The organism is Aeromonas sp. S16(2024), assembly GCF_041403065.1.
Lineage (GTDB): Bacteria > Pseudomonadota > Gammaproteobacteria > Enterobacterales > Aeromonadaceae > Aeromonas.
Genome location: NZ_JBGLQX010000013.1, coordinates 55,294 through 112,164, shown reverse-complemented (window position 1 = coordinate 112,164; position 56,871 = coordinate 55,294). Strand labels below are relative to the sequence as shown.

At 63.6% G+C, this 56,871-nt stretch carries 54 protein-coding genes (2 of these 54 cut by a window edge); 21 read left to right on the top strand and 33 right to left on the bottom strand.

The features are described from left to right. Positions 1-865, bottom strand: partial view of a 23S rRNA (uracil(1939)-C(5))-methyltransferase RlmD gene (rlmD, locus tag ACB030_RS11815; RefSeq protein ID WP_171273233.1) — the 5' portion only. 458 nt of this gene lie to the left of the window's left edge; only the first 865 of its 1,323 coding nucleotides appear in the window; its start codon is at positions 863-865; its stop codon lies beyond the left edge, outside the window. 272 nt (positions 866-1,137) lie between these two features. On the opposite strand from rlmD, the gene barA reads away from it, so the two are divergent. The 3 genes from barA (at position 1,138) to ACB030_RS11800 (ending at position 5,366) form a co-directional block, all read left to right on the top strand. Next, positions 1,138-3,858, top strand: coding sequence for a two-component sensor histidine kinase BarA (gene barA / locus ACB030_RS11810; RefSeq protein ID WP_371159964.1), 2,721 nt, complete (start codon positions 1,138-1,140; stop codon positions 3,856-3,858). A 63-nt stretch (positions 3,859-3,921) separates the two neighbouring features. Then, positions 3,922-4,407: a DUF1456 family protein gene (locus tag ACB030_RS11805; RefSeq protein ID WP_371159962.1), complete on the top strand. Its 486-nt coding sequence runs from the start codon at positions 3,922-3,924 to the stop codon at positions 4,405-4,407. Positions 4,408-4,448: 41 nt separating this feature from the next. Then, positions 4,449-5,366, top strand: a complete 918-nt coding sequence (locus ACB030_RS11800) for an N-acetylmuramoyl-L-alanine amidase (protein ID WP_371159960.1) — start codon at positions 4,449-4,451, stop codon at positions 5,364-5,366. Positions 5,367-5,437: 71 nt separating this feature from the next. Here the strand turns inward: ACB030_RS11800 and pdxJ are convergent, their stop codons facing one another. From pdxJ to rpoE, 10 genes are all read right to left on the bottom strand, one after another. Further along, positions 5,438-6,175 carry a pyridoxine 5'-phosphate synthase gene (gene pdxJ, locus ACB030_RS11795; protein ID WP_041205039.1) on the bottom strand — a complete coding sequence of 246 codons (738 nt, stop codon included), beginning with the start codon at positions 6,173-6,175 and terminating at the stop codon, positions 5,438-5,440. A gap of 140 nt (positions 6,176-6,315) precedes the next feature. Then, positions 6,316-7,023 (bottom strand): DNA repair protein RecO, encoded by a 708-nt coding sequence (gene recO, locus ACB030_RS11790; protein ID WP_371159957.1) that lies wholly within the window; start codon positions 7,021-7,023, stop codon positions 6,316-6,318. Between the two features lie 158 nt (positions 7,024-7,181). Then, positions 7,182-8,087, bottom strand: coding sequence for a GTPase Era (gene era, locus ACB030_RS11785; RefSeq protein WP_371159955.1), 906 nt, complete (start codon positions 8,085-8,087; stop codon positions 7,182-7,184). Between the two features lie 58 nt (positions 8,088-8,145). Further along, entirely contained in the window at positions 8,146-8,817 is a 672-nt protein-coding gene (rnc, locus tag ACB030_RS11780; protein WP_042648730.1) for a ribonuclease III, read from the bottom strand. Next, a complete protein-coding gene (gene lepB / locus ACB030_RS11775) occupies positions 8,818-9,741 on the bottom strand; it encodes a signal peptidase I (RefSeq protein WP_106885824.1) in 924 nt (307 codons plus the stop codon). Between the two features lie 3 nt (positions 9,742-9,744). Continuing rightward, positions 9,745-11,538 carry a translation elongation factor 4 gene (lepA, locus tag ACB030_RS11770; RefSeq protein WP_371159952.1) on the bottom strand — a complete coding sequence of 598 codons (1,794 nt, stop codon included), beginning with the start codon at positions 11,536-11,538 and terminating at the stop codon, positions 9,745-9,747. A 170-nt stretch (positions 11,539-11,708) separates the two neighbouring features. Further along, positions 11,709-12,170, bottom strand: a complete 462-nt coding sequence (locus ACB030_RS11765) for a SoxR reducing system RseC family protein (protein ID WP_371159983.1) — start codon at positions 12,168-12,170, stop codon at positions 11,709-11,711. A 90-nt stretch (positions 12,171-12,260) separates the two neighbouring features. Further along, a complete protein-coding gene (locus ACB030_RS11760; RefSeq protein WP_205642460.1) occupies positions 12,261-13,241 on the bottom strand; it encodes a MucB/RseB C-terminal domain-containing protein in 981 nt (326 codons plus the stop codon). Between the two features lie 21 nt (positions 13,242-13,262). Then, positions 13,263-13,850, bottom strand: coding sequence for an RseA family anti-sigma factor (locus ACB030_RS11755; RefSeq protein WP_041204349.1), 588 nt, complete (start codon positions 13,848-13,850; stop codon positions 13,263-13,265). Between the two features lie 23 nt (positions 13,851-13,873). Next, on the bottom strand, positions 13,874-14,455 hold the full coding sequence (gene rpoE, locus ACB030_RS11750) for an RNA polymerase sigma factor RpoE (RefSeq protein WP_106885820.1): 582 nt from the start codon (positions 14,453-14,455) through the stop codon (positions 13,874-13,876). A gap of 181 nt (positions 14,456-14,636) precedes the next feature. On the opposite strand from rpoE, the gene nadB reads away from it, so the two are divergent. Next, positions 14,637-16,244 (top strand): L-aspartate oxidase, encoded by a 1,608-nt coding sequence (gene nadB, locus ACB030_RS11745; protein WP_371159949.1) that lies wholly within the window; start codon positions 14,637-14,639, stop codon positions 16,242-16,244. Positions 16,245-16,521: 277 nt separating this feature from the next. On the opposite strand, the gene ACB030_RS11740 is transcribed toward nadB, so the two are convergent. Further along, entirely contained in the window at positions 16,522-16,896 is a 375-nt protein-coding gene (locus ACB030_RS11740; protein WP_371159947.1) for a protein YgfX, read from the bottom strand. An 18-nt stretch (positions 16,897-16,914) separates the two neighbouring features. After that, positions 16,915-17,184 carry a succinate dehydrogenase assembly factor 2 gene (locus ACB030_RS11735; protein WP_163137646.1) on the bottom strand — a complete coding sequence of 90 codons (270 nt, stop codon included), beginning with the start codon at positions 17,182-17,184 and terminating at the stop codon, positions 16,915-16,917. A gap of 119 nt (positions 17,185-17,303) precedes the next feature. Between ACB030_RS11735 and ygfZ the strand changes: the two genes are divergently transcribed. Next, the gene (ygfZ, locus tag ACB030_RS11730; protein WP_371159981.1) at positions 17,304-18,209 is read left to right on the top strand and encodes a tRNA-modifying protein YgfZ; all 906 of its coding nucleotides are present in this window, start codon (positions 17,304-17,306) and stop codon (positions 18,207-18,209) included. 6 nt (positions 18,210-18,215) lie between these two features. Here the strand turns inward: ygfZ and ACB030_RS11725 are convergent, their stop codons facing one another. Continuing rightward, positions 18,216-19,097, bottom strand: a complete 882-nt coding sequence (locus tag ACB030_RS11725; RefSeq protein WP_368170565.1) for a LysR family transcriptional regulator — start codon at positions 19,095-19,097, stop codon at positions 18,216-18,218. 131 nt (positions 19,098-19,228) lie between these two features. Here ACB030_RS11725 and ACB030_RS11720 point away from each other — a divergent pair, with 131 nt between their 5' ends. Further along, positions 19,229-19,666, top strand: a complete 438-nt coding sequence (locus ACB030_RS11720) for a PACE efflux transporter (RefSeq protein ID WP_106885816.1) — start codon at positions 19,229-19,231, stop codon at positions 19,664-19,666. Positions 19,667-19,741: 75 nt separating this feature from the next. Here ACB030_RS11720 and ACB030_RS11715 read toward each other — a convergent pair whose 3' ends face one another. Next, positions 19,742-20,083, bottom strand: a complete 342-nt coding sequence (locus ACB030_RS11715) for a hypothetical protein (RefSeq protein ID WP_371159943.1) — start codon at positions 20,081-20,083, stop codon at positions 19,742-19,744. Between the two features lie 194 nt (positions 20,084-20,277). Here ACB030_RS11715 and cutA point away from each other — a divergent pair, with 194 nt between their 5' ends. The 3 genes from cutA (at position 20,278) to ACB030_RS11700 (ending at position 22,917) form a co-directional block, all read left to right on the top strand. Then, positions 20,278-20,595, top strand: coding sequence for a divalent-cation tolerance protein CutA (gene cutA, locus ACB030_RS11710; RefSeq protein ID WP_371159941.1), 318 nt, complete (start codon positions 20,278-20,280; stop codon positions 20,593-20,595). Continuing rightward, positions 20,592-22,367, top strand: a complete 1,776-nt coding sequence (locus tag ACB030_RS11705; protein WP_371159939.1) for a protein-disulfide reductase DsbD — start codon at positions 20,592-20,594, stop codon at positions 22,365-22,367. The genes cutA and ACB030_RS11705 overlap by 4 nt, the downstream gene beginning before the upstream one ends. A 130-nt stretch (positions 22,368-22,497) precedes the next feature. Then, positions 22,498-22,917: a hypothetical protein gene (locus ACB030_RS11700; RefSeq protein ID WP_371159937.1), complete on the top strand. Its 420-nt coding sequence runs from the start codon at positions 22,498-22,500 to the stop codon at positions 22,915-22,917. A 31-nt stretch (positions 22,918-22,948) separates the two neighbouring features. Here the strand turns inward: ACB030_RS11700 and ACB030_RS11695 are convergent, their stop codons facing one another. From ACB030_RS11695 to ACB030_RS11655, 9 genes are all read right to left on the bottom strand, one after another. After that, positions 22,949-24,253: an NAD(P)/FAD-dependent oxidoreductase gene (locus ACB030_RS11695; protein WP_371159935.1), complete on the bottom strand. Its 1,305-nt coding sequence runs from the start codon at positions 24,251-24,253 to the stop codon at positions 22,949-22,951. Positions 24,254-24,463: 210 nt separating this feature from the next. Further along, positions 24,464-25,543: a class II fructose-bisphosphate aldolase gene (gene fbaA / locus ACB030_RS11690; protein ID WP_025328275.1), complete on the bottom strand. Its 1,080-nt coding sequence runs from the start codon at positions 25,541-25,543 to the stop codon at positions 24,464-24,466. Between the two features lie 116 nt (positions 25,544-25,659). After that, a complete protein-coding gene (locus ACB030_RS11685; protein WP_371159933.1) occupies positions 25,660-26,823 on the bottom strand; it encodes a phosphoglycerate kinase in 1,164 nt (387 codons plus the stop codon). Positions 26,824-26,889: 66 nt separating this feature from the next. Then, positions 26,890-27,900, bottom strand: coding sequence for an erythrose-4-phosphate dehydrogenase (epd, locus tag ACB030_RS11680; protein WP_139434003.1), 1,011 nt, complete (start codon positions 27,898-27,900; stop codon positions 26,890-26,892). 49 nt (positions 27,901-27,949) lie between these two features. Further along, a complete protein-coding gene (locus ACB030_RS11675; RefSeq protein ID WP_371159931.1) occupies positions 27,950-28,879 on the bottom strand; it encodes an ROK family protein in 930 nt (309 codons plus the stop codon). A gap of 187 nt (positions 28,880-29,066) precedes the next feature. After that, positions 29,067-30,134, bottom strand: a complete 1,068-nt coding sequence (gene hemE / locus ACB030_RS11670) for a uroporphyrinogen decarboxylase (RefSeq protein WP_371159929.1) — start codon at positions 30,132-30,134, stop codon at positions 29,067-29,069. Between the two features lie 150 nt (positions 30,135-30,284). After that, the gene (gene nudC / locus ACB030_RS11665) at positions 30,285-31,064 is read right to left on the bottom strand and encodes an NAD(+) diphosphatase (RefSeq protein WP_371159927.1); all 780 of its coding nucleotides are present in this window, start codon (positions 31,062-31,064) and stop codon (positions 30,285-30,287) included. 170 nt (positions 31,065-31,234) lie between these two features. Then, positions 31,235-31,840: a TIGR04211 family SH3 domain-containing protein gene (locus ACB030_RS11660; protein ID WP_205642471.1), complete on the bottom strand. Its 606-nt coding sequence runs from the start codon at positions 31,838-31,840 to the stop codon at positions 31,235-31,237. Positions 31,841-31,993: 153 nt separating this feature from the next. Next, a complete protein-coding gene (locus ACB030_RS11655; protein ID WP_371159924.1) occupies positions 31,994-32,746 on the bottom strand; it encodes a potassium channel family protein in 753 nt (250 codons plus the stop codon). Positions 32,747-32,847: 101 nt separating this feature from the next. On the opposite strand from ACB030_RS11655, the gene ACB030_RS11650 reads away from it, so the two are divergent. From ACB030_RS11650 to glnE, 3 genes are all read left to right on the top strand, one after another. Next, a complete protein-coding gene (locus ACB030_RS11650) occupies positions 32,848-34,098 on the top strand; it encodes a methyl-accepting chemotaxis protein (protein ID WP_371159922.1) in 1,251 nt (416 codons plus the stop codon). A 71-nt stretch (positions 34,099-34,169) separates the two neighbouring features. Beyond that, positions 34,170-34,610 (top strand): GNAT family N-acetyltransferase, encoded by a 441-nt coding sequence (locus ACB030_RS11645; protein WP_371159920.1) that lies wholly within the window; start codon positions 34,170-34,172, stop codon positions 34,608-34,610. A gap of 138 nt (positions 34,611-34,748) precedes the next feature. Beyond that, on the top strand, positions 34,749-37,643 hold the full coding sequence (gene glnE / locus ACB030_RS11640) for a bifunctional [glutamate--ammonia ligase]-adenylyl-L-tyrosine phosphorylase/[glutamate--ammonia-ligase] adenylyltransferase (RefSeq protein ID WP_371159918.1): 2,895 nt from the start codon (positions 34,749-34,751) through the stop codon (positions 37,641-37,643). Between the two features lie 72 nt (positions 37,644-37,715). Here glnE and ACB030_RS11635 read toward each other — a convergent pair whose 3' ends face one another. From ACB030_RS11635 to ACB030_RS11625, 3 genes are all read right to left on the bottom strand, one after another. Further along, the gene (locus ACB030_RS11635) at positions 37,716-38,450 is read right to left on the bottom strand and encodes an SDR family oxidoreductase (RefSeq protein ID WP_371159916.1); all 735 of its coding nucleotides are present in this window, start codon (positions 38,448-38,450) and stop codon (positions 37,716-37,718) included. 143 nt (positions 38,451-38,593) lie between these two features. Then, positions 38,594-40,750, bottom strand: coding sequence for an AsmA family protein (locus tag ACB030_RS11630; protein ID WP_371159914.1), 2,157 nt, complete (start codon positions 40,748-40,750; stop codon positions 38,594-38,596). A gap of 149 nt (positions 40,751-40,899) precedes the next feature. Next, on the bottom strand, positions 40,900-43,047 hold the full coding sequence (locus ACB030_RS11625; RefSeq protein WP_371159912.1) for a prolyl oligopeptidase family protein: 2,148 nt from the start codon (positions 43,045-43,047) through the stop codon (positions 40,900-40,902). Between the two features lie 218 nt (positions 43,048-43,265). Here ACB030_RS11625 and ACB030_RS11620 point away from each other — a divergent pair, with 218 nt between their 5' ends. The 8 genes from ACB030_RS11620 (at position 43,266) to ACB030_RS11585 (ending at position 49,962) form a co-directional block, all read left to right on the top strand. Then, complete coding sequence (locus ACB030_RS11620; RefSeq protein ID WP_371159910.1) at positions 43,266-44,477, top strand: threonine synthase; 1,212 nt, start codon at positions 43,266-43,268, stop codon at positions 44,475-44,477. Next, on the top strand, positions 44,474-45,139 hold the full coding sequence (locus ACB030_RS11615) for an amino acid ABC transporter permease (RefSeq protein ID WP_371159908.1): 666 nt from the start codon (positions 44,474-44,476) through the stop codon (positions 45,137-45,139). The genes ACB030_RS11620 and ACB030_RS11615 overlap by 4 nt, the downstream gene beginning before the upstream one ends. A gap of 92 nt (positions 45,140-45,231) precedes the next feature. Next, positions 45,232-45,894, top strand: a complete 663-nt coding sequence (locus ACB030_RS11610; RefSeq protein ID WP_203763113.1) for an amino acid ABC transporter permease — start codon at positions 45,232-45,234, stop codon at positions 45,892-45,894. After that, the gene (locus ACB030_RS11605; RefSeq protein ID WP_371159905.1) at positions 45,891-46,652 is read left to right on the top strand and encodes an amino acid ABC transporter ATP-binding protein; all 762 of its coding nucleotides are present in this window, start codon (positions 45,891-45,893) and stop codon (positions 46,650-46,652) included. The genes ACB030_RS11610 and ACB030_RS11605 overlap by 4 nt, the downstream gene beginning before the upstream one ends. Continuing rightward, complete coding sequence (locus tag ACB030_RS11600; protein ID WP_371159903.1) at positions 46,649-47,485, top strand: transporter substrate-binding domain-containing protein; 837 nt, start codon at positions 46,649-46,651, stop codon at positions 47,483-47,485. The genes ACB030_RS11605 and ACB030_RS11600 overlap by 4 nt, the downstream gene beginning before the upstream one ends. A 213-nt stretch (positions 47,486-47,698) precedes the next feature. Beyond that, positions 47,699-48,958 carry an MgtC/SapB family protein gene (locus ACB030_RS11595; protein WP_371159901.1) on the top strand — a complete coding sequence of 420 codons (1,260 nt, stop codon included), beginning with the start codon at positions 47,699-47,701 and terminating at the stop codon, positions 48,956-48,958. Between the two features lie 78 nt (positions 48,959-49,036). Further along, positions 49,037-49,627, top strand: a complete 591-nt coding sequence (locus ACB030_RS11590; protein ID WP_371159899.1) for a sugar O-acetyltransferase — start codon at positions 49,037-49,039, stop codon at positions 49,625-49,627. Beyond that, the gene (locus ACB030_RS11585; protein WP_371159897.1) at positions 49,624-49,962 is read left to right on the top strand and encodes a DUF1294 domain-containing protein; all 339 of its coding nucleotides are present in this window, start codon (positions 49,624-49,626) and stop codon (positions 49,960-49,962) included. Before ACB030_RS11590 ends, ACB030_RS11585 begins: the two co-directional genes overlap by 4 nt. 163 nt (positions 49,963-50,125) lie before the next feature. On the opposite strand, the gene ptsG is transcribed toward ACB030_RS11585, so the two are convergent. From ptsG to ACB030_RS11565, 4 genes are all read right to left on the bottom strand, one after another. Next, positions 50,126-51,580, bottom strand: a complete 1,455-nt coding sequence (gene ptsG / locus ACB030_RS11580; protein WP_371159895.1) for a glucose-specific PTS transporter subunit IIBC — start codon at positions 51,578-51,580, stop codon at positions 50,126-50,128. Between the two features lie 108 nt (positions 51,581-51,688). After that, positions 51,689-52,936, bottom strand: a complete 1,248-nt coding sequence (locus tag ACB030_RS11575; RefSeq protein WP_371159893.1) for an ABC transporter substrate-binding protein — start codon at positions 52,934-52,936, stop codon at positions 51,689-51,691. 231 nt (positions 52,937-53,167) lie between these two features. Then, a complete protein-coding gene (locus ACB030_RS11570; RefSeq protein ID WP_371159891.1) occupies positions 53,168-54,610 on the bottom strand; it encodes a sensor histidine kinase in 1,443 nt (480 codons plus the stop codon). Further along, complete coding sequence (locus tag ACB030_RS11565; RefSeq protein ID WP_005891778.1) at positions 54,600-55,304, bottom strand: response regulator; 705 nt, start codon at positions 55,302-55,304, stop codon at positions 54,600-54,602. The genes ACB030_RS11570 and ACB030_RS11565 overlap by 11 nt, the downstream gene beginning before the upstream one ends. 197 nt (positions 55,305-55,501) lie before the next feature. Here ACB030_RS11565 and ACB030_RS11560 point away from each other — a divergent pair, with 197 nt between their 5' ends. After that, a complete protein-coding gene (locus tag ACB030_RS11560; RefSeq protein WP_139433978.1) occupies positions 55,502-55,714 on the top strand; it encodes a hypothetical protein in 213 nt (70 codons plus the stop codon). A gap of 150 nt (positions 55,715-55,864) precedes the next feature. On the opposite strand, the gene ACB030_RS11555 is transcribed toward ACB030_RS11560, so the two are convergent. After that, on the bottom strand, positions 55,865-56,527 hold the full coding sequence (locus ACB030_RS11555; RefSeq protein WP_371159888.1) for an FMN-binding negative transcriptional regulator: 663 nt from the start codon (positions 56,525-56,527) through the stop codon (positions 55,865-55,867). A gap of 141 nt (positions 56,528-56,668) precedes the next feature. Further along, positions 56,669-56,871: the 3' end of a DUF4865 family protein gene (locus ACB030_RS11550; protein WP_371159886.1), read on the bottom strand. 325 nt of this gene lie beyond the right edge of the window; the window shows 203 of its 528 coding nt (coding positions 326-528); its start codon lies off the right edge, out of view; its stop codon occupies positions 56,669-56,671.

The window sequence follows — 56,871 nt, the reverse complement described above, 5'->3', positions numbered from 1 at the left end:
ACGCCAACGCCTGGGTCACCATGCTCTGGTTGATGGGGCCGTTGACCTGAATGAAGTCGCCTGGGGCGAATGCAAGAGACAGGCCATCGAGGGTGTAGCTCGGCTGAAATTGTTGGCGCAGGGGTTCGATGCGCTCATCCGCCGCCTGAAGGTAGAGGTCTATCCCCTGGGCCTCGGCAAACGCCACCAGCAGGGCGCGATCCGCCTCGTTGGGGCGACCCGTGTGGCGCAGCAGCATCATGATGCCCTGTTCGGCCTGGATGAGCTCGGCATGGCCCAGCTCGCGCTGGCTCTTCAAGCGATTGAGGCACTCGCGCAGGGGGGTGATGAGGGCAGAGAGGGGATCGGCCAGCACGGGGCAGCCTGCCACCTCCACCAGGTCATTGGATTGACGGCGACGGAACCCCACACGAGTGCAGCGACCGTTCTTGTCAAACTTGATGGCGAGACGGCAGACCCGGCGGTAGCTGCGGGACTCCCCCTTGAGCACGGGCTCGAGCGCCGGTGCCTTGATGTTGCCAAGGCGCTCGAACAGGCTGACCAGCCCGGCCTCCTTGACCGCCTGCTGATCCGCTTCGCCGAGGTGCTGGGCACTGCAACCGCCGCACTCGCGATAATGGGGGCAGAAGGGATCGATGCGATTGGCCGCCGGGGTCACTATCTGTTGCAGGGCGGCGTGGGCATAGTGCTTCTTGTCATCGACGATGCGAGCCTTGATCAACTCACCGGGGAGTGCCCCTTCGACGAAGATGGCCTTGCCCTGATGACGGCCGACACCGACACAGTGGTGGTCCAGACTGTCTATCGTAAATTCAATACGTTGGGGCTGGGTTGATTTCTTTTGGGGCTTGAAAAACTGGGCCATAAAACTTGGTGCCTATAGGTGGCTATGTCATGATTGTGGAATCTGCAGCAGGCCATTGTCCCACAAGAATAATAGTATGACCAAATGCGGCCTGAGGGCCCGAGCTGCGGCCTCTGCCCCATTGCCCAATCTGACCATAAGTGGCCCATTGATATGACAGGATACGGCCTGAGCGCCCTTACGGTGACATCGACTGTATTGCCAGCCCTTCCCCTGCGCCCACAGGCCCCCGGGGTTATGGTCTTCATCATGTTTGCCGGCGGTTTATCAGCATGACCAAGTACGGCCTCAGAGCCCGTGTACTGGCATTTACCATATTGCCAACCCTGATCATCGGCGGCCTGATCGCCGGTTACTTCACCTTCCACCGCTACCATCAGCTGGAAAACAACCTGATCGATCAGGGCATCAACATCATAGAACCCCTGGCCATCGCCAGTGAATACGGCATGACCCAGCACAGTCGCGAATCCCTCAAGCGGCTGATCGGGCTGACCCATCGCAAGAACTCCCCCTTCATCAAGTCCATCGCCGTCTTCACCCAGGAGAACCAGCTGTTCGTCACCTCCAACTATCACAGGGACTTCAGCCAGCTGCGCCTGCCGGACGGCAGCGCCATCCCGGCCCTGACCAGCGTCTCTTTCAACGGCGATGACATCATATTGCGCACCCCCATCCAGGCCGAGACCAGCCTGGACGGCTTCCCCCTGCCGAGCGATCTGGAGCCGCCGGTCATCGGCTACATCTCCATGCAGCTCGCCACCGACAGGGCCATAGTCCTGCAGTATCGCGACGCCTTCTTCGCGGTGATCATAGTGCTCATCGGTCTGGCCATCAGCACCCTGTTCGGCTTCCGTCTGGTCAAGAGCGTGACCCAGCCCATCACCGATATGGTGCAGGCGGTGCACCGGATCAGGGAGGGGCGCCTCGATACCCGGGTCAGCGGCCAGCTGACCGGCGAGCTGGACATGCTCAAAAACGGCATCAACGCCATGGCCAAGGCGCTCTCCGAATACCATGAGGAGATGCAGCAGAACATCGATCAGGCGACCTCGGATCTGCGAGAGACGCTCGAGCAGATCGAGATCCAGAACGTCGAGCTCGACATGGCGAAGAAACGGGCACAAGAGGCGGCACGGGTCAAATCCGAGTTCCTGGCCAACATGTCCCACGAGCTGCGCACCCCGCTCAACGGCGTCATCGGCTTCACCCGCCAGTTGCTCAAGACCAGCCTGACCCCCAGCCAGACCGACTACATGCAGACCATAGAGAAGTCGGCGCGCAACCTGCTTGGCATCATCAACGACATCCTCGACTTCTCCAAGCTGGAGGCGGGCAAGCTGCAGCTGGAGCACATCCCCTTCAGCCTGCGGGACACCCTCAACGAGACCATGCACCTGCTGGGACCGAGTGCCCACGACAAGCAACTCGAGCTCTCCTTGCAGGTAGACGCCGCCGTGCCGGACTACCTCACCGGCGACCCCATGCGCCTGCAACAGGTGCTGACCAACCTCGCCGGCAACGCCATCAAGTTCACCGAGCGCGGCAACGTCGATGTGCGCGTCGAGCAGACCGGGGCCCCCAACGGCAGCAAGGTTCGCCTGCGGGTCCTCATCCGGGATACCGGCATCGGCATCTCGGAGGAGCAGCAGCGCCAGCTGTTCCAGGCCTTCAATCAGGCCGACTCGTCGATCTCCCGCCGCTATGGCGGCACCGGGCTTGGCCTGGTCATCACCCAGAAGCTGGTGCAGCAGATGGGAGGCCAGATCCGTTTCGAGTCCGAGCTTGGCAAGGGCTCCGTCTTCTCCTTCAATCTGGAGCTGGATGTCTCCCCCCTGCCCCAGACCGAGCGGCTGCCGCTGGATCGCATCCTGGGCAAACGGGTCTGGCTGCTGGAGCCGGATCCCTTCACCCACGCCTCCCTGCTCTCCCTGCTGGCCGAATGGCAGCTGGACGTGCAGTCCCTGACCATGGCCGACGACTGGCCAGAGATGGGCAGCCAGGACATGGTGATCATCGGTAGCAGCACACTGCACAGCCCGCAACAGGTGCTCACCCGTCTCGATGGCCTCAGCGGGCAACAGAATACCATAGTGCTGCTCAGCAGCCACGAGCCGGCACTCTATGACGCCATGCTGGCCCACGGCGCCGTCCACTGCCTCTCCAAGCCCATCAACCACCGCAAGCTGCTGCACGCCCTGCTCTCCCCCGAGGCGGCCAGGCGCACGCTGCTACCCGCGCCGACACCCCACCGGGTACAGGCCGTCAAGGTGCTGGCGGTGGATGACAACGCCGCCAACCTCAAGCTCATCGCCGCCATGCTCAAGGAGATGGTGACCGAGGTGGTGGTATGCAAGAACGGCAAGGAGGCTGTCAACCTGGCCCAGAGCCAGCCGTTCGACATCATCTTCATGGATATACAGATGCCCGTCATGGATGGCATCAGCGCCACCCAGGCGATCCGCCATCACTCCCTCAACACCGAGACCCCCATAGTCGCGGTCACCGCCCACGCCATCCCGGGCGAGCGGGAGCGGCTGATCCGCCAGGGCATGGACGACTACCTGGCCAAGCCCATCGACGAGGGCATGCTGGCGCAGCTCATCACCGACTTCGCCCACAGGCGCCACCAGAACCAGGGGGATCAGCAGATAGACTGGACCCTGGCGGTGCGTCAGGCGGCGGGCAAAGAGGATCTCGCCAAAGAGATGCTGACCATGCTGCTGACCAGCTTCGACGAGGTGGAGCCCATGCTGGACGAGGCGCTGGCGGGGGAGGTGGAGGATGCCGAGGTGCTGGCCCAGCTCCATCGCCTCAACGGCGGCTGTGCCTACTCGGGGGTGCCCGGCCTGCAACGCCTGCTCTCCCAGCTCGAGCAGCAGCTGCGCGACGGCGTGCCGGTCAGCGAGCTCGAACCCGAGCTGCTGGAGCTGCAAGATGCCCTGGAGCAGGTGAGGCGGGAGGCTCCCCGCTACCTCTCCCCGGCCGAGTGAGGCGCTTTTTCTGACTGCGGGGCCCGCAGATGGTAAAATCGCGCCGTTTCCACAGGAGTCAACATGACCAACAACGATATTCTGCGCCGCCTGCGCTACGCCCTCACCATCAGCAACGATCAGATGGTCGAGATGTTTGCCAAGGGCAACCTGACCGTCGATCACGCCCAGCTCCACAGCTGGTTGCTGAAAGAGGCAGCGGAAGGGGAAGAGCAGGAAGCCGGCTATGCCGCCTGCCCGGACTCGGCCCTGAGCCAGTTCCTCGACGGCTTCATCGCCGTGCGTCGCGGTGTGCGGGAAAATGCCCCGCCCCAGGTGATACCGAACCGGATCAACAACAACCTGATCCTGCGCAAGCTGCGTATCGGCCTCGACTACAAGGAAGAGGACATGCTGGGCACCCTCAAGCTCGCCAACTTCAACCTATCCAAGTCCGAGCTGAGCGCCCTGTTCCGCGCCAAGGATCACAAGCACTATCAGGATTGCGGGGATCAGATCCTGCGCAACTTCCTCATCGGCCTCACCGCCAAGTACAGGACAGCGCCATGAGCCCGCGCGCGCGCGTCACCCTCAGACAGCGCGCCTGAGCCATGGGCCAGCGCACCTGCCCCCCGTCATTCCGCCTGGGCGGCAGGCCGCGCTGGCCAGCGCTTCTTTTCAGTGCCCCCTGGCCAGGCAGATGCCGCACCATACTGCTGTCACTCTGCCTGCTGGGGCTAGGCGGCTGCCAACCGGCGCCTTATCAGCTCAACACCCGTCATGTCAGCGCCAACCAGAATGAGCGCATTGCCTTTCTGATCCTCCACTACACAGACGAGGATGACGCTCGCTCCCTGCGCCTGCTGACCAAACCCGAACACAAGGTGAGTGCCCACTACCTGATCCCCCGCGACACCGACGAGCGGCCGCTGCCCGTTTACCAGCTGGTGCCCGACAGCCAGCGCGCCTGGCATGCCGGTCGCAGCCGCTGGCATCAGTATGCCGGGCTCAACGCCAGCTCGCTGGGCATCGAGATAGTCAACCTGGGTTATCCCACGGAAGACGAAGCCCTGCCCGCCCACCTGAGGCGCTGGCAACCCTATACTCAGGCCCAGATCGCCGCTCTCGGCGCTCTCGCCCGGGATCTGGTCGATCGCTATCGCATTCCCCCCACCCAGGTGCTGGCCCACAGCGACATAGCCCCCGAACGCAAGCAGGATCCCGGCCCCCACTTCCCCTGGCGCGAGCTGGCCCTGCACCATGGCGTCGGCGCCTGGCCAGACGAGGCCAGGGTAGCCGAGCTGCGCCAGGCACCACTCCCCGCCTGGGATGCGCAGCAATGGCAGCAACAGCTCGCCCGCTACGGCTATGGGGTTGTGCCAAGCGGCGCCTGGGATGAGCAGAGTCGCGCGGCGATGCGCGCCTTCCAGCTTCACTTCCGCCCGGCCTTGGTCAGCGGCGAACCGGATGCAGAGTGCCAGGCCATCCTTATGGCTTTGCTCGAGCGCTACTTTCCCGAGCAGGGCTGAGACGAGCACATCTGCTGACAACGAAAGAGGGACGCCGCGGCGTCCCTCTTGCTGTCTCATCTCCAGGGGGATCAGATCCCCTGACGAGCTTCCTGCATCAGCAGGCGCATGTCACTGACCGCCTTGGCCAGACCGTCGAAAGCGGCGCGGCCTATGATGGCGTGGCCGATGTTGAGCTCATAGAGCTCGGGAATTGCGGCGATGGCCTTGACGTTGTGGTAGTGCAGGCCGTGACCGGCATTGACCTTCAAGCCCTTGCCGGCGGCATAGGAGGCGCCAGCGGCGATGCGCTTGAACTCGGCGTTGCGCTCCGCATCCGTGGTGGCATCGGCATAGCGGCCGGTGTGGATCTCGATGAAGGGGGCACCACTCTCGGCGGCCGCATCGATCTGGATGGGGTCGGCGTCGATGAAGAGCGACACCTGGGCACCGACGGCGGCGAGGCGGGTCACCGCATCGGTCACCTTGTCCAGCTGACCGGCCACGTCCAGGCCGCCCTCAGTGGTCACCTCGGTGCGCTTCTCCGGTACCAGGCAGACAAACTGAGGCTTGATGCGGCAAGCGATGCCGATCATCTCCTCGGTCACCGCCATCTCCAGGTTCATCCTGGTCTGGATGGTCTGGCGCAGTATCTCCACGTCGCGGTCGGTGATATGGCGGCGATCTTCACGCAGGTGAACCGTAATGCCATCGGCACCGGCCTGCTCGGCCACGAAGGCGGCCTGGACAGGATCCGGATACTGGGTGCCGCGGGCATTGCGCAGGGTGGCGATATGGTCGATGTTCACACCCAGATAGATTTCACTCATTGAGGACTCCTTGAAACTCTTCATCTGTTGACTGCGCGGCTACCGCGCGGATATCCATATATCAGCTCGTAGGTTCGATTAGCGCAGCGTAATCGGACGTAGGTAACATTCTTACCGTGCCGGGTAACGCCGCAGGACGGTTAACCCAAGCTATTGCGACGTTTTAAAAACAACTCCCTGCTCTTCAGTTGACGCTTGCCCAGATAGGGCTGCAACGCCAGCCGGCTGAAGCGCTTGGCCGCCTGCAGCAAGGGAGGGGTATCGAATCGCCCCTCGGCGAAGGCCAGCAGGTGGGCGCCGAGGAACAGGGTACGGGGATCGGGCGCCCGCTCGCAAGCGACAAAGCCGAGCTCCCGCTCGAAGCCGTATAGCAGATCGGGCTGGATCGGGGTGTCGTCGTCGGCGGCATATTCGAAATCCACCGCATAGCCCAAGGCCTGCAACAGCAGGAACTCGAAGCGGCGCAGGGGCAGCTCGGGCGTCTCGCCATCCGCCAGCGCCATCAGGGCACGGGCATAGGCATCAAACACCTCGGGGAAGGGTGTATGAGCTTCGAGCAGGTAGTAGACCAGCTCGTTGAGATAGAGGCCGTAGAAGAGGCGGTCGCCACCGAGTCGCAATGAGTGATCCGGACATTCGACCTGGGCGAGGTTCTTGAGATCCCCCTTGCCACGCCAGCTCATGGTGAGCAGGGTGAAGGGTTGCAGCAGCCCCTTCAGAGGGGAGCGTGGCCCGCGAGAACCGCGAGCCACCAGGGTAAATCGGCCACTATCCTGGGTGAAAACCTCGACCAGCTGGCTGGTCTCCCGATAGGGCCGACTGTGGATGACGAAAGCCGGACTCAGCAATCCGTCATTACCTCTCAAAACCTGTCCACGCTCTGTCACGAGAGGCCGTCAGCAAGGTAAAGAGCAGCGCAGGAACCGGAGCGTATACATATACGTGAGGATTCCGAGCAGCACATGAGCCTTGATCACGGACTCGCAGTAAGCGCGTGCACAGGTTTTTAGTCGTCGCCATAGCCGAGACTCCGCAGGGCGCGCTCGTCATCGGCCCAGCCGGACTTGACCTTGACCCACAGCTCCAGGTGCACCTTGTTCTGGAACAGGCGCTCCATGTCGAGGCGCGCTTCAGTACCTATGGTCTTGATCTTCTCGCCCTTGTTGCCGATGACCATCTTCTTCTGACCATCGCGCTCGACCAGGATCAGGCCGTGGATGTGGTAAAGGCCGTTCTCTTCCACCTTGAAGCGCTCGATCTCCACCGTCACCGAGTAGGGCAGCTCCTCGCCGGTGAAGCGCATCAGCTTCTCGCGGATGATCTCGGAGGCCATGAAGCGGGACGAACGGTCGGTCACGTAGTCTTCCGGGAAGAAGAAGTTGTTCTCCGGCAGCAGATCCTTGGCCCATTCGCGGATCTTCTCCACGTTGGTGCCCTTCTCGGCACTGATGGGCAGGATGTGGGCAAAGTTCATCTGCTGGCCCAGCCACTCCAGGTGGGGCAGCAGATCTTCTTTCTCTTTGACGTTGTCTACCTTGTTGACCGCCAGCACCACGGGACAGTGCAGGTGGCGCAACTTGCCGAGCACCATCTCGTCGTCCTTGGTCCAGTGGGTGCCGTCGACCATGAAGACCACCATGGCCACGTCCCCCAGGGAGCTGGTGGCGGCGCGGTTCATCAGGCGGTTGATGGCCCGCTTCTCTTCGATGTGCAGACCCGGGGTATCCACATAGATGGTCTGATGGTTATCCTCGGTGTCGATCCCCAGGATCCGGTGACGGGTGGTCTGGGGTTTCTTTGAGGTGATGCTGACCTTCTGGCCAAGCAGCTTGTTGAGCAGGGTCGACTTGCCCACGTTGGGGCGGCCTACTATGGCAACAAAGCCACAATAGGTAGTATCTGTATCCGTCATGACAGTTTTTCCAGTGCCTGTTGTGTTGAAAGACCGCGGCCTCTTGCATCAATAGCAGTCATGACAGTCTTTCCAGTGCTTGCTGCGCCGCGGCCTGTTCGGCCTTGCGGCGGCTGGTGCCGACCCCGACCAGCGGACCATCCAGGCCATCCACGTCACACTGGACGGTGAACTCCTGGTTGTGGGCTTCGCCCTTGACGTTGGTCACTGTGTAGGTCGGCAGGGATTTGCGGCTTCCCTGCAAAATTTCCTGCAGCCGGGTCTTGGGATCCTTCTGCTCTATGCCTGGTTTGATCTCGTCCAGGCGGCTGGCGTACCAGCCGAGCAACAAAGTCCGCACCCGCTCCAGATCGGTATCCAGATAGACGGCGCCGATCACCGCCTCGACAGTGTCGGCCAGGATAGACTCGCGACGGAACCCGCCGCTTTTCAGCTCGCCGGGCCCCAGGATCAGGTGATCCCCGAGGTCGAACTCCCGGCCGAGTTCGGCTAGCGTCTTCTCCCGCACCAGGGTGGCGCGCATCCGGCTGAGATCCCCTTCCGCCGCTTGCGGGAAGCGGTGGAAGAGGTCATCGGCAATCACCAGACTCAGGATGGAGTCCCCCAGAAATTCCAGTCGCTCGTTGTGACGGGAACCGGCGCTGCGGTGGGTCAGCGCCCGGGTCAGCAGCTCTTGATCCTGAAAGACATGCCCGAGACGGGACTGCAGTCTGTTCATCTTGATATTCATTTACTTGATTCCGCCAATGCGGTTGAAGCGCACACCGGTCGGCACCCAGCTTGGCAAGCTGGATCCTTCCTCGCGCTCAAATTCGAAACTGATCCAGATGGCAACCGCCTTGCCCACCAGGTTCTGCTCGGGCACGAAGCCCCAGAAACGACTGTCGGTACTGTTGTCGCGGTTGTCACCCATCACGAAATAGTGGCCTTCCGGCACCACCCACTCATCCGGGTAGGTACCGGGCTGGCGATAGTAGCGATCCACCAGGTCCGGCATCAGGGGGTTGCGTAGGGTCTCGTGAGAAACTGTGCCCAGCTGCTCGGTGTAGCGATCCAGCGGGATCCCCATCTGGCTGAACTCCCCCCGTTGCTCGAACTTGACGTCGAGCTTCTTGAATCCCGGGCACGTTTTCCCTTCCTGCTCCTCGCACTTGGGCCGGATCATCAGCTCCTTGTTGCGATAGATCACCCGATCGCCGGGCATGCCGACCACCCGCTTGATGTAGTCCACCCGGGTATCCAGCGGATACTTGAACACCACCACGTCGCCACGCTCGGGAGAACCCGTCTCGAGGAACTTGGTGTTGGTCACGGGATCACGCAGGCCGTAGGCGAACTTCTCCACCAGGATGAAGTCGCCCACCAGCAGGGTGGGCATCATGGAACCAGAGGGGATCTGGAACGGCTCGAAGATGAAGGAACGCAGGATCAGCACCAGCGCAATGACCGGGAAGACACCGCCGGTCTGCTCGATCCAGACCGGCATGGGAGCCACCTTGGCCAGCGTCTTCTCGTCGATGTTCGGGCCGGCGTTGGCACGGGCGGCCGCAATCTTGGCCGCCCGTTGCTTGGACCAGACCAGCTTGTCGACTGTCCAGATGATGCCGGTCAGCAGAGTGACTATGGCCAGGATCAGGGAAAAGGTGCTTGCCATCTATTAATCCTTTCCGACGTGGAGAATGGCGAGGAAGGCCTCTTGCGGCACGTCGACACGGCCTAGGGACTTCATCCGCTTCTTGCCTTCTTTCTGCTTGTTCAGCAGCTTTTTCTTACGGCTCACGTCACCGCCGTAGCACTTGGCGGTTACGTCCTTGCGCAGGGCCTTGACCGTGCTGCGGGCGATGATCTGGTTGCCGATGGACGCCTGAATGGCGATGTCGAACATCTGGCGCGGGATCAGCTCACGCATCTTCTCCACCACCTGGCGACCGCGATACTGGGCGTTCTCCTTGTGGGTGATGATGGCCAGGGCATCGACACGCTCACCGTTGATCATGATGTCCAGACGCACCATCTCGGAGGTCTCGAAGCGCTTGAAGCCGTAATCCAGGGAGGCGTAGCCGCGACTGGTGGACTTGAGGCGATCGAAGAAATCGAGCACCACTTCCGCCATCGGGATCTCGTAGGTCAGCGCCACCTGCTTGCCGTGATAGACCATGTTGGTCTGCACACCACGCTTCTCGATACAGAGGGTGATCACGTTGCCCATGTACTCCTGCGGCAACAGTATGTTGCACTCGGCGATGGGCTCGCGCATCTCTTTGATATTGTTGACCGGAGGCATGGCAGCCGGGCTGTCGATGTGGATGGTCTCGCCGTTGTTCAGCTCGATTTCATACACTACGGTCGGTGCCGTGGTGATGAGATCCAGATCGTATTCCCGCTCCAGACGCTCCTGGATGATCTCCATGTGCAGCATGCCGAGGAAGCCACAACGGAAGCCGAAGCCCAGTGCGGTGGAGCTTTCCGGCTCGAAGAACAGGGAGGCATCGTTCAGGGAGAGCTTGTCGAGGGCGTCACGGAACGACTCGTAGTCATCGCTGGAGATGGGGAACAGGCCCGCATAGACCTGCGGTTTCACCTTCTTGAAGCCGGCCAGCGCCTTGTCGGCACCGTTCTTGGCTTGCGTCAGGGTATCGCCCACAGGGGCGCCGTGGATATCCTTGATGCCGCAGACGACCCAACCTACCTCGCCACAACCCAGGCCCATGGTGTCCACTTGCTTCGGCGTAAAGATACCGATGCGATCCACGCCCCACACCTGACCGGTGCTCATCACCTTGATCTTGTCGTTCTTCTTGAGCGAACCGTTCTTGATCCGCACCAGGGAGACGACGCCCAGGTAGGAGTCGAACCAGGAGTCGATGATCAGCGCCTGCAGCGGGGCATCCGGATCACCTTCCGGTGCCGGGATGCGGGCCACTATCTCTTCCAGCACCAGATCGACACCCAGACCTGTCTTGGCGGAGCAACGCACCGCATCCACCGCGTCTATGCCGACGATGTCCTCGATCTCTTCCGCAACCCGCTCGGGTTCTGCGGCAGGCAGATCGATCTTGTTCAGGATGGGCACCACCTCCAGCTCCATCTCCATGGCGGTGTAGCAGTTGGCCAGAGTCTGTGCCTCAACCCCCTGACCGGCATCCACCACCAGCAGAGCCCCTTCACAGGCAGCCAGGGAGCGAGAAACCTCGTAGGAGAAATCCACGTGGCCCGGGGTGTCGATAAAGTTCAGCTGATAGGTGTTACCGTCTTGTGCCTGGTAGTTCAGGGTCACACTCTGTGCTTTGATGGTAATGCCGCGCTCGCGCTCCAGGTCCATGGAGTCAAGCACCTGAGCCTGCATCTCGCGGGAGGACAGGCCGCCGCAAGTCTGGATCAGACGGTCCGACAGGGTCGATTTACCGTGGTCGATGTGCGCAATAATCGAAAAGTTACGAATGTGTTTCATCGAGCAAGAATCACTCAAAATTAAGTTAGGGTCGGATATGAGGGCAGGATTTTACTGGATAACCCGGTCGACGGCCAATCTTTAGTCGGCGGGCACCAGAAATAGCGCCTTGTCTGACGGGCCTTCGGCACCAAAACGGCAGCGACGGGGCCAGAAAAGGGTTGCTCCGCTCAGGAGAGCTGGCGGGTATTGAGCACCACACCGAGCATGCGGGGACCATATTCCCCTTGCTCGAGCCGGGCAGAAAAGTAACGAACCAGTAAAAATCCGACTGTGCCCCCCAGCAGGCAGCTGAGGATGGTGACGCCCTCCCCCGCCGACAGCAGCGGCGCCAGCCAGAGCTGACCGAGCAGGGCACCGAGCAGCAGGCAGAACAGCGGCAGCACATAGACCAGGGCCGCGCCCCGCAGTATGCTCGCCTGGGGAATGCCGAGCCGGATCTGCTGACCGACCATGACCTCGGCGGTCAGTGCCACCCGCAGTCGCTGCGACTTCAGGGGAAAGGCCTTGGCGACAGTCCCGGTACCGCAGTTGGACTGCTGATGGCAGCCGCTGCAGGCGGAGCGCCGTTCGCACTCCACCCAGGCATAGGCCCCCTCGACGGCCACCACTGTTGCCAGCTCTTCGCTCATGTTACTCACAAGATGACTCCAGACGAACGGCTATGGATTTACCCGATCTCAGCACGGTCGTCCCGGTTCGGCAAGTGGCAGCATGCCGCCTCACTGTACCGCCTCGTTGCGGGCCAGCGGCTGCACCGACTCGGCGATGCGCTTGGCCGTCTCGGTAGGGACTTCCCCAACCACGGTGATCTCCACCCCGACCTCGTTGACGAAGCTCACCAGCGAGGTGGCGCCCTGGCGGATCAACTGCTGGCGCACCGCCTGCTTGGGATCGACCCGGGAGACGTAGACGGAGAGATCCACCACACCGTCCGACAGCATCATGTAGTCCACCGGCAGGCTGGTGCTGACCAGCTGGTGCCTGTCCTGAGAGAGCACCTTGAATCCACCCGGCAACCAGGTCAGGTGCCAGTTCAGGGCCTGCTGGGGGGCGGGATAGGCGTCTTCCAATGCCAGCGCATCGGGCAGCTTGCTGCGGGCCAGGGTGACAAGCCAGGGCGCGGGCGCCGGCTGCCTGTCCAGATCCACTCCCAGCACCTGCTCGACCAAATTGCCCTCCCTGTCCACCATGTCCACCCGCAGCAGCAGATGACTCTGCTCGTCGACCCAGAGCACAAAGCCGTACTTGTCCGCCTCCTTGGGCACCAGTCTCACGACCTGGGCCACCAGGCCGGCCACCCGGCTGCGACCGGCCAGCACGGGATCATAGCTCTCCAGCACCCGGGGCAGCGGCATCTTCACCAGGCTCGACCAGACGCCCGGGAAACGCGCCCCCTTGAGGGTGTAAGGTTCGTGAGTGTTTTCAAAGAAGGTGTATTCGTTCTGGCGTTGCAGATACTCCACCGCCTTGCCGTCGAGATAACTCAGATGAGCGACCTCCTTGCCATCGATCACTCCGTGACTGAAGCGAATGGGCTCGAGGCGTCCCTGACGGGCCTTGACCATGGACAACTCAAAGTTTTGTTGCGAAACGGCACTCTGCATCTGCTGCAACAAGGCCTCGGCCGACAAATCGTCGGCCGAGGCCTTGGCACAAATCAGCAGGAGAGAGGCCAGCAGAATGAGGCTGGACTGGCGCACGGTCTGATCCCTAAAGATGCGTTATTCCTGAATCTGCTTGTCTTGCAGCAGACGCTGTTGCAATTGATGGTCTCGCAGGAAGGCGTTGATACGCTCGCGCTGCTCCTGCATCTGTTGCTCGTTCAAGCCTTGCTGGCGAGGAGTGGCACGGTTGCCCTCCTGGGGATAGTGCACGCTCACTGGCGTCGCACTGCCACCGACCGGTATGGTGTTGAGCACAGGGTTGGCCGGCATGCCGTCGTTGCCCTGATACTGCTGCACCCCGAAGATGACGGCGGCAGCCACAGAGGCCGCAATGGCGTACTGCCCCATCTGCTGGCCAAAGCGACGGACCAGAGGTATCACCTTGCCGGCAGGCTTCACCTGGGGGGCAACGGGTTGCACCGGCTTGGGCGCCAGTATGACGGGTTCGTCTTCCAGTGCCAGCATGATGCTGTCACTGAGATCCAGTTGCAGATTGACCGGCAGGTCTCCCCGCATGGCATCACCGATCAGATGGTAACGAGCCCAGGTATCTTGCAGAGCGGGATCCGTTCCCAGCTCGTTCAGAACCTCCATGTCGCTGAGGTCACCATCCATCAGGGCTGAAAGTTGCTCTTTATTTGCCATAAGTTTGCCTGTCTTTCCCCAGTTTAATTCTCGATCAGAGGTTGCAGCTTTTTATCGATTGCTTCCCTCGCCCGAAAGATACGGGATCTCACCGTACCCACAGGGCAATCCATGATCTCCGCAATCTCTTCGTAGCTCAGCCCTTCCATTTCACGAAGGGTGATCGCTGTTCTCAAGTCTTCTGGCAAGGCTTCTATGGCGGCAAACACAGTGCGCTTGATCTCGTCGGTCAGCGCCAGGTTTTCCGGGGTGGCCACTTCTTGCAGGGCTTCACCACCACCATAATATTCAGCCTCGTCCGCTTCGACATCACTGCTGGGCGGTCTGCGCCCCTGTGAGGTCAGGTAATTTTTGGCCGTGTTGACGGCGATCCGATACAACCAGGTGTAAAACGCGCTCTCGCCACGGAATGTCGGCAACGCACGGTAAGCCTTGATAAAGGCCTCCTGCGCCACATCCGGCACATCGCCCGGATTGTTGACATACCTGGCCACCAGGTTGACCACCTTATGCTGGTATTTTTTTACCAACAGGTTGAATGCATTTTTATCGCCACGCTGGACCCGTTCAACCAGCTGTTCGTCCAGTAGATTCTGGTCGCTCATCAGAGCCGTAAAACCCCCATCAGGTTATCGTTCTTCTTTTCCGGCCCCTTCTAAGCGCACAAGTTCAGACAGGGAGAATCAGAGAAAGTTCGCTTGCATTGAAAAAAATGTGATGCGGGCTGCATCACAACCCCCCTTGGGCTACCATGGGGCCAGTTCTTAATCCAGGCCAATGATACTTATGAAAGCAAGTGTTGAATACCTTTGCGACGTACTGATCATTGGCAGCGGTGCCGCCGGTCTGTCCCTCGCGTTGCGATTGGCAGACCAGGCCAAAGTCCTGGTTCTGAGCAAGGGGCCCATCAGTGAAGGGGCCACTCTCTATGCGCAAGGAGGCATCGCTGCCGTGTTCGACGAGACCGACAGCATCGAATCCCATGTGAGCGACACGCTCAACGCTGGCGCCGGGTTGTGTGACCCGGCCGTGGTGGAGTTCACCGCCCGCCACGCCCGCGACTCCATCCAATGGCTGATCCAGCAGGGCGTGCCCTTCGATCAGGAAGAGGATGCCGAGGGGGAATCCCACTATCACCTGACCCGGGAAGGGGGTCACAGCCATCGCCGCATCTTCCACGCGGCGGACGCCACCGGCAAGGCGGTACAGCTCACCCTGATCGATCAGGTCCGCGCCCACCCCAACATCCGCCTGATGGAGCGCTTCAACGCGGTCGATCTCATCACCACCCGCAAGCTGGACCTGCCGGGCAACAGGGTGCTCGGCGCCTACGTCTGGAACCGCAACGTCGAGCAGGTCGAGGTGATCCGCGCCCGTTTCGTGGCGCTGGCCACCGGCGGCGCCTCCAAGGTGTATCAATACACCTCCAACCCGGACGTGAGTTCGGGTGACGGTATCGCCATGGCGTGGCGCGCCGGCTGCAGGGTGGCAAACCTGGAGTTCAACCAGTTCCACCCCACCAGCCTGTTCCACCCCGATGATCCCAACTTCCTGCTGACCGAAGCCCTGCGCGGGGAAGGGGCCTATCTGCGCCGTCCCGACGGCAGCCGCTTTATGCCTGACTTCGACGAGCGGGCCGAGCTGGCGCCGCGGGACATAGTCGCCCGCGCCATCGACCACGAGATGAAACGCCTCGGCGCCGACTGCATGTATCTGGACATCAGCCACAAGCCGGCGGATTTCATCATCAAGCACTTCCCGACCATTTATGAGCGCTGCCTCGCGGTCGGCATCGACATCACCAAGGAGGCCATGCCCATAGTGCCGGCGGCCCACTACACCTGTGGCGGCGTGATGATCGACAACAACGGCCAGACCGACATCCCGGGTCTCTACGCCATCGGCGAGGTGACCTATACCGGGCTGCACGGCGCCAACCGCATGGCGTCCAACTCCCTGCTCGAATGCGTGGTCTATGCCCATCAGGCGGGGGCCGACATCCTGGCCAAGCTGCCCATGAGCGTGGAGCCGCCGAGCCTGCCCGCCTGGGACGAGAGCCAGGTGGATGACTCGGACGAACAGGTGGTGATCCAGCACAACTGGCACGAGCTGCGGCTGATGATGTGGGATTACGTGGGGATAGTGCGCACCAACAAGCGCCTGGCCCGCGCCAAGCGCCGCATCGACCTGCTCAAGCAGGAGGTGCAGGAGTACTATGCGAACTTCCGCGTCTCCAACAACCTGCTGGAGCTGCGCAACCTGTTGCAGGTGGCCGAGCTTATCGTCAACTGTGCCCTGGAGCGCAAGGAGTCCCGCGGACTGCACTACAACCTCGACTACCCGGACATGCAGCAGAACCCCAAGCCGACAGTGCTGACGCCGGATCGGGAGTGATCCGGCACAAGCCATAGGCGTGCTGCGGACTGCACTGCCTGCCCCCGGACGACCCGGACATGCAGCAGAACCCCAAGCCGACGGTACTGACACCGGACCGAGAGTGATCCGGCACAAGCCAGAGACGTGCTGCGGATTGTACAGCCTGCCCCCAGACTACCAGGACAGGCAGCCGAACCCCAAGCCGACAGTGCTGACGCCGGATCGGGAGTGATCCCCAGGCTTTCCCACCATGACCCCGCTTCGGCGGGGTCATTTATTGGGGGGCAAGATGGGGTCAGCGAGGAACGGCGAGGTGAATGGCGCGGGCCAGGGCGCGGTAGTGTTCGGGTGCCAGGGCGTCGGAGAATAGCCAGAGGTGGCGCTCGGCGCCCTCTTCTGTCACCAGCCTCAGCCAGAGCACCCCGGGCAGGATACGGCTGCGGTCATCCAGTCGATGGCGTCGGCCTTGCCACTCCAGCCACTCTCCGTCCCAGCAAAGCGCCTCGCCCCCCTGCATGACGGGGCGCAAGGCCAGCCAGAGCCCCAGCAACCAGCAGGGGAGAAACAGCCCCCATTGCCAGCCATGGATCAGAGCAGCAACCGGCCAGAGCAACAACAAAAACAGGGCAAGCAGCAGCAGGCGCTGCCGCCGGGAGGGAATGACGGGCATCAGGACCCGCATCGGGGATCAGCTCAGGCGATCATGACGAGCCTGATTGCGCTCCAGGATCAGGGGGATCATGGCGGCGAAATCGGGGTCGCTCGGCACACCGTGGCCCATGCTCCAGCGGAACAGCTCGGGATCCTCGCACGCCAGCAGGCGGATGAAGGTCTGCTGCTGTGCTTCGCTCAGGGAGTCGAACTCGTGCTCGAAAAAGGGCATAAAGATCACATCCAGCTCGAGCATGCCGCGACGGCAGGCCCACTTCAGGCGGGACTTTTCAATTGGGCTCAACATGGAACTCTCCTTACAAAGACCCGGGGATGGTAGCAGCTGGATTTTCCGGCTGACAAACATTCCTTACGTCTTTACCATGCAGGTCACATACTTTCTGTCTCTGGAATACCATCGTGAGCCTGCCGACCCCTGTTCTTCCTGCCGAGCCGACCCTGTTTCCCCTGACCAATCTGGCCATCACCCGCCTCACCGGCAACGATCGCGTGAAATATCTGCAAGGCCAGGTCACCTGTGACGTCAACGCCCTGCAACCGGGCCAGAGCACCCTCGGCGGCCACTGCGACCCCAAGGGCAAGCTGTGGAGCGATTTTCGCCTGCTCTGCCTCGATGAGAGCCTGCTGCTGCTGACCAAGCCGTCGGTGCTGGCGCGCCAGCTGCCCGAACTCAAGAAGTTTGCGGTGTTCGCCAAGGTGGAGATCGGCGAGTTCCAGGGCCAGGCAGTCGGCCTGGCCGGTCAGGGCACGGATGCCTGGATCGCGGCGCAATACGGCCTTCAGGACACCGGCCTTGTCGAGGGCGGCATGGCGGTCAGGGTGGAAGCCGATCGCTGGTTGCTGGTGAGCGAACAACCGCTCGATATCGGCTTGCCCGTCGGACAGGAATCACTCTGGTGGGGTCTGGATATCAAGGCGGGCATCCCGCACCTGGAGGCGGTCCACCAGGGTGAGTACATTCCCCAGATGCTGAACCTGCAGGCCCTGGACGGCATCAGCTTCACCAAGGGCTGCTACATGGGGCAGGAGATAGTGGCCCGCGCCAAGTATCGCGGCGCCAACAACCGCGCCCTCTTCGTGCTGGCCGGGCAGGCCAGTGTCCCCGTTGCCAGCGGCGATACCCTGGAGATCCAGCTCGGTGACAACTGGCGGCGCAGCGGCATGGTGCTGAACGCCTGGCAGCAGGATGGCCAGGTGTGGCTCACCGCCGTGCTGCCCAAGGACACCGAGGCCGATGCCAGCTTCCGCCTCAAGCAGGAGGAAGGCTCCCGCCTCGCCCTGCAACCCCTGCCCTACTCCCTGACCGACTAAGGTCAGCTAACGAGGCACCCGCGCCAGCAGGGCCTCCTTCAGCCAGCGCCCCGCCTGCCCGAGCGGGCGGGCGCGATACCACTGCAACTCCAGCTCCAGCTCGGCCAGGGGAAGGAAATCCGGCTTGAGTACCACCAGCTCCCCCCGCGCCAGCGGCCGGTGCAGCAGAAACTCGGGTACCGCAGACCACCCCAGCCCCAGCTTGACCAGCTCCAGGATCCCGAGATCCCCCTCGACCCACCACACTTGGGACGAGAGGCGAAAGCGATGGCGCTCCGTGCCCTCCCGCCGTCCCGTCACCATCAGCTGGCGGGCCCCCTGCAGGTCGCTCTCGTGCAGCGGCGTCTTGTGGGCCAGGGGGTGATCCGGGGAGACCACCAGGGGCATGGCGACGCTCCCCAGGGAGCGGGAGACCAGCTCCCGCTCCGGGTGCGCCTTCTGGTAGCTGATGCCGAGCTGGGCCCGCCCGCTCTTGAGCAGCTCGGTCACATCCTCCATCAGCGGGAACAGCAGCTCCAGCTCCACAGTCGGATAGCGGCCGGCGAACTCCTCCAGCAGGGCACCGAGCCAGGGCAGGTGGGAGTCATCGTCGATGGCCAGGGTGAGGCGCGACTCTATGCCGCTGGCCAGCTCCCCGGCGATGGCTTGCAGCCGCTCGCTCTGGGCCAGCAGCACTCCCGCCTCCTGGCTGATGCGGGCCCCCGCCTCGGTCAGTACCGGGTAGCGGCCGCTGCGATCGAACAGCTCCAGGCCGAGATCTATCTCCAGGTTGGCGATGGCGGTGCTCACCACCGACTGCGCCTTGCCCAGGCGGCGCGCCGCCGCCGAGAAAGATCCCGTCTCGGCCGCTGCCAGCAACGCCTTGAATTGTTCCAGTGAAGGGGTCATTCGTCTGCTCCAGCTCTGTTATTACACCGAGATCTATCTATTTTAGCGATGGATACCAACGTGAACCTATCGAAAAATAGCGATAAATTGGCCGCCATACCCACCCGGAAAGAGAAATAGAGAGACAGACCATGCGTAATACCCGTGATCGCCTGCGCCACGCCATCGGCTTCGAATTGATTGGCCTGCTGATCGCTGCCCCCCTGGCAAGCTGGGTCACCGGCGTCGGTCTCAACCACATGGGCCCGCTGGCCCTGTTCTTCTCGGTGGTCGCCACCGTCTGGAACTATGTCTACAACATCGGGGTGGACAGGCTGCTGCTGCGCCTGCAGGGCCATACCCACAAGACCCTGTGGCAACGGGTGCTGCATACCTTCGGTTTCGAGGGAGGCTTGCTGATCGTCGCCCTGCCGGTAATGTCCTGGTGGCTCGACATCGGCCTGCTGGAGGCGCTGGTGCTGGATCTGGGCTTCGTGCTGTTCTACCTGGTCTATGCCTTCGTCTACAACTGGAGCTATGACAAGGTGTTCCCCATCCCGGGCCAGGGGGCACAGCGGGTCACGGGTTGACAAGAGAAGGGATAAAACGAGGCACCATCATGCGACTGGCATGATGGTGCTGGAGGAGGGAGAGCCTCGTCGGGATCAGGCTTGTGCCCTGGCCTCTTCTGCCGGTGCCTCTTCCTGCTTCACCTCCTGGTGCAGCATGGCCTCGAGGTCGCTCTGATACTGGTTCAACATGCGCTGGGCCGCGACCATGTCCCCCTTGTGCAGACGCTCGAACAGATGATGTTGCACCACGCCGTTGAGGTACTCCACCGTGATGGGTTGCTCCAGGGCAGACAGCAACTCCTCTTTCTCCAGCTCCGCATTGATTTCATCGACACTGGTACGCAGCAGACCGGCCAGTTGCACCAACATGCGGCGCTCGCCTTCACGCAACAGGCTCAACATGCGGTTTCTCTGCTGCTCATTCTGTTGGGTCATACATTTCCTTACGTAGAGTGGGAACAAGCCCGCTCATTCTGCCCTGTCCTTTTCACAGCGTCTATCTCGGGCGCATGACTAATTGAGAGCGCCGCCAGCCGGGCGCGGGCCGGGTGCTATTTGCCCCTTTGCCCGGTATAGTAAGCGCTGTTCCAGAGGGCCTTTGCGCCCCCGTTGACGAGACCGCCAACCCCATGACCGACGCCATTCTGGTGCTCTGCACCTGCCCGGATGAAGCCAGTGCCGACCTCCTCTGCGAGCAACTGCTCGACCAGCGCCTCGCCGCCTGCATCAATCAGCTGCCAGGGCTCACCTCCGTCTATCGCTGGCAGGGGAAGATAGAGCGGGCACGGGAGATCCAGCTCATCATCAAATCCCGCCAGCCGCTCTTTGCCGAGCTCGAGCGGTGCATCCTGGCTCACCACCCCTACCAGGTGCCGGAGATCCTGGCGATCCCCGCCAGCCAGGGCCATCAAGCCTACCTCGACTGGTTGACACAGGAGACCTCATGACACTGCGATCCCTGCTCTCCCCCCTGCTGCTCCTGCTGAGCCTGCTCGCGGCCCCCGCCCAGGCCAGCAGTCAGGATCTGCTAAGCAGCCTCGGCATCCAGGCCAGCGCCCAGCCCAAGTTTCTGAAAGTCGACGAGGCCTTCGTCCTCGAGAGCGAACAGCAGGGCAACAAGCTGCTGCTGACCCTGCGCCTCGCCGACAGCTACTACCTCTATCGCCACAGCATCAGCGTCAAGGGGGACAACCTCGCCTTCGAGCCCCCAGTGCTGCCCGCAGGCACCGAGCATGAGGATGACTTCTTCGGCAAGACCCGGGTCTTCTATCAGGAGCTACAGATCCCCGTCACCCTGACCCAGGTGGGGGACGCCGCCAGCCTCAGGATAAGCTATCAGGGTTGCACCGACGGCCTCTGCTATCCCCCCACCGACAAGCGGATCCCGGTGCAGCCCCTCGCGGCCACCGGCGACGCCGGGCAGACAGGCTCCGCAGACGCCATCGAGGCGCCGGCCAGCAGCCAGCAGGACAGGCTGGCGGCCGCCCTCGGCAGCCAGGGCTTCTGGCTCAGCATCGCCGCCTTCTTTGCGCTGGGACTGGGGCTTGCCTTCACCCCCTGCGTCTTCCCCATGTACCCCATTTTGACCGGCATCATCGCCGGGGCGGGTCAGCACCTCTCCACCCGCCGCGCCTTCCTGCTCTCCTTCGTCTATGTGCAGGGGATGGCGGTCACCTACACCCTGCTCGGGCTGGTGGTCGCCTCGGCGGGGCTGAAGTTCCAGGCGGCGCTGCAGCACCCCTATGTGCTGATCGGCCTCTCGGTGATGTTCGTGCTGCTGGCGCTCTCCATGTTCGGGCTCTACAGCCTGCAACTGCCGAGCAGCCTGCAAACCCGGCTCTCCGGCCTCTCCAACCGCCAGCAGGGCGGCTCAGTGGTCGGGGTCACCATCATGGGGATGATCTCCGGCCTGGTCTGCTCCCCCTGCACCACGGCGCCGCTCTCCGGCGCGCTTATCTACGTGGCCCAGAGCGGCGATCTCTGGCTCGGCGGTGCGGCCCTCTATGCCCTGTCGCTGGGCATGGGGCTGCCGCTGCTGCTGCTCGGCACCTCGGGGGGCAAGCTGCTGCCCAAGGCGGGCGCCTGGATGGATGTGATCAAGCAGCTGTTTGGCTTTGCGCTGCTGGCGGTGCCCATACTGCTGCTGTCACGGCTCTTGAGCGACCAGGTCGCCACCCTGCTCTGGCTCGGCTGGGGGCTGGTGCTGTGCGGCTATCTCTATCACCACAACCAGCATCGCCCCCACTCGGTGGGCAAGAGTCTCGGCGGCTTCGTGCTGCTGCTGGCGATGATGGGCCTGGTGGTGATGGGCAAGGATCTGCTGCTGCCCGAGCCTGGCGTCAAGGCCAGTACCGAAACCCAGGCTCCCCGGTTTGTCCGCATCAAGACCCTGGATGACCTCAAGACCCGACTCGAGGCCGCCCGCGGCAAGCCGGTGCTGCTGGACCTCTACGCCGACTGGTGCGTGGCCTGCAAGGAGTTCGAGCACAAGACCTTCAGCGATCCCGCCGTGCGGGCGCGCTTCAATGACATGGTGCTGCTGCAGGCGGACGTCACCGCCAACGACGATGCCGATGTGGATCTGCTCAACGGCCTGAACGTGCTGGGGCTGCCGACCCTGATCTTCTTCGATCGCGATGGCAACGAGGTGAGCGGCCAGCGGGTGACCGGCTTTATGGGCCCTGCCGAGTTCCTCGGCCAGCTGGACAAGCTGCGCTGAACCATGGCGGCCCGCCTTGCCGCGCGGGCCGCCCTCTCCTCTGCCCGCTGATTTTTCTGGCCATCCCTTGTATATGACAGGCGCCATGGCAGAATTTGCCCTTTCCCGTCTCGCATCATCCGGAGTTTTGATGAAAAAGTGGTTCATCCCCCTGCTGGCCTGCTGGCTCTATGGCTGCAACTCAGGTCCTGGTGAAGAGGCGATCCAGAGCCAGGTCATCGCCAGGCTGCAGGCCGACACGGATCCCGCCCTGTTCGAGATCAGCGACTTCGCCATTCTCGGCAAGGAGGAGCGGATGGAGGGGGTCTATCTGGTCAGGGTGAGCTACCGGCTCCACTTCAAGCAGGGGCTGGATCAGTTGCAGGTGCTGCACGACGAGGATCTGGTCTACGACCGGGTCGGCCCCTTTCAGCAGGAGATGGCCCTGATGGAGCTGGAGCGCAAATACGGCGAGTTCGAGGCAGGCCAGGCACTGTCGCAGGAGAGCCAGGTCTGGATGATGAAGACGGAGCAGGGCTGGCAACTGGCAGAACCGGCGCAGCAGGGATAGGCGCTCTCCTCCCTGCCGCCAGCCCTCCCCCTTAGAGCAGATCCTTCATTCTGTGCCACAGCATACCGAGCGCCAGCAAGGGTGAGCGCAGGGCAGGCCCGCCGGGGAAGGTCATGTGGGGAACGCTACTGAAGAGATCGAAGCCCCGGCTCTCCCCCCTGATCGCCTCGGCCACCAGCCTGGCCGCCATGTGGGTGGCATTGAGGCCGTGCCCCGAGTAAGCCTGGGCATAGAACACATTGGGATGCTCCTTGAGGCGCCCGATCTGCGGCAGCCGGTTGGCGCCTATGCCTATCATGCCCCCCCACTGGAACTCGATGGCAGTGCCCGCCAGCTCCGGGAAGACCCGCAGCAACTTGGGCAGCATAAACGCCTTTATATCGTGGGGGTCACGGCCGGAATAGTTGCAGGCCCCGCCAAACAGCAGGCGACCATCGGCCGATAGTCGGTAGTAGTCGAGCGCCACGTTCTGATCGCATACCGCCATGTTTTGCGGCAGCAGCCGCTGGCGCAGCCGCTTCTCCAGCACCTGGGTGGCGAGGATATAGGAGCCCGCCGGCAGCACCTTGCCCCCGAGCTCGGGATTGAGCTCATTGAGGTAGGCGTTGCAGCCGATCACCAGGTAGCTGGCGCGGCAACGGCCGTGGGCCGTGGTCACCTCGACCCGATCGCCATACTCGATGTGGGTCACCCTGGCGTGCTCGAACAGGGCGACGCCCAGGCTGGCCGCCGCGCGCGCCTCACCCAGGGCCAGGTTGAGAGGATGCAGGTGGCCTGAGCCCATGTCGATCATGCCGCCGATATAGCGATCCGACCCCACCACCGACTTGATCTCGCTCCTGGGCACCAGCCTGACCTCGTGCCGGTAGCCCAGGCTGGCCAAGTGCTCGGCATCCTCCTCAAATCCCTTGAGGTGGCGCGCCTTGGTGGCGAGATCGCAGTAGCCCCAGGTCAGGTCGCAGTCGATGTTGAACCGCGCGACCCGCTCGCGCACCAGCTGCACCGCCTCCAGCCCCATCAGATCCAGCTCGCGCACCCCTTGCTCGCCAATCCAGCGGGCAAACTGGCTGGTGTCGTGACCCATGCCGCGAATGAGCTGGCCGCCGTTGCGGCCGGAGGCGCCCCAGCCGATGCGATTGGCCTCAAGCAAGACCACCTTGTAACCCGCCTCGGCCAGGTTGATGGCGGTATTGAGGCCGGTGAAGCCGCCGCCTATGATGCAGACGTCGGCATCCAGCTCACCGCTGAGCTCGGGCCATTGCCGATGATCGTTGCGGGTGGCCGCGTAATAGGAGGCCACGTGCTCCTGGTGTCCGTTGTGTCTTCCTGTCTGCATGCTCAGCGTCCTGCCTTGGTTGCACTTGTTTACTAAATTAAACGCAGTGTCATCGATAATACCCAGCCCAGGGTCACCAATCCAGCCTGTCAGGATCACAGAAATGCAAAAGGTGTCCCGAAGGACACCTTTTGAGAGGCCAGCCGAGGGCCCAAAATGAAAGAGGCGCCCCAGAGGGCGCCTCTTCAGCAATCAAGATACGGTAACGAATTACAGTACGTTGATGGCGTTCAGGTCGGAGAAGGCTTTCTCCAGACGGGCGATCATGGAAGTCTGACCGGCACGCAGCCATACGCGCGGATCGTAGAACTTCTTGTTCGGCTTGTCAGCGCCTTCCGGGTTGCCCAGCTGGCCTTGCAGGTAGGCTTCGTTGGTCTTGTAGAAGTTCAACAGACCTTCCCAGGTAGCCCACTGGGTGTCGGTGTCGATGTTCATCTTCACGACGCCGTAGGAGATGGATTCGCGGATCTCTTCCAGGGTGGAACCTGAACCACCGTGGAACACGAAGTCCAGGGACTTGGCAGGCAGACCGAACTTCTCGGAAACGAACTTCTGGGAAGCGTCCAGGATGGACGGGGTCAGCTTGACGTTACCCGGCTTGTAAACACCGTGCACGTTGCCGAAGGAGGCAGCGATGGTGAAACGCGGGCTGATCTTGGACAGACGCTCGTAGGCGTAAGCCACGTCTTCCGGCTGGGTGTACAGGGCGGATTGATCCATGTGGCTGTTGTCCACACCGTCTTCTTCGCCACCGGTGCAACCCAGTTCCAGCTCCAGAGTCATGTTCATCTTGGCCATGCGGGTCAGGTACTCGCAGCAGATGTCGATGTTCTCTTCCAGAGACTCTTCGGACAGATCCAGCATGTGGGAGGAGAACAGCGGCTTGCCGGTTTCGGCGAAGTGCTTCTCGCCCGCTTCCAGCAGACCGTCGATCCACGGCAGCAGCTTCTTGGCGGCGTGGTCGGTGTGCAGGATGACAGGTACACCGTAAGCTTCGGCAACGGCGTGCACGTGCTTGGCACCGGAGATGGCACCGATGATGGCAGCCTGCTGGCCTTCCAGCTTCAGACCCTTGCCGGCGGTGAACACGGCACCACCGTTGGAGAACTGAACGATGACCGGGGCTTTGACCTTGGCGGCAGCTTCCAGCACGGCGTTGACGGAGTCGGTACCCACGCAGTTCACGGCAGGCAGAGCGAAGCCGTTCTCTTTAGCGATGGCGAACACTTTCTGAACGTCATCACCAGTGATCACGCCGGGTTTTACGAAGTCGAAAATTTTCTTAGACATGTTTAATCGTCCTGTTCTCGTATGCCGTTAATAAAAAATGGGGGGTTCATCATGAACCGGCACAGCGGCCACATGATAAACGAAACGGGAGGCTTTGGCCCCCCGTCCCGGGTCAATTAGGCTTTGGCGCGTTCTTCAAGAATCGCGACAGCCGGCAGTACCTTGCCTTCTACGAACTCCAGGAAGGCGCCGCCGCCGGTGGAGATGTAGGAGACCTTGTCGGCGATGCCGAACTTGTCGATGGCGGCCAGGGTGTCACCACCACCAGCGATGGAGAAGGCCGGGGAAGCGGCGATGGCTTCGGCGATCACCTTGGTGCCTTCGGCGAACTGGTCGAACTCGAACACACCGACCGGGCCGTTCCACAGTATGGTCTTGGCGTTCATGATGATGTCGGCCAGGGCCTTGGCAGAGTCAGGGCCGATGTCGAAGATCATGTCGCCGTCGGTCACATCGCTCACGGACTTGATGGTGGCCGGAGTGGACTCGGAGAACTCGGCACCGACAACCACGTCAGTGGTCACCGGGATGTTGGTCTCGGCAGCCAGCTTCTTGGCGGTGTCGATCAGGTCGTGCTCGCACAGGGACTTGCCGACGTTGTGACCGGCAGCGGCGATGAAGGTGTTGGCGATGCCACCACCGACAACCATCTGGTCAGCGATCTTGGAGAGGGATTCCAGCACGGTCAGCTTGGTGGAGACCTTGGAGCCGCCAACGATGGCAACCATGGGGCGCTCGGGCTTCAGCATGGCCTTGCCCAGAGCGTCCAGTTCACCAGCCAGCAGGGGGCCAGCACAGGCAACCGGGGCGAATTGGGCCACACCGTAGGTGGACCCTTCGGCGCGGTGAGCAGTACCGAATGCATCCATTACAAAGACGTCACACAGGGCGGCGTATTTTTTGGCCAGCTCTTCGGTGTTCTTCTTCTCGCCTTTGTTGAAACGGCAGTTTTCCAGCACAACCAGCTCACCGGCGGCGACGTCTACGCCATCCAGGTAATCCTTGGCCAGGCGGACCGGGCAGGACAGAGCGTCTTTCAGATAGTTGACTACCGGGGCCAGGGAGAATTCTTCGTTGTATTCACCCTCGGTCGGACGACCCAGGTGGGAGGTGATCATCAGCTTGGCGCCCTTTTCCAGAGCCAGCTTGATGGTCGGCAGCGTCGCCACGATACGTGCATCGGAAGTGACCTTGCCGTCTTTTACCGGCACGTTCAGGTCAGCACGGATCAGAACGCGTTTACCCGCCAGATCCAGGTCGGTCATCTTGATAACAGACATATTCAGTCCTCTATATATTTTCAGGTAATGTTAAAAAAACAGTAACCTTGCGCCCGGTGCAGACTCTCAGCCTGCGGCCATCATGGCCCGGGTGGTATCCAGCATGCGGTTGGCGAAGCCCCATTCGTTATCGCACCACATCAACATCTTGACGAGGTTGGCATCGCTCACCCGAGTCTGGGTACCATCAATGATGCAGGAGTGTGCATCATGATTAAAGTCTACGGAGACCAGCGGCTCTTCCGTGTAGTCCAGGATACCCTGTAATGTACCTCTGGATGCCCGTTGCAGGGCTTGATTTACGTCACTAACTGTCACTTTTTTACGAACAGTAATGCTCAGATCCATGGCGGTGACGTTGATGGTCGGCACCCGTACCGCGATCGCCTCGAACTTGCCGGCGAAGTGGGGGAGGATTCGCTCCAACCCCTTTGCCAGCTTGGTATCCACCGGGATGATGGACTGGCTGGCGGCCCGGGTTCGACGCAAGTCGCTGTGATAGGCATCGATGACTTGCTGATCGTGCATGGCCGAATGAATTGTCGTAATAGTACCACAATTTATCTCGAATTCTCGATGCAATGTTTCGATGACGGGCACCACGCAGTTGGTGGTACAGGAGGCATTGGAGACGATCCGCTCCCGTCCCGTCAGCACCTGATGGTTGACCCCGTAGACAATGGTGGCGTCCACGTCCGCATCCGCCGGATGGGAGAAGAGCACCTTGCCCGCTCCCGCCCCCAGGTGCAGTTCGGCATCGGCCCGGGAGCCGAATACCCCGGTGCAGTCCAGCACCACATCCACCCCCAGCGCCCGCCAGGGCAGCCTGGCGGGATCCCGCTCGGCAAACAGGGCGATGAGATCCTCCCCCACCAGCATGCTGTTGCCCGCGAGCTGCACCGGGTAACCGAAGCGGCCATGGCTGGTGTCGAAGCGGGTGAGGTGCACCATGGCCTCGGGGGCCGCCAGTTCGTTGATGGCGACTATCTTAAGCTGGTTATCGCGGCCGCTCTCGTAGAGGGCCCGCAACACGTTGCGACCGATGCGCCCGTATCCGTTGATGGCAATCTTGATCATGAAAAATCTGTGTCCTTACCTGCGACAAAGTGACGGGTCCCTGACTGGTTCACGACAGCAGGGCCTCCTGGAAGACGCCCCTGGCCAGCAGCGCGGCCCCGAACACACCGGCACTGTCGCCCAGGGCCGGGGCTATGAGGGGGGTGGCGAAGCGGGGATTGAACAGAAATGGCAGCACAGTCTGCCGACCGACGCTGTAGAGGCTCTGCACGTTGCCCACCCCGCCGCCGATGACGATGACGTCCGGATCCAGGATGTTGACCACGTTGGCGAGGGCCTGGCCAAACAGCAAATGCAGCCGGTCGATGGTGAGTTTGGCCACGTGGTCGTGAGCCGTCGCCGCCGCTATCTGGGCCAGTGACAGGTGGCGCCTGGCCTTGGCCTCATACCAGGCCTCCAGCGCCGGGCCGCTGATGAAGGTCTCGACACAGCCGCGTTTGCCGCAGTAGCACTCGGGACCGTCGGGGGAGAGCACGTTGTGGCCCCACTCCCCGGCGATGCCGTGATGGCCGTTGAGGATCTGGCCGTTGATGACGATGCCGGACCCAACCCCTGTGCCCATGATGATGCCGAACACTACCTTGGCATCGGGATGGTGCTGGCGCACCGCCCCCAGATGGGTTTCCGCCAGGGCGAAGCAGTTGGCGTCGTTGGCGATCAGCACAGGAATGCCGAGCCTGCGCTCCAGATCTTCCTTGAACGGCTTGCCGTTGAGCTCTGTGGTGTTGCAGTTCTTCATCAGCCCGGTCTGGGGATCCCGCGCCCCCGGGGTGCCCATGCCGAGGATGGCGGGACGCTGGCCGAGCCGCTCGGCGCACTCGTCCACCAGCTTGGCGATCTGGCCTATCATGTGCTCGTAACCGCCACGGCGCTCGGTGGGGATGCGATGGCGCAGCAGCACCTCGTCACCCTCCAGCACCACGCACTCGCACTTGGTCCCGCCAAGATCGATACCCCAATCCCAAGAACCCTTGCTCATCCTGCCTCCTGCCATGTTCGACGACGCCCTCACCCGGTCGTCAGGAGGCGCACTCGCCCATCCCGTCCGCGACCCGGTTCAGTGGTGGTGCAGTGTAACCCGAGCGGTGACCAGGATGCAGCCCCCGCGAGGCCGGGCAGCAAAACGGGGCCCGCAGGCCCCGTTCTCATCGTGCTGTCTGCCGCGCTCAGCGGCCGTGGTACTGAGCCGACAGCTCGTGCACCGCGTTCACAAACACGCCGGCGTGCTCCGGGTCCACATCCTGATGGATACCGTGACCCAGGTTGAAGACGTGGCCGTTGCCGCTGCCAAAGCCCGCCAAGATGGTGGCGACCTCTTCGCGGATGCGCGCAGGCGCGGCGTAGAGCATGGAGGGATCCATGTTGCCCTGCAGCGCCACCTTGTCGCCGACCCGGCGCTTGGCATCTGCGATGTCTGTGGTCCAGTCCAGTCCCAGCGCATCGCAGCCGGTGGCGGCGATCTGCTCCAGCCACTGGCCGCCGTTCTTGGTGAACAGGGTGACCGGCACGCGGCGCCCCTCATTCTCACGGATCAGGCCATCGACGATCTTGTGCATGTACTGCAGGGAGAAGTCGCGGTAGTCCCTCGGGGTCAGCACGCCGCCCCAGGTGTCGAACACCATGACGGACTGGGCACCGGCCTTGATCTGGGCGTTGAGATAGGCGATCACGCTGTCCGCCAGCTTGTCCAGCAGCAGGTGCAGGGTCTGCGGCTCGGCATACATCATCTGTTTGATCTTGGTGAACGCCTTGGAGCTGCCCCCCTCAACCATGTAGGTGGCCAGGGTCCAGGGGCTGCCGGAGAAGCCGATGAGCGGCACTTCACCCTTTAGCTCGCGGCGAATGGTGCGCACCGCGTTCATCACGTAGCCGAGCTCGTCTTCCGGCTCCGGGATGGGCAGTGCCTGCACGTCCGCCATGGAGGTGATGGGGCGCTCGAAGCGCGGGCCTTCCCCGTGCTCGAAGTAGAGGCCAAGCCCCATGGCGTCGGGCACGGTCAGGATGTCGGAGAAGAGGATGGCGGCATCGAGGGGATAGCGGCGCAGGGGCTGCAGGGTGACTTCACAGGCCAGCTCGGCGTTGCGGCACAGGGACATGAAGTCCCCCGCGACGGCGCGGGTCGCCTTGTATTCCGGCAGGTAGCGGCCAGCCTGACGCATCATCCACACCGGGGTCATGTCCACATCCTGGCGCAGCAGGGCACGCAGGTATCGATCGTTCTTCAGCTCTTTCATCCCAGTTCCTGAGTTCATATCCAGCATAAAATGGCGGATATGATACCACTTTGTGCAAGGCTAAGGGCGGCACAAACGCGCAGCAGGGTCGCCGGAGTGCAAAGATGTGAGGGGGCGCAAACCAGGGCCCCGCTTTTCAGGGCCTCGCCCTCACCGCTTCTCTGCGAGGCTCTGCTCGATCAGCCGCCGCGCTATGGTGCCGTGGGGGGGCAGCCGTGGCAGCCGGTCCGCCTCGAAGAAACCGGCGGCCACCAGTTCGTCGTCCTGCACCTTGATCTCGCCGCTCTGGTAGTCGGCGGTGAAACCCATCATCAGGCTGTGGGGGAAGGGCCAGGGCTGGCTCGCCACGTAGCGCACGTTGCATACCCGGATGCCGCTCTCCTCGAACACCTCCCGCGCCACGCACTGCTCCAGGTTCTCCCCCGCCTCCACGAAGCCCGCCAGCACCGTATACATGGGATCGTCGGCCTGATAGTGACGGCGATGGGCCGCCAGCAGGATCGCCGGGCCCTTGCGCACCGCCACTATGATGCAGGGGGAGATGCGCGGATAGACGACGTGACCGTGGTGGCACACCTGTGCCCACTCCCCCGCCTTGGGGGTCATGGGGGCACCGCACTCGCCGCAGAAGCGATGGGTGCGGCGGAAGGTGGCGAGCTGCCAGGCGCGTCCGGCGAGGCGAAAGCCCTCTTCGTCCCCCGCCACCATCAGCTGGCGCAGCCCCGCCAGAGAGGCGATCTCGGCATCCGGTCCCAGATCCAGCAGCAGGCAGGGCAGCCCGTCCCACTCGTCGAAAGGCTCGAAACGAGCGGAGTGCAGATGGGCGGGCAGGCAGGCCCTGGGGCCTTGGGGGATCTGCCCCCGTTCATCCAGCAGGACGAGGTGATCGCCCCCCAGCACGAACCAGCGGGCCTGTTCGGTTGATGACATATGTTGAAGGCTCTTGTTGAGACGGGTGCGCACGGCACGGGATAGTTCGGCTCATCTTACGGCGGCAGAGGCCCCCTGGCGACCCCCGACCTGGTCAAGATCCCGCCCCGGTGCGCGCCCATGAAAAAAGGTCGCCGTGGCGACCTTTCTCTTGGCGATCGCCCGGGCGATCAATTCATCCAGCGCTCGCTGCTCTTGCGACGACGAGGCAGCATGGGGAGCAGTATGCCGAGCAGTATGCCACCCAACACCATGGCACCACCGCGGATGAACCAGTCCATCTGCATGTCGTGCTCCTGGTTGTCATAGCTCTGGGTCAGGGCGTCGTTCTGCTCCTTGAGGCTGCTCATCTCTGTACTCTGGCTGGCGAGCTGGGCCTTCAGGCTGGCGATCTCCTTGCTCTGCTCGGTGATCTGGCCATCCTTCTCGGTAAAGCGACGCTCGTTGTCGCCATTGAGGTTCAGCAGGCGGGCCTTGGCCTCATCCAGCTCTTTCTGAACCTGGGGCAGACGCTCGCGCAGGCTGATCTCCGCCTGCAGTTCGCTGTTCTTGATCCAGCCTTCACGACCACGGCCGTCCACCACCTGGGTGAAACCGGCGTCGTTGTTCACCGCCTTGACCTCCAGCGGTTCACCGGCCTTGACGCTGCCGAGGATCCGGTACTGGGTGCCAGGACCGTTGTGGATATAGGTAAAGATGTTGTCTGAGACATAACGGGTATCGGCCAGTACCTGTTGGGCACACAAGCAGATCAAGATCCCGAGAAGGGCGCGCATGGTCGATCGATTCTCTTCGTTGAATTAGGTTGCAGGCCGAATGTTAAGCCGCCAGCGGGTCAAAGGACAAGCAAAGAAAAGCGGCGCCCCCCTGACTGAGAGGCGTCTCACGGCTTCTCCGGTTTGCCACGCGACCATTCCAGACGCCGCAGGCTACTTCTGTTGCAATGCCTTCACCTCGGCGCGCAGGGCCTTCAGCTCCTGCAGCAACTGCTCCTGCTGGGCGTTGTATTGATGGCGCCACTTGTCGGTCTCCCCATCCCCCTTGTGGGGTTGCAGAAACAGACTAGCCATGAAACCGCTCAGGGCGCTGAACAGACCGACTCCGAAGATGATCAGCAGGCTGGCGACGAAACGCCCCTCCTCGGTTTGCGGCACTATATCCCCGTAACCAATGGTGGAGAGCGTCACCAGGGTCCACCAGAAGGCGTCATAGGTGTTGTGGATCTGGCTGCCGGGTTGGCCTCCCTCGACCCAGTAGATGAGTGCCGTGCCCACTCCTATCTGCAGGAAGAAAAGCAGCAGTATGCCGGCCAGGCGGGTCTCATTTCGTTCCCTTCGCACTATGGCCAGCAGACTGGGGTTGCTGCGCAGTAGCTGGATTACCCTGTAGAGCTGGATCAGCCGGGCCCAGCGCAACTGCTCCACCATGGGCAGGCTGCCCGGCAGATAGAACCAGTTCGCCTTGAGGAAGGTTCGCTTGTCGCTGGCACGGAACCAACCATAGGTGAAGTGGGCGAGGAAGATGTAACAGATCAAGCTGTCCAGATCATAAAAGAGGGAGAGCGTCTCGGGAGTGAAGTGGCGAGCCCCCAGCCAGCGGAGTCCCACCAGTACCACCGAGATGATGGAGAGCAGGGCCATGAGCAGATCCATGGATCTCAGGCCAGAAGAGTGATGTCGCATACATTTTCCTACTTTAGGCACAGTGCGAATTAATAAAACGGAAGATAATGCCGATAGTCCTGAGGACAAAGGAAAACCGGCCATTAAGAAGGAGAAAGGTTATGCAGTTAAACTCGCTGGAGAGGCGAATGAGCAACATCCGACTGGTACCCAAGGTGGTGCTGCTCATGGTGTTCAGCACGCTGCTCTTGCTGGCCAAGCTCTGGTTCGATGCCAGCAACCTCGAAGCCACCCTGCTCGGCGAGGGCATAGATGCCACCAAGGCCAATGCCATTGCCGATCGCCTGATCTGGACAGGTCTGATGGAGACGGCGCTGATGGGGGTCGTCTTCGTGGTGCTGCTGCTGACCGGCTCCCGGCTCATGGTCAAACAGGTGCACTACCTGGTAGGCCTGCTGGAGCGCTTCGCCCGCAAGGATCTCAGCCACAGCGTGCTGCTCAAGTCCCGGGACGAGTTCGGTGACATCGCCAAGGCGGTCGCCCACTCCCAGGAGAACCTCAAGGAGGTGTTCGGCACCCAGCGCGCCGCCTGCAAGGAGCTCAACGACATCGCCTCCCAGGTGACGCTTTGCATGGATGAGGCCAACGAGGCGATCAACGAGGAGTTCACCCAGATAGAGCAGCTCGCCAGCGCCATGAGCCAGATGGTGGGCGCCATTCGCGAGGTGGCCAACCATGCGGAGCAGGCCTCCCACGCCACTGCCGATGCCAGCGCCCTGGCCGAGGAAGGCAGTCGCTGCGTGGCCGCCACCGTCAGCACCATAGACACCCTCTCCGGCAACATCCAGCGCTCCTCCGCCGTGGTCAACGAGGTGGAGCACGGGGTCGATCGCATCGGCTCAGTGGTGGACACCATCCGCAGCATCTCGGAGCAGACCAACCTGCTGGCCCTGAACGCCGCCATCGAGGCCGCCCGCGCCGGCGAGGCGGGACGCGGCTTCGCCGTGGTCGCCTCCGAGGTGCGCGAACTCGCGAACCGGGCCCAGGCCGCCACCGTCGAGATCCAGAAGATGATAGAGCTGCTGCAGGGCAATGCCCGCCAGGCCGTCGGCCTGATGGCCGAGAGCGTGCAGCAGGCGGACAAGGGGGTGGCGCAGGTGACCCAGGCAGGCGATCAGCTCGCCACCATAGTGCAGCGGGTACAGGGAGTGGCCGACATGAACCGCCAGATCGCCGCCGCCTCCGAGCAGCAGAGCTCGGTCGCCGAAGAGATGAACGCCAACCTGGAGCAGGTCAAACAGGTGGTGGAAGGCTCAGTGGTGGTGCTGCGGGAGCTGAAAGATGCCTCCGAACTGGTGGAGCACCACAGCCAGACGCTGGATACACATATCCAGGCCTTCAAGCTGGCCTGAGACCGCGATTTGAGTAAACTGGAGGGCCCCGCGAGGGGCCTTTCTCATTCATGTCACGGCAAGGAGCCAGGATGCAGCACACACAATCCCCACTGGAGATCAGCGACGACAAGGGACGGCTCGATGTCCCCCTCATTCACCGTTTCCTGTCCGAGGAGGCCTACTGGAGCCTCGGCATTCCCCTCTCCACGGTGCAGCGGGCCATCAATCATTCGCTCTGCTTCGGCGGCTATGTCGACGGCCAGCAGGTGGCCTTCGCACGGGTCATCACCGACCGGGCCACCTTCGGCTATCTGTCCGATGTATTCGTGCTGCCCGCCCATCGCGGTCAGGGCCACAGCAAGGCCCTGATGGCCGCCATCCTGGCCCATCCCACCTTGCAGGGGCTGCGCCGCCTCTCCCTCGCCACCTCGGATGCCCAGGGGCTCTATGCCGGCTTTGGCTTCGCGCCGCCCCGCGCCCCTGACAGCCTGATGGAAAAATACGACCCCGAGATCTATCAGCGCCCCTGAGCCTGCGCCGGCGGCCCATTTTCCCCGCCGGCTCATGCTTCTCTCTCCCGGGCTGTGACGCAGGCGCGGGACAATGCTAGATTGGCTGCCGGTGTTTTCATTCCCTCTGCAGACCCGTTAATCACAAGGACGGCAACCGTGGCCCAGCATTCCTCTTCTCTTCCCCCATCTCCGGCATCCCTCTCCACCCTGTCACCCCTGCTGCAGGATCAGGCCGGGCGCCAGTGGCAACGGCTGCTGGTGCTGGCCCCCGACTATGGCAATTTGCCCGCGATGGAGCAGCAGACCCTGCTGACCCTGTTTGGCCTCTCGGATTTCGTCGCAGACTCCCTCATCAAACAGCCCGAGCTGCTGGCGCAGACCCTGGCCTCCGGGGATCTGGCGCTGTCCGAGCGCTGGCCTGCCTACGAGGGCGATCTGGCGGCCCTGCTCGCCGAAGTCCATGACGAGGAGGCGCTCAAGCGGGTGCTGCGCCAGTTCAGACGCAGCCGCATGCTGGTGATCGCCTGGCGCGAGCTGCTGGGTCAGGCCCAGGTCGAAGAGAGTTTCATCCATCTCACCAGGCTCGCGGACACGCTGATCTGCGGTGCCCGGGACTGGCTCTACGCCAGACAGTGCGCCGAGCTCGGCACCCCCATGGACGGCAACGGTGACCCTCAGCCCCTGCTCATCCTCGGCATGGGCAAGCTGGGGGGCGGCGAGCTGAACTTCTCCTCCGACATCGACCTTATCTTCACCTTCCCCGACAACGGCTACACGGTCGGCGGGCGGCGCGAACTCGCCAACCAGCAGTTCTTCATCAAGTTGGGCCAGCGCCTGATCAACGCCCTGCACCAGCCCACCCAGGATGGTCAGGTGTTTAGAGTCGACATGCGGCTGCGCCCCTTCGGCGAGGCGGGGCCGCTCGCCATCTCCTTTGCCGCCATGGAGGATTACTACCAGCACCATGGCCGCAACTGGGAGCGCTACGCCATGGTCAAGGCGCGGGTGCTGGGGCCCCAGTGCGAACACGCCCAGGCCCTCACCGAGTTGTTGCGCCCCTTCGTGTTTCGCCGCTACATCGACTTTGGCGTCATCGACGGTCTGCGCCAGATGAAGGCGATGATCGCCGCCGAGGTACGCCGCAAGGGGCTGGAGGGCAACATCAAGCTGGGGGCCGGCGGCATCCGCGAGGTGGAGTTCATCGCCCAGGCGTTGCAGCTTATCCGTGGCGGTCGCGAGCCCGCCCTGCGGGTACGCCACCTGCCGGAAGCCCTGGCGGCCATCGCCCAGAGCGGCGCCCTCGATGAGGAGCGCTGCGCGCGCTTGCTCCAGGCTTATCGCTTCCTGCGCCGGGTCGAGAACATATTGCAGGAGATAGGGGATCAGCAGACCCAGACCCTGCCCACCGAGGAGCGGGATCGCCAGCGGCTGATCGCCGCCACCGGCTTCGCCGACTGGGACGCCTTCATGACGCACCTCGACGAGGAGATGGCCATAGTCCATCAGGAGTTCGTCGCCGTGGTGGGGGAAGAGAAAGAGGCCCCCGCCCACCTGGAGCAGCTCTGGCTCGATCTCTGGCGCACCGAGCTCGACGCCGCCGAGCTGGAGCAACTGCTGACTGCACAAGGGGTAACCGAGCCTGCGCCGCTTTGCGCCGCTCTGCTGCGCTTCAAGGAGGAGTACAAGCGCCGCCAGGTCGGCCCCCAGGGGCGCATCGCCCTGGACTGGCTGATGCCTGAGTTGCTGCGACTGGTGGTGGCGAGCCGTGAGCCCGCCCGCCTGTTCGAGCGGGTCTGCACCCTGCTGACCCGCATCTTCACCCGCAGCGCCTACCTGCAACTGCTGGCGGAGAACCCCGCCGCCCTGCGCCAGCTGGTGCGCCTGTGCGACGAGAGCAACCTGGTGAGCGAGCAGCTCGCCCGCTACCCCATACTGCTGGACGAGCTGCTGGATCCCCAGCACCTCTACCACCCCACCCCGCTGGATCAGTACAAGCCCCAGTTGCGCCAGTTCCTGCTGCGCATCCCCGAAGAGGATGTGGAGCAGCAGATGGAGGCGCTGCGCCAGTTCAAGCAGGTGCAGTTGCTGCGCATCGTCGCCGCCGACATCGCCGGCGCCCTGCCGCTGATGAAGGTGAGCGACCACCTCACCTGGCTGGCGGAGGCCATCACCGAAGAGGTGGTCAATCAGGCCTGGGCCCAGATGAGCGAGCGCTACGGGGTGCCCCCCGAGGTGGCACTGAGCGGCCAGCGCGGCTTCGCCGTGGTGGCCTATGGCAAGCTGGGCGGCATCGAGCTGGGCTACGGCTCGGATCTCGATCTCGTCTTCCTGCACGGCGGTGACCCCAACGGCTACACCGACGGGCGCAAGCCCATCGACAGCCGCCAGTTCTACCTGCGCCTGGCCCAGCGGATCCTGCACCTGTTCAGCACCCGCACCCCCTCGGGGATCCTCTACGAGATCGACATGCGGCTGCGTCCCTCCGGCGACGCCGGCCTGCTGGTCTCCTCTCTCGCCGCCTATGAGCAGTACCAGCAGCACGAGGCCTGGACCTGGGAACACCAGGCCCTGGTGCGGGCCCGCCCCATCTATGGGGACGAGGGGGTCATCGCGGAGTTTGCCCGCATCCGCCGCGCCGTGCTGGCCAAGGAGCGCGACCTCCCTACCCTGGCCCGCGAGGTGCGCGAGATGCGCCACAAGATGCGGGCTCACCTGCTCAAGGCGGGCGAGGGGGAGTTCGATCTCAAGCAGTCCCCGGGCGGCATGGTGGACATAGAGTTCATCGCCCAGTACCTGGTGCTGGCCCACGCCTGTGGCGAGCCCGAGGCCCTGACCCGCTGGTCGGACAATGTGCGCATCTTCGACGAGTGCGTGATGGCGGGGGTATTGACCCTGGAGCAGGCGGAGGGGCTGAAACACGCCTATCTGGAGATCCGCAACCAGGGCCATCGCCTCAACCTCTCGGAGATCTCCCGCAAGGTGGGGGACGACCAGCTGCTGACCGAGCGGGGCCATGTGCTGGCGGTCTGGCAACAGCTGCTGGGGGAGTAAGTCTCTCGTTGCATCAGTATCAAGGGGCGCCATGGCGCCCCTTGTTGCTGTCGGGAGACTGTGACTCCGCCCCTAGCGCCCCCCGGCCAGATCGATAAAGGTGCCGGTGGCATAGGAGGCTTCCTCCGACAGCAGCCAGGCGATGGCGGCGGCCACCTCCACCGGCTGACCGCCCCGTTGCAGCGGAATATTGCCCTTGATCCTGTCTACCCGGCCGGGCTCGCCGCCGTCTGCGTGCATCTCGGTATAGATAAAGCCCGGGCGCACCCCGTTGACCCGGATCCCCTGGGCCGCCACCTCCAGAGACAAGCCCCTGGTCAGCACGTCTATGGCCCCCTTGGAGGCGGCGTAGTCCACATACTCCCCCGCCGAGCCGAGGCGGGCGGCGGCCGAAGAGACGTTGACGATGGCGCCCCCGCTCGTCATGCGGCGTACCGCCTCCCGACAGCAGAGGAAGTAGCCGGTCACATTGGTGGTCAGGGTCTTGTTGATACGCTCGGCGCTCATTTCCAGCACCTTCATCTGGGGCTGGAGTATGCCTGCGTTGTTCACCAGATGGGTGATCACCCCGAGCCGCGCGTCCATCTCCTCGAACAGGCGCACCACCTCGGTCTCCACGCTGACATCCGCCTGCACCGCTATGCAGGAGACCGGATGGCGGGCCCGGATCTCGGCCACCAGCGCCTCGGCACTGGCCCTGTCATGGCGATAGTTGAGGCAGAGGTGATACCCCTGCCCCGCCAGATAGCGGGCCGTCGCCGCCCCTATCCCTCTGCTGCCACCTGTGATCAGCACCTGCTTGTTCATGGACGCTCCCTGTTCCTTGTCTCTCGTCTCGACCCGGATATTACCCCATCCTCGGGGGCAACGCCTGGCCCCATCCCCTGTGTTAGGCAGCAAAGAGCCCGCACTGGGCGGGCTCTTTATGGCGATAAGACGCAGGGCCGGGGTTATTTGAACAATCCCTTGAGCAGCTGATCCGCCACCCCCTTGATCTGCTCGTCGTCGGCCTTGTCTCCCAGCAATTTCTTGAGGCCGCGCTCGGCCTCCTTGCGGGCCTTCTCCTCCAGCACCTTGTTGTTGCTAAGCAGCTCCTTCACGTCGAGCCGGTAGCTCGGGGCCTGCCAGTGGCCGCCGATGCGCACCGGTATGGTGACGTCCTTGAGCTCGTCCACGCTCTTGCCCCCCTGGCCCTTGCTGCTCTCCACCACAGAGGTGAGGAACAGGAAGTCGAGGGTCTCGGGCACCAGAGCGGTCTGGCCCTGGCCCTTCACCCGCAGGGCGGGCGCGAGCAGCTGGATGTCGTCGCTGCGAGCCACGCCATTGGCGATCTGGAAGTTGGCGGTCAGGGCGCTGAAGTCGGTCTTGCGCGCCTCCTTGACCTGATCCGCCCCCTTGCCGGTCAGGGCGGCCCGCGCCTCGCGGATCATCTCCGCCAGGTTGATGCCGTGCAGGGCACCGTCGCTCAGCCTGAGGCTCAGCTTGCCCTGCATCTGGCTGCGCAGGGCCTGCTCGGACAGGCCAGTGCCCTGTACCTGCACCTCGAGATCCCCCTTGCCTTCCAGTCGATCGTTCTGGGCCAGGGTCTGCAACAGGGGCCGCACATCCACCCCTTGTATCTGCTTGTGCACCTGATAGCGGGCGGGTTGCTGACGGGCATCGAGCACGCCGCTCGCCGTCACCTGACCACCGGCCACCCCGGCGCTGAATTGCTTGAGCGTTAGCTGGCCACCGGCCAGGGCGAGCTGCAGATCCACGGCGTTGAGATCCAGCCCCTTCACCCTCAGGCTGCCCAGTTGCAGCCGACCGGACAGGTCCACCGCCTTGAGGGCGGCGAGATCGGGCTCCATGGTGGAGAGCGCCTTGGCCGCAGGGGAAGTCCCCTTGCCTTCGCCTTTCGCAGGGGCAGCGGGCGCGGCGGGCGTCTTGGCCGGTGCAGCCTGACCGAGCCAGCTGTCGAGGTCGAGTTTTTCCCCCTTGAGGTCGAACTCCACCCTGGGCACGGCCCCCAGATGCACAGTGCCGTTGCCGCTGAGCAGGGCGTCATCCGCCCCCATCACCAGGTTGCTCAGGGTGACGCTCTGCTTGTCGAGCTCCGCGCGGGCAAAGCCCGCCAGCTTGAGGTTCATCTGCGGGCGCGGCAGGGCATCGCCGCTGAGCCTGGCGGCCAGCACGGCATCCGACAGCTCCAGCAGTTGCCGCTTCTCGTCGAGCCGCGCCTTGAAGGTCCCCTCCAGGGTACCGGCCAGGGTCGGCTTGTCCGCCGCCCCCTGGGCGCCGCTCAGGTTAAGGGTCAGGCTGCTCCACTGCCCCAGCGCCAGCCGATCGGCCTTGAGGGTGAAGGCATCGAGCCGCTGCGATGGCTGGCTCAGGCTGCCGCTGAGGCTGAGATCCTTGAGCTCACTCTTCATTGCCTCCTGGGCCGGTTTGAGCTGGGCCTCTCCCTTGAGATCAAACCCCAGATCCCCCTGCGCCCCCTTGGCGGCCAGGGTCACCGGCACCCACTCACCCGGGGTCAGCTGACCCAGATCGAGATCCAGCCTATCGAGACGGGAGACGGCGCCGCTGCGATCGTCCCGCACCAGGGCGCTGGCCTCGACCAATGCCACCCCTTGCAGGCTGATCTGCCAGGGTTTTTCTTCACTGGCGGCAGGGGCGGCGGGCTGGCCATCGCCGGCAGGGGATTGAGCGCCATCGCCCTTGTCGGAAGTGGCTGTCTTGACCAGACCGCTCAGGTTGGAGCTGCCGTCGGCCCTGGTCTGGATAAAGAGATGGGCGCCGCTCAGGGTCACCTTGCCAATCTCCAGCCGATGGGAGAGCAGCGGCAGCAGGGCGACAGAGGCGTCACCCTGCGCGAAGCGCAGCAGGTCGGGCTCGGCAAAGCCCGCGGGGTTGCGAAGTTGCACCTTCTCGAGAGAGAGGCCGAGGCTCGGCCAGAAGCGCCAGCCGATATCCCCCTCCATCACCAGCTCGCGGCCCGTGCTCTTGCGCACCTGCTCCGCCAGCTGGGGCTTGAACTGATTGGGGTCAACCAGAGACACCAGGGCGGCGATGGCCACCACGGCCGCCAGCGCCAACCCCAGCAGTATGTAGATGATCTTCTTCACGACGAACTCCTCAATGCAGATCCTGTGGCTGACTATACCACCGGGGGCGCGGCGCAGGCTGTACCGGCCCCAAAACGGGCAAATGGCGAGACAGGGATGGTCGCGCCCGCCTGTCCCACCACGGAAAAGGGCCCCGCAGGGCCCTGGTCTTACTGGATGGTCGGCAGTTGCCGGTAGCCCATCTCGTAGAGGGTGAAGGCATAGAGGTCCGCGCTCTGCTCGATAAGCTTGGTCACCGGCGTGCCCGCCCCGTGCCCCGCATTGGTCTCGATGCGGATGAGCTGGGGATGGGGGCCCGCATTGTCGGCCTGCAGGGTGGCGGCGAACTTGAAGGAGTGGGCTGGCACCACACGGTCGTCGTGATCCGCCGTGGTCACCAGGGTCGAGGGGTAGCTGACCCCGGGCCGCACCTGGTGCAGGGGCGAGTAGCCCTTCAGGTACGCGAACATGGCCTCATCGTCGGCGCTGGTGCCATAGTCGTAAGCCCAGCCCGCCCCGGCGGTGAAGCTGTGGTAGCGCAGCATGTCGAGCACCCCCACCGCCGGCAGCGCGACCCGCACCAGATCCGGCCGCTGGGTCATCACCGCCCCCACCAGCAGGCCGCCGTTGGATCCACCGCGGATCGCCAACCGGTCGGTGCGGGTGTAGCCCTCGGCCTTGAGGTACTCGGCCGCCGCGATGAAGTCGTCGAACACGTTCTGCTTGTTCATCCTGGTGCCCTCCATGTGCCAGGCCTGGCCGTACTCGCCGCCCCCGCGCAGGTTGGCCACCGCATAGACGCCCCCCAGATCCAGCCAGTTCGCCACCGACACGCTGAAGCTCGGGGTCAGACTCACGTCGAAGCCGCCATAGCCGTAGAGGATGGTCGGGTTGCTGCCATCGAGTTTCAGCCCCTTGCGGTAGCTGATGATGAGCGGCACCCGGGTGCCGTCCTTGCTCTGGTAGAAGCGCTGCTCGGAGACATAATCCTCTGGCTTGAACGGCGCCGCCGAGGCGCGATAGAGGCTGATGGCCCCGCTCCTTGGCTCGAACTGGTAGAGGGTGGGCGGCTGAGCATAGTTCTCGAAGCCGAAGTAGAGGGCGGGATCGTCGTGCTTGCCGTTGAAGCCGCTGACGCTGCCAAGGCCGGGCAGCGCCACCTCGCGCACCCGCTTGCCTTCGTAGTCGAACTGCTCGACCCGGGCGGTGGCGTCCACCATGTACTCGGCGAACAGGTAGCCACTGCCGCTGTGCACCCTCAGCACCTGCTGACGCTCGGGGATGAGGTCGCGCCACTGTTCGGGGCCCGGGTTGGCGGCCTCCACCTTCACCAGCCGGCCATTGGGGGCGTCCCGATTGGTCTGCAGGTAGAGCGTGCCGCCCTTGTTGTCCACCAGGCTCACGTCCGCCTCCAGATCCCCCTGCACCGTCAGCAGCGGTGCGCTCTCCCGGCTCAGATCCTTCACATAGAGGCGGTTGCCGGAGGTGGAGTTCGCCGCCGAGATGAGCAGGAAGCGGTCATCCTCGGTGACGCTGGCCCCCACATAGCGGTGCTTTTGCGCCGGAATGGCGCCGAACACCAGCCGGTCATCCTGCTGCGCCGTGCCGAGCCGGTGGAAATAGAGCTTGTGTTGATCTGTCTTGGCCGACAGCTCGCTGCCATCGGGCTTGTCGTAGCTCGAGTAGAAGAAGCCCTCGTTGCCGAGCCAGCTGATGCCGCTGAACTTCACGTCCTTGAGGGGCGTCTCCAGGGGTTGCTTGCTCTCCACGTCCATCAGGTGGATCTCGCGCCAGTCGCTGCCGGCCAGCGACAGGGAGTAGGCCAGGATGCGGCCATCCCGGGAGAAGCTCAGCTGATCCAGCGCCGTGGTGCCGTCGGGGCTGAGGGTATTGGGATCGAGGAACACCTCCGCCGGCTTGCCCGGCAGCTGGCGCCACAGCACGTTCTGGTTCTGCAGGCCGTCGTTCTTGAAGAAGTAGTGGTAGCGCCCCTCGCGAAACGGCGCCCCCTCCTTGGCGTAGTTCCAGGATGAGGCGAGCCTCTCCTTGATGGCCGCCCGATACGGGATCTGCGAAAGGTAATCCTGAGTTACCCGGTTCTGGGCCCTGACCCAGGCCTCGGTCTCGGGGCTGCGGTCATCCTCCAGCCAGCGATAGGGATCGGTCACGGCCTGGCCGAAGTAGTGATCCACCTGATCCCCCTGGCGGGTGACGGGGTAGTGAAGGCGCGTTTTCCCTGACATGGCATCCTCTTCGGTTGACTGGCTGCTGCACGCACACAGCAGTGACAGGGCCAGCAGGCTGACAATGGCTCGCATCGAGGCGGCTCCCTGCAATTTCGGTGAAGCGGGCAGGGTAACAAAGAGTGCCGTACGGCCCAACCCCCCGGCCGGTGGCGACGGGCGGCGCCCCCGGCAAAGACGGAGTCATATGAATTTTTTCGCTTAGGTTTGCCGCTTTATTTTGTTTGTTATCCGGCGCTTGGGTCACAGGATGGCATAAGCCACTGACCACAGCGACCCGCTCAGGATAACCCATGCCGTACAGCTACCTCTCACATCTGCGTTGCAGCAAGACGGGCGAGACCTATGATGCCGACCAGCCCCAGCAACTGAGCCGGGTCGGCACGCCACTGCTAGCCAGCTACGATCTCGAGGCCCTGAAGAAGGCCTGGCACCCGGCCGCCCTGCTGGGTCGCCCCGCCAGCCTGTGGCGCTATCACGAGCTGCTGCCGGTGCGCGATCCCGCCCAGGTGGTCACCCTGGGGGAAGGCTTCACCCCGCTGCTGCCCCTGCCTGCTCTGGGCAAGCAGATCGGCATTCCGGATCTCTGGATAAAGGATGAGAGCGTCATCCCCACCGGCTCCTTCAAGGCCCGGGGCGCCGCGGTCGGCGTCTCCCGCGCCCGGGAGCTCGGTGTCACCCACTTCGCCATGCCCACCAACGGCAACGCCGGTGCGGCCTGGGCGCTTTACGGCGCCCGCGCCGGGCTGCGCAGCACCATAGTCATGCCCCAGGCGGCCCCCGCCATCACCAGGCTGGAGACCTCTCTGGCCGGCTCCCGCCTCTATCTGGTGGACGGCCTCATCAGCGACGCCGGTCGCCAGGTGGCCCAGGCGGTGGCGGAGCAGGGGCTGTTCGATGCCTCCACCCTCAAGGAGCCCTATCGCATCGAGGGCAAGAAGACCATGGGGCTGGAGATCGCCGAACAGCTCGGCTGGACCCTGCCGGACGTGATCCTCTACCCCACGGGCGGCGGGGTCGGCCTCATCGGCATCTACAAGGCGCTGCGGGAATTGCAGGAGCTTGGCTGGGTGCAGGGGCCGCTGCCGCGGCTGGTGGCGGTACAGGCGAGCGGCTGCGCCCCCATAGTCCAGGCCTGGCAGCAGGGAGAGCACGAGTCGCGCTTCTGGCCCGACTCCCAGACCCTGGCCTTTGGCATCAATGTGCCCAAGGCGTTGGGGGACTTTCTGGTGCTGGATGCCCTCTATCGCACCCAGGGCTGCGCCATAGCAGTGGACGACAGAGCCATCCAGGCAGAGATCCGCCAGCTCGCCGCGCGCGAAGGCAGCTTCGTCTGCCCGGAAGGGGCGGCCGCCTTCGCCGCCGCCCGCCAGTTGCGGGAATCGGGCTGGATCCAGGGGGGCGAGCGGGTGGTGGTGCTCAACACAGGCGCCGGCATCAAGTACCCGGACGCAATCACGGTCGTGCCCCAGCGGCTGCACCGTGACGGGAGGATCCCCGCATGAGCTTCGACTGGTCCTTTGTCCTCACTACCCTGCCGGCCTTTGGCAAGTCGGTCTGGGTCACCTTGCAGCTCGGCACCCTGGTGATCCTCACCGCCCTTGCGGTCGCCCTGCTCAATGTGGCGCTGCTCGGCCTGCACAGGCCCTGGCTGACCCGAGTGATCCGCGCCTATGTGGAGCTGTCCCGCAACACACCGCTGCTGATCCAGCTGTTCTTTCTCTACTTCGGGCTGCCGGCGCTCGGCCTGTCGCTGTCGGGCTTTGCCACGGCGGTGATCGCCATGACCTTCCTCGGCGGCGGCTACCTCACCGAGGCGCTGCGGGCGGGCATCGGGGCCGTGCCCGCCAGCCAGCTGGAGGCGGGGCGGGCCATAGGTCTCTCCCGCTGGCAACTGCTGCGCCACGTGCAGCTGCCCCAGGCCTGGCTTGCCAGCCTGCCGGCGCTGTTTGCCAATTTCATCTTCCTGCTCAAAGAGACCACTGTGGCCTCGGCGGTGGCGGTGCCGGAGCTGCTCTACACCACCAGGAACTACATCGCCCTCTACTACAAGACCTACGAGATGCTGGCGGTGCTGACCTTGATGTGCGTGCTGATCTTTCTGCCGCTGTCCCTTGCCCTGCGGATCGTTGAAAGGAGGCTGCAACATGGTCAGTTCGGTCACTGAATCGCTGATGCAGACGCTGATCCCGATGTGGGTACTTATCTTCCAGCTGCCGCCGTCACTCGCCACTCATGTGCATGAAAGGAGGGATCACTATGGTCAGTCCGGTCACTGAGCAACTGACGCAGGCGCTGCCGCTGCTGGCGGTGGGCGCGGGTCAGACCCTCGCCATCTCGCTGCTCGCCATCCTGTTCGCCACCCTGGGGGGCGTCGGTTACGGCGTGCTGGCCCAGCAGGGAGGAAGGCTGACGCGGGGAGTGTTGCGGGTCTATCTGGAGCTGTTTCGGGTGGTGCCCGTGCTGGTCTGGCTCTACCTCTTCTTCTTCGGGCTGCCGATCTTCTTCGGCCTCGATATCCCGGCCTTCTGGTGCGCCGTGCTGGTGCTGGCCCTGTGGGGGGCCAGCGAGGTGGGCGAAGTGGTGCGCGGCGGCCTCAATTCCCTCGCCCGCGGCCAGCAGGAGGCCGGGCTGGCGCTCGGGCTCTCCCGCTGGCAGCTCTATCGCCACGTGCTGCTGCCCCAGGCGCTGCAACGGCTCACGCCGCCGACCATCAACATCCATACCCGCATCATCAAGACCAGCTCGCTGGCGGTGCTGATCGGGGTGGTGGAGGTGATCAAGGTGGGCCAGCAGATCATCGAGCGCACCTATGGCTCGCTGCTTATCTACGGTCTGCTGTTCCTGTTCTTTTTTCTGGTCTGCTATCCGCTCTCGCTCGCCTCGCGCCGGCTGGAGCAACAATGGGGTAATGCGGTATGACACCTCTGTTTGAGCTCAATGCTGTCAGCAAACAATTCGGTCAACACCGGGTACTGGACAAGGTCAGCCTCACGGTGAACCCCGGGGAGGTGATCGTCATCCTGGGGCCAAGCGGCTGCGGCAAGAGCACCTTGCTGCGCACCCTCAACGGGCTCGAACCCATCCAGGGGGGCGAGATCCGCTTCGACGGCCAGCTGCTGGATGCCAATACCGACTGGCAGCGGCTGCGCCAGCGCATCGGCATGGTGTTCCAGAGCTATCACCTCTTCCCGAACCTGAGGGTGCTGGAGAACGTGCTGCTCGGGCCCATCCAGGTGCAGAGGCGGGAGCGGGCCGAGGCCCTGCTGCAAGCCGAGCAGCTGCTGACCCGGGTTGGCCTCTGGGAGAAGCGCCACGCCTACCCCCGCGAGCTCTCCGGCGGCCAGCAGCAGCGCATCGCCATCGTGCGGGCCCTGTGCATGAACCCCCAGGTGATGCTGTTTGACGAGGTGACCGCTGCGCTGGATCCCGAGATGGTGCAGGAGGTGCTGGAGGTGATCCGGGATCTCGCCGGCAGCGGCATGACGCTGCTCATCGTCACCCACGAGCTGGCGTTCGCCCGGGCGGTGGCGGATCGCATCGTCTTCATGGAGAAGGGCCAGATCCTGGAGCAGGGCAGCCCCCACCAGTTCTTCGACAACCCAAGGAGCCAGCGTGCGCGCCAGTTCCTCGCCAAGTTTTCTTATACAACTGTCATCAAACGAAAGGAGTCAGCATGAAAATAATCACTTCGGTTCTGCTTAGTGCCTTATTGGGACTGGGTATCGCCAGCGGCGCCGCCCAGGCAGAAGAGGGATCCCTTGCCAAGATCAAGGCCCGCGACAAGCTCATCGTAGGCGTCTTCACCGACAAGCCCCCCTTCGGCTATGTGGACGAGAAGGGCAACTACGTCGGCTTTGACACCGATCTGGGTCGCCGTTTCGCCAAGGACCTGCTGGGAGACGAGAACAAGATCGAGTTCGTGGCGGTGGAGCCTGCCAGCCGCATCCCCTTCCTGCAGAGCGACAAGGTGGATCTCATCCTCGCCAACATGACGGTGACCCCGGAGCGGCGCGAAGTGGTGGACTTCACCAACCCCAACCTCAAGGTCGCGGTGCAGGTGCTGGTGCCAGAAGGGAGCCCGGCCAAAAAGCTCGATGACCTGGCCAGCAAGACCCTGATAGTTACCACGGGCACCACGGCCGACATCTGGCTGACCCGCAACCACCCGGAGTGGAAGGTGCTCAAGTTCGAGAAGAATTCTGAATCCCTGCAGGCCCTGGCGCAGGGGCGCGGCGATGCCTACGCCCAGGACAACCTGGTGCTGTTCAGCTGGGCCAAGGAGAACCCGGGCTACCGGGTGCTGCCCGAGAAGCTGGGCTCGGAAGACCCGATCGCGCCGGCGGTGAAGAAGGGCAACCTCGAGCTGCGTGACTGGGTCAACGACCGTCTCGCCAGGCTAGGGGAAGAGAAGTACCTGCTCAAACTCTATGACCAGTATGTGCGCGATCGCTTAAGCGCCGACACAGATCCCAACGATGTGATAGTGGAAGGAGGCAAATGGCAGGGTTGAGCCCTACCACCCCAAGGCAGTGCTGAGTGTGTGATTTTTAGTTCCGTTGGTCTTCAAACCGCAAGGTTTGGTTTTCAGGCGTCCCCTCAGGGTGGCGCCTTTTTTTGCGTGCTGGGCAGGCGCCAGGCGGCGCACCCGCTCTGTGAGCCAGCTCCCCCTGCTGGCGCACCGTCTGTGCCATCCTGACAGGGAGAGCAATGAGAGGAGAACCCCATGTGGATCGAGGCGGAGCCCGTCTACGGCGCCCTGGTGTCACTGGCCATAGGGCTCATCATAGGACTGGAGCGGGGCTGGCAGGTGCGCCAGCTGGGGGACAACCAGCGCATCGCCGGGATGCGGACCTATGGTCTCATCGGCCTGCTCGGCGGCGTCTGCGCCCTGCTGCTGCCGACCCTGGGGTCCTGGCTGGCCCTGCTCGGCCTGCTGACTGTGGTGGCAGGCTGCGGCCTCTCGGTCTGGCTGGCCCAGCGCTGGCAGGGGGAGTTTGGCCTCACCAGCTCGGTGGCCATGGTGCTTACTTATCTGCTGGGGCTGATGTCTGTGCTGCAGAGCCCGAGCGAGGCGGTGGCCTGCGCCGTGCTGGCGGCGCTCTTGATGGGACTCAAGGGCCAGATCCAGCAGGGGATGCTGTTCTTGAGCGAGACGGAATTTCACGCCACCCTGCGCTTCCTGCTCATCTCCCTGGTGCTGCTGCCGGTGCTGCCCGACGCCGAGATGGGCCCCCTCGACGCCTTCAACCCCTTCAAGATCTGGCTGATGGTGGTGGTGATCGCCGGCATCTCCTTCTCGGGTCACTTCGCGGTGCGCCTGCTCGGTACCCGCGCCGGTCTGGTGCTCACCAGCATGCTGGCGGGGCTCGCCTCCTCCACCGCCCTCACCCTGCAATTTGCCCGCCTCAACAAGGAGCAGCCCGGCCTGGAGCGACTGCTGGCCACCGGCATACTGCTGGCGGGTGCCACCATGTGGTTGCGGCTGCTGGTGCTGGTGCTGCTCATCCACGGCGAGCTGGCGATGCGCCTGGCCCTCCCCCTGCTGCTGCTGGCGGCCACCGTCTACGGCTTTGCCTTCTGGTTCTGGCGCCAACGTGAAGAGACGACAGACAACACTGTGCAGCCAGAAACCCGCAACCCGCTGGATCTCGCCACCGCCATCAAGTTCGGCCTGCTGCTGGCGCTGATCGGCTTCATGGCCACCTTGCTGCAGAGCAAGGTGGGCAACTCCGGGGTCTATCTGCTGGCGCTGGTCTCCGGCATCACCGACGTGGACGCCATCACCCTCTCCCTCTCCCAGCTCTCCCACAAGGAGCTGGCACTGGAGGTGGCGGCCCGGGCCATTCTACTGGCCGGCCTGGTCAACTCACTGGTGAAGGGACTCCTGGCGCTGGTGATCGGCGGCCGCCGTCTGGGGTTGAGGGTCATGCTGCCCTACCTCCTCTCCGTGCTGCTGATCCTGCCCCTCCTCTGGGCGGGCTGACCTATCACCAGGGCGAGCCTGACGCCGCCCTGCCCGTCACGTATACTGGCGCCTCTTGGCACATGAGAGGAGGCGAGCATGGCAAGCGACTGGGACAAGGTACTGGCGGGGGGCGCCCTGAACAGCCAGAGCGAGGAGATAGCCAGCGACCGCATTCGCGGCCAGGCCCTGCTGGCGAGACTCAACGCCACACCGGCGGGGGATCACCAGGGGCGCCAGAGCCTGTGCGCCGAGCTGTTCGGCCACTGCCCCGACTCCTGCTGGATAAGCTCCCCCTTCATCTGCGAATTTGGCCGCAACATCCATCTGGGGGAGAAGACCTTCTTCAACTTCAACGTCACCATACTGGACGTGGGCGAGGTGCACATCGGCAGCCATGTGCTGCTGGCCCCCAACGTGCAGATCTACACCGCCACCCACTCCATGGACCATCTGGAGCGCCGCAACTGGACCGCCTACAACAAGCCGGTGCGCATCGGCGATGACTGCTGGATTGGCGGCGGCGCCATCATCTGCCCCGGCGTCACCATAGGGCCGCGTTCCATCATAGGCGCAGGCGCCGTGGTGACCCGCGACATCCCTGCCGATTCGGTCGCCGTCGGCAACCCGGCTCGGGTGATCCGTACCCTCAGCCCGGACGAGCACCGGGATCCGGCGCTGCTGTCATGATGGCCCTGGCCCTGCTGCCGCTGGGGTGGGCTGGCTGGCTCGGCGTCCAGCATGGCCTCTGGTGGCCCCTTGCCCTGATCCTGCTGATGAGCCTGCTCACAGTGCTGGCCTACGCCTGGGACAAGCGCCGAGCCATTCGCGGCGGCTGGCGCATCCCGGAATCCCGCCTGCACCTGCTGGAGCTGCTCGGCGGCTGGCCAGGCGCCCTGGTGGCCCGCCAGTGGCTGCGTCACAAGACCCAGAAGGGCAGCTACCGGCTGCGGTTCTGGGCCATCGTCTGGGGCCAGTTGCTACTGCTCGGGATCTGGGCAAGCCGCCCCTTCTGGCTGGCCTGACCCCGGCCTTGCGCCAAAAGAGAGAGGGCCCCACCGCTGGTGGGGCCCACACTCGTTGGTGCGGACGCTGCAATAGTGGCAGGTCACACTGGCTATCTCTGCCTCGATGTGGCCGAAGCGGCAACCCGCTACTGAGCTGGTCGCCACTTCCATGCTGCGGCCTCTAGACCGCCAGCGCCGCCGACATCTCGGTCTTGATGTTGTCGGATCGGGTGCCGAAGATGGCCTGCAGGTTGTTGCCCACCACCAGCACGTCGATGGCGCCGAGGGCCTTGATGCGCGGGATATCCGCCAGCTTGATGTCCTGCAGGCTGACTCGCAGCCGGGTGATGCAGGCATCCAGGTGAACTATGTTCGCCGCCCCGCCCATGGCCTCGACCAGATCCAGCGCCAGCTCGTCTTTCTCCTTGGCGTCCACCGCCTGCAGCGGCTGGCTCTCCCGCCCCGGGGTCTTGAGGTCGAACTTGCGGATGAGGAAGCTGAACAGGCTGAAATAGAGCAGCGCCCAGAGCGGCCCTATGATAAGGAACCACCAGGTGTTGTGGGTCTGGGGCAGGTTCAGGTAGAGGAAGAACTGCAAGGCGCCGTGGGCGAAGTCGGTGCTGTGTACTATCCCCAGATAGTTGGTCAGGGCGAAGGCCACCCCGGTCAGCAGGGTGTGGATCACGTAGAGCATGGGGGCCACAAACAGGAAGGCAAACTCCACCGGCTCGGTGATCCCGGTCAGCCAGGAGGTGAAGGCCGCCGACAGCATCAGGCCCCCCACCAGCTTGCGTTTTTCCGGGCTGGCGCAGCGATAGATGGCCAGGGCCGCGGCAGGCAGGGCCCACATGGTATACATGTATCCCCCGGCCAGACCACCGGCACTGGGGTCTCCCTTGAAGAAGCGCACCAGCTCACCGGTCACCACCTCCCCGGTCTGGGGATTGGTCCAGCTGCCCAGCTCGTTGAAGAAGAAGGCGTTCCAGATGTGGTGCAGGCCGGTCGGGATCAGGGCGCGTTCCACCAGGCCATAGAGGCCGAAGGTGACCGACTTGTTGAGGGTCCCCAGGTAGGCGGTGAACTCGAAGATGGCACTGCCCACCACGGGCCAGATGAAGCCGAGCATGACCCCGAGGAAGATGCCGCTAAAGCCGGTGATGATGGGCACGAAGCGCTTGCCGGCGAAAAAGCCCAGGTATTCTGGCAACTTGAGGGTGTGGAAGCGATTGAAGAAGTAGGCCGCCAGGGCCCCCATCAAGATGCTGCCGAGGATCCCCATGTTGAGGGTGGGAATGCTCAGCACCTCTGTGTTGGTCTCCAGGCCGCGCAACACCACCGTCTTGCCGAGGGCCGCATTCATGGTGATGAAGCCCACCACGGCGGCCAGGGCGGCGGTGCCGTCATTGTTACGGGCGAGGCCGATGGCGATGCCGATCAGAAACAGCAGCGGCATGTTGCCGAAGATCCAGTCCCCCGACACCATGAGCACGCTCCAGAAGGAGGGGGGCAGGAAGAGGTGCCCCTGGGCACCGAAGTTGCCTATCCCCAACATCAGGCCGGCGGCAGGCAGGGTCGCCACGGGGAGCATCAGGCTGCGCCCGACCCGCTGCGCCTGGGAAAAAAATGATCCGGACATGTCTCAATTCCTCTTTGATGGTTGTCCAGAACAGGGTATAGGGTCGGCGCCGGCCATGAGTATCAATAGGCTATGGGATTGTAATCAAACGCTTACAAAAGGGATGCCTCATCCCTTGCTGGAGGCGCTGCGCGCCACGGCGCCGAGGCGGCGTAGCACCCCCTCCCTGTCGAGCTCGGGCTGATTGAAGAAGCGATAGAGCTCGCTCTCCACCGCCTTCTGGTAGAGGGGATGCAGGGCCATGGAGTCCGCCACGCTCGGCATCAGGTTGCCCGCGGCTTCCGCCCTGTCATAGTCGATGCGCGACAGCTGGGCACAGGGGTTGAAGTCGGCCAGGGAGAGATCCCGGCGCACCGGGATAGAGCCCTTGGCCCGGTTGAAGGCGAGCTGAAAATCCGGGCTGGCCAGGGCCCGGGCAATGGTCAGATGATCGTTGGGCAGGTTGGCGTTGAACATCACGAAGCTGTCCATGTTGTAGACGTAGAGCCCCTGGGTGCCCGGGGCCGGCAGGCACTGCACCTGCTCGGGCACGGCCACGCCACGGGCCAGCAGATCTCCCAGCACCCAGTCCCCCATCAACTGGAAGGCCGCCCTGCCCTCGGCGAGATCGGCAGTGGCCTGATCCCAGCTCTGGCCGCTCAAGGTAGGCAGCACCAGCGCGCTCAACTCGCGAAAGCGGTCCAGGATCTGGCGGCTGGTGTCGCTGCCGAGCGCCACCGGGTCCAGCTCGACGAAGGCCTTCTGGTAATACTCCTTGCCCCCCATCCCCAGCGCCAGGCTCTCGAACAGCAGGGCCACCTGCCAGGGGTCGTTGCCGAGGGCCAGCGGCTTGATGCCCTTGGCCCTGAGGGCCCGCACCGCATCGAGAAAGCCGGGCCAGTCGGTGGGGGGCGCCATATCGAGGCGGGCCAGCAGGGCGCGGTTGACCCACATCCAGTTGAGGCGATGCACGTTGATCGGGATCCCCATGTAGTGGCCCCCGATCTTGTTGACTCTGGGGGCCACCCCCAGCAGTTGCCGATCCCACTCCTGCTCCCCCGCCACCTCGTCCTGGGGCTGGATGAAGCCAAGCAGGGTCCAGGAGGCGATGGCCTGCCCCTCCAGCTGGGCCAGAGCCGGGGGATTGCCCGCGATGGCCCTGGCCTGCAGCACCTCCATGGCGCTGTTGCCCCCGCCACCGAGGATGGCGGCATTCTTGAGTTCCACTCCGGCCCCTTGCAACTGGGCCGTCACCACGGCGAAGGCGGCCTGCTCTCCAGGAGAAGTCCACCAGTGCAGCATCTCCACCTCGCCGGCCAGGGCGTCATGGAGCGGCAGGGCCAGCAACCAGGCCAGTGCGCGCAGGGAATTAGTCAAGGTTGAGCTCCAGTACCAGGGTCAGACCATGGGGTTGATGGTTGTGAAGATGAATGTCGCCGCCGTGGATGCGGGCGATGGTGAGCTGCCGGGCAGGGCGCGCAGGGTATCAGTCAAGGTTGAGCTCCAGTATCAGGGTCAGACCATGGGGTTGATGGTTGTGAAGATGAATGTCGCCGCCGTGGATGCGGGCGAGGCGATGGTGAGCTGCCGGGCAGGGCGCGCAGGGAATCAGTCAAGGTTGAGCTCCAGTATCAGGGTCAGACCATGGGGTTGATGGTTGTGAAGATGAATGTCGCCGCCGTGGATGCGGGCGATGTGGCGGGCTATGGTGAGACCGAGCCCGCTGCCGGGCAGGGCCTTGGTCGAGGCGACCCTAAAGTAGGGGTCAAATACCCGCTCCATCAGCGCCGGACTGATGCCCGGCCCCTGATCACTGAATGCGATCCTCACCTTGTCCCCCTGGGGCGTCACCTGCACCCGCAGGCGCTCTCCGTACTTGATGCCGTTATCTATGATGTTTTGCAGACAGCGCTTGATGGCCAGCGGCTTGCCCACCAGCATCAGGCTGGGGGGCCCTTGCAGCGTCATCCTGGGTTCATCATGGTTATGGAGCTCGCCGCAGCGGCGCAAGACCTGCATCAGATCCAGCGCCTCTATCTCCTCGTGAATGTGGGTCTCCTTCATGCACTGCAGGGCCCCCTTCACCATCAGCTCCATCTCGTCCAGATGGGCGGCAAACTTGCTCTGCTCCTCTGGGTCCGCCAGCATCTCGGTGCGCAGCTTGAGACAGGCCAGCGGGGTCTTGAGATCATGGGACATGGCGCTGAACAGCAGATCCCGCTCGTGCAGATGGCTGCGAATGCGTCGCTGCATCTTGTTGAAGGCATGGATGGCGGCCCGGGTCTCGCTGCTGCCCTCCTCCTGCACCTCTGGCACCTCCCGCTTGCTGTCGAGCAGGGTGGCGGCCCGTGCCAGGTTGCGGATGGGCCTTATCTCCTTGCGCACCACCCACCAGGTGGCGATCAGGATGATCAACGCCGACCCCAGCATGAAACCCAGCTGGCTCGGGGTGAAGAAGCGGGGATCCAGGCTCTCGTAAGGGGCGGGCAGAGCCGCCGCCAGATAGAACCAGGCGCCGGGCGCGACGGCAATCTGGATCACCAGGATCGGCGGATTGAGTTCACCCAGAGCCAGACTGTAGTGGGCCCAGTTCAGGGGCAGATCGTCGATGGGGATCTCTGTGTTGAATACCCGCAGATCGGCGCGACTGGTGAAGTCGACCCGGGTGGTCACCTCGTGGCCCAGCTCCTGTTGCAGCACCCGCTCCACCTCCCCCACCATCTGCGCCCGGCGGGACGAGCCCGAGATGGGGGTCACCGGCAGCGGGTGATTGTTGAGGGAGACGAAGAAGCGAGTGCCCCCCATGTTGCGCAGCTGCTCCAGCACCAGATGACGGTAATCCTGAGGCAGCTTGCGAAAGAAGGCGATGGTGGAGGAGGCGCTCAGGGCCATGCTGCGCACCGTGCTGATCAAGCCCTGCTCCTGGGCCTGATTGCTGTGGCGGTACCAGAAGAAACCGGCGCAAAGCTCGGCCGCCAGTATGACGCACAGCAGAAAAAGACTGGTACGACTGGCCAGGGAGCGGGGCCCCCAGCCCCGGCTAGGCCTCATAGACGGTCTCGGTCGCCAGCATGTAACCCTTGTTGCGTACCGTCATGATCAGGGTGCGATCCTTGTCATCCAGGGCCTGGCGCAGCCGGGATACCTGCACATCTATGCCCCGCTCGAAGGGGTCGCTCTCCCGCCCCCAGATCTCCTGGGAGATGAGATCCCGGCTGAGCAGCTCGTTGGGGTGACGAATGAAGAGACCGAGCAGGGTGTAGTCTGCCCCCGACAGCTGGCGCGGCGCTTCCCCCGCCCGGGAGAGCTGGCGGGTCACGCTGTCCAGGGTCCAGGGGCCGAAGCTGATGCGCCGGGCGGTCGCCGCTTGCTGGGTGAGGCGACTGCGCCGCAGCAGTGCCTTGATCCGGGCCAGCAGCTCGCGGGGATTGAAACTCTTGGTGAGGTAGTCATCCGCCCCTATCTCGAGCCCGGCGATACGATCGGCATCCTCGGTCACGGCAGTCAGCATCATGATGGGCACGTTGGAGAGGCGCCGCAGCTGGGAGCAGAGGGTGAAGCCGTCATCCCCTGGCAGCATCACATCCAGGATCACCAGATCCGGCATGCCCTGGCGCACCTGCTGCCACATGGCCTCGCCATCGCAGGCGGTGCGTACCTCGAAGCCAGCACGGCCCAGATACTCGGTGAGGGTATCGGTCAACGCCTGGCTGTCATCGACGATGAGAATAACTTTACTGTCCATGGCATTATCAATCTGGCTACGAAGATCGGCCCTAAGTTACCAGCACAGGCGCGCCAGGGTCGAGGCTATTGGCGGGCTTTTTGTAACCAGATGCTTACAAAGCAGTGTCAGCCTGTCCGGTCACTGGGCAAGGCTTCCCCTAGGTGGCAAAATGGCCAGATTGACCCCATTCGGGGAGTCTTCATCAGGGAGGCAATATGAGTCTGTGGACAGGCATAGTCCTGATCGTCTTTATCAGCGTGCTGTTCGGCTATCTTGGCAAACGCGCCCGCTACCAGCTGGGGGATGTCCGCATCACGGATCGTCTCGGCAAGCAGGATCTCATCATCAGGGAGTTGCAGGAGCGGGTCGCCAACCTGGAGGCCATAGTGCTGGAGCAGGAGAAACGCCGCCCCTTCGACGAGCTATAGGGATGCCGCCGGGCAACTAGCAGGAGACCGGCTCCCCGCACAGCCCCCCTGACGAAAAGCCCAGGCAGCAGGCGCGGGAGCGGGAATAAAAGAAACGGCAACCAAAGTTGCCGTTTCTTTTATTCGTTCGAACCCCAGACTCCGGGGCGGCTAGTCTGCCGCAGGCGCTGCGGCAGGCGGCATGGCCGCTGGCATGCTCTCTTGCATGGCCTTGGCCAGCGCCTCCCCGCCCCGCTCACGGGCCCCCTGGATGGCGCCCTCCCTGTCTTCTTTCTCCTTGTTCTGGCTCAGCTTGAACTTGCCGACCAGCTGATCGATCTCGATCTCTATGCCTACCACGGCCTGCACCATGGCCTCGACATAGTCTCTGGGCGCATCCGCCATCTTCCAGGGAGCGGGCTCGGCAGCCTCCTGGGTGCGGGTCAGGGTGGCGAGCAGGCGACGCACGAAGCGGGCATCGTCCCGCACCCGGATGCGACCGTGGGCGTGTACCACGGCATAGTTCCAGGTCGGCACCTGCTGGTGGTGCGCCTGCTTGCTTGGATACCAGTTGGGGGAGATGTAGCCCTCGACGGCCCTGAAGATCACCAGCACCTCCTGCCCTTCCTTCACCTCCTGCCAGAGCGGGTTGTTGCGCGCCACATGGGCCCGCAAGATCCCATGCTCCCCCTCATCGGCATCGAACTCAAACGGCAGGTGATTGGCATCCAACCCCTGCTCGCCCTGGGTGACCAGGGCCCCCAGGGGATAAGCGCGCATCAGCCGATACAAAGAGGCGGGGTCGGTGGCGGCAAAATGGGGTGGCAGGTACATGCAGGCTCCTTTATCCGTGGTGGTGTGTCCGTACTAAACCCGTCGAGATGATCCCATGGCGGGAAAACATCATCTCGAGTTTGCCTGCCGAGCGCCACCGAAGAAAGCCTTGGCCGCCACCGGATAGCCGCTGTCACCTGTTCAGGACAAAGGGCTTCCTTTGGCCAGGTAGCCGATGTGATAGGCATCGGCCCCTGCCGGCATCACTTGTGGGAGCGATGGCAGGAGATCCACCTCCAGCCACTGCCAGCGGGAAAGATCCCAGCCGCTCAGCATGGCCCCGGTGCGCAGCTCGGCCAGGCTGGAATGGGGGGCAATGGGAGTGCGCCGCAAGATGGCCACCC

Coding starts and splice junctions, on each gene's coding strand:
- barA (WP_371159964.1), top strand. CDS start 1,138: ATGACCAAGTACGGCCTCAGAGCCCGTGTACTGGCATTTACCATATTG.
- ACB030_RS11805 (WP_371159962.1), top strand. CDS start 3,922: ATGACCAACAACGATATTCTGCGCCGCCTGCGCTACGCCCTCACCATC.
- ACB030_RS11800 (WP_371159960.1), top strand. CDS start 4,449: ATGGGCCAGCGCACCTGCCCCCCGTCATTCCGCCTGGGCGGCAGGCCG.
- pdxJ (WP_041205039.1), bottom strand. CDS start 6,175: ATGAGTGAAATCTATCTGGGTGTGAACATCGACCATATCGCCACCCTG.
- era (WP_371159955.1), bottom strand. CDS start 8,087: ATGACGGATACAGATACTACCTATTGTGGCTTTGTTGCCATAGTAGGC.
- rnc (WP_042648730.1), bottom strand. CDS start 8,817: ATGAATATCAAGATGAACAGACTGCAGTCCCGTCTCGGGCATGTCTTT.
- lepB (WP_106885824.1), bottom strand. CDS start 9,741: ATGGCAAGCACCTTTTCCCTGATCCTGGCCATAGTCACTCTGCTGACC.
- lepA (WP_371159952.1), bottom strand. CDS start 11,538: ATGAAACACATTCGTAACTTTTCGATTATTGCGCACATCGACCACGGT.
- ACB030_RS11765 (WP_371159983.1), bottom strand. CDS start 12,170: ATGAGCGAAGAGCTGGCAACAGTGGTGGCCGTCGAGGGGGCCTATGCC.
- ACB030_RS11755 (WP_041204349.1), bottom strand. CDS start 13,850: ATGGCAAATAAAGAGCAACTTTCAGCCCTGATGGATGGTGACCTCAGC.
- rpoE (WP_106885820.1), bottom strand. CDS start 14,455: ATGAGCGACCAGAATCTACTGGACGAACAGCTGGTTGAACGGGTCCAG.
- nadB (WP_371159949.1), top strand. CDS start 14,637: ATGAAAGCAAGTGTTGAATACCTTTGCGACGTACTGATCATTGGCAGC.
- ACB030_RS11740 (WP_371159947.1), bottom strand. CDS start 16,896: ATGCCCGTCATTCCCTCCCGGCGGCAGCGCCTGCTGCTGCTTGCCCTG.
- ACB030_RS11735 (WP_163137646.1), bottom strand. CDS start 17,184: ATGTTGAGCCCAATTGAAAAGTCCCGCCTGAAGTGGGCCTGCCGTCGC.
- ACB030_RS11725 (WP_368170565.1), bottom strand. CDS start 19,097: ATGACCCCTTCACTGGAACAATTCAAGGCGTTGCTGGCAGCGGCCGAG.
- ACB030_RS11720 (WP_106885816.1), top strand. CDS start 19,229: ATGCGTAATACCCGTGATCGCCTGCGCCACGCCATCGGCTTCGAATTG.
- ACB030_RS11715 (WP_371159943.1), bottom strand. CDS start 20,083: ATGACCCAACAGAATGAGCAGCAGAGAAACCGCATGTTGAGCCTGTTG.
- cutA (WP_371159941.1), top strand. CDS start 20,278: ATGACCGACGCCATTCTGGTGCTCTGCACCTGCCCGGATGAAGCCAGT.
- ACB030_RS11705 (WP_371159939.1), top strand. CDS start 20,592: ATGACACTGCGATCCCTGCTCTCCCCCCTGCTGCTCCTGCTGAGCCTG.
- ACB030_RS11700 (WP_371159937.1), top strand. CDS start 22,498: ATGAAAAAGTGGTTCATCCCCCTGCTGGCCTGCTGGCTCTATGGCTGC.
- ACB030_RS11695 (WP_371159935.1), bottom strand. CDS start 24,253: ATGCAGACAGGAAGACACAACGGACACCAGGAGCACGTGGCCTCCTAT.
- fbaA (WP_025328275.1), bottom strand. CDS start 25,543: ATGTCTAAGAAAATTTTCGACTTCGTAAAACCCGGCGTGATCACTGGT.
- ACB030_RS11685 (WP_371159933.1), bottom strand. CDS start 26,823: ATGTCTGTTATCAAGATGACCGACCTGGATCTGGCGGGTAAACGCGTT.
- epd (WP_139434003.1), bottom strand. CDS start 27,900: ATGATCAAGATTGCCATCAACGGATACGGGCGCATCGGTCGCAACGTG.
- ACB030_RS11675 (WP_371159931.1), bottom strand. CDS start 28,879: ATGAGCAAGGGTTCTTGGGATTGGGGTATCGATCTTGGCGGGACCAAG.
- hemE (WP_371159929.1), bottom strand. CDS start 30,134: ATGAAAGAGCTGAAGAACGATCGATACCTGCGTGCCCTGCTGCGCCAG.
- nudC (WP_371159927.1), bottom strand. CDS start 31,064: ATGTCATCAACCGAACAGGCCCGCTGGTTCGTGCTGGGGGGCGATCAC.
- ACB030_RS11660 (WP_205642471.1), bottom strand. CDS start 31,840: ATGCGCGCCCTTCTCGGGATCTTGATCTGCTTGTGTGCCCAACAGGTA.
- ACB030_RS11655 (WP_371159924.1), bottom strand. CDS start 32,746: ATGCGACATCACTCTTCTGGCCTGAGATCCATGGATCTGCTCATGGCC.
- ACB030_RS11650 (WP_371159922.1), top strand. CDS start 32,848: ATGCAGTTAAACTCGCTGGAGAGGCGAATGAGCAACATCCGACTGGTA.
- ACB030_RS11645 (WP_371159920.1), top strand. CDS start 34,170: ATGCAGCACACACAATCCCCACTGGAGATCAGCGACGACAAGGGACGG.
- ACB030_RS11635 (WP_371159916.1), bottom strand. CDS start 38,450: ATGAACAAGCAGGTGCTGATCACAGGTGGCAGCAGAGGGATAGGGGCG.
- ACB030_RS11625 (WP_371159912.1), bottom strand. CDS start 43,047: ATGCGAGCCATTGTCAGCCTGCTGGCCCTGTCACTGCTGTGTGCGTGC.
- ACB030_RS11620 (WP_371159910.1), top strand. CDS start 43,266: ATGCCGTACAGCTACCTCTCACATCTGCGTTGCAGCAAGACGGGCGAG.
- ACB030_RS11615 (WP_371159908.1), top strand. CDS start 44,474: ATGAGCTTCGACTGGTCCTTTGTCCTCACTACCCTGCCGGCCTTTGGC.
- ACB030_RS11610 (WP_203763113.1), top strand. CDS start 45,232: ATGGTCAGTCCGGTCACTGAGCAACTGACGCAGGCGCTGCCGCTGCTG.
- ACB030_RS11605 (WP_371159905.1), top strand. CDS start 45,891: ATGACACCTCTGTTTGAGCTCAATGCTGTCAGCAAACAATTCGGTCAA.
- ACB030_RS11600 (WP_371159903.1), top strand. CDS start 46,649: ATGAAAATAATCACTTCGGTTCTGCTTAGTGCCTTATTGGGACTGGGT.
- ACB030_RS11595 (WP_371159901.1), top strand. CDS start 47,699: ATGTGGATCGAGGCGGAGCCCGTCTACGGCGCCCTGGTGTCACTGGCC.
- ACB030_RS11590 (WP_371159899.1), top strand. CDS start 49,037: ATGGCAAGCGACTGGGACAAGGTACTGGCGGGGGGCGCCCTGAACAGC.
- ACB030_RS11585 (WP_371159897.1), top strand. CDS start 49,624: ATGATGGCCCTGGCCCTGCTGCCGCTGGGGTGGGCTGGCTGGCTCGGC.
- ptsG (WP_371159895.1), bottom strand. CDS start 51,580: ATGTCCGGATCATTTTTTTCCCAGGCGCAGCGGGTCGGGCGCAGCCTG.
- ACB030_RS11570 (WP_371159891.1), bottom strand. CDS start 54,610: ATGAGGCCTAGCCGGGGCTGGGGGCCCCGCTCCCTGGCCAGTCGTACC.
- ACB030_RS11565 (WP_005891778.1), bottom strand. CDS start 55,304: ATGGACAGTAAAGTTATTCTCATCGTCGATGACAGCCAGGCGTTGACC.
- ACB030_RS11560 (WP_139433978.1), top strand. CDS start 55,502: ATGAGTCTGTGGACAGGCATAGTCCTGATCGTCTTTATCAGCGTGCTG.
- ACB030_RS11555 (WP_371159888.1), bottom strand. CDS start 56,527: ATGTACCTGCCACCCCATTTTGCCGCCACCGACCCCGCCTCTTTGTAT.